This window comes from Variovorax sp. J2P1-31 (genome assembly GCF_030317215.1).
Classification (GTDB): Bacteria; Pseudomonadota; Gammaproteobacteria; order Burkholderiales; family Burkholderiaceae_C; genus Variovorax.
This window is the reverse complement of sequence record NZ_JASZYA010000002.1, coordinates 56,061-110,269: the sequence shown is the minus strand read 5'-3', so window position 1 is coordinate 110,269 and position 54,209 is coordinate 56,061. Positions and strand designations below refer to the sequence as shown.

Here is a 54,209-nt window from a genome sequence, read left to right as displayed (position 1 = left end):
GACGCAGCGATGGTCGGCTGTGGATAAGTGTATGCCTTGCCTTGTTCTGTGACTTCCTTTCGCTTCTTGTGATCGAACTCATAAGGCGCGAAGGGCGAAGCCCGTAGCGCCTTGCCACGCGCTGCAACCGTCAGTCGGTAGCGTCTGTTGGGTCGGCCTTGGTGCCTGTTTTACGGGTCTGCTCCCTGGCCTTGATGCGCTTCTTCGCCGTGGCGCTGCTGTGCAGGAACCGATGGCTCTCGTTTCCTGTCTCCATGATGTGGCAGTGATGCGTGAGGCGGTCGAGCAAGGCGGTCGTCATCTTGGCGTCGCCGAACACCGTCGACCATTCGGCGAAGTCCAGGTTGGTGGTGATCACTACGCTGGTGTGCTCGTACAGCTTGGACAGCAGGTGGAACAGCAGCGCGCCGCCGGCCTGGCTGGACGGCAGGTAGCCCAGTTCGTCCAGGATCACCAGATCCATTCGCGCAGGCTCAGCGCAATACGCCCGGCCTTGCCCTGAGCCTTCTCCTGCTCCAGGGCGTTGACCAGATCGACCGTCGAGTAGAACCGCACGCGCTTGCTGTGGCGCACGATGCCCGACACGCCCAGAGCCGTTGCCAGATGGGTCTTGCCTGTGCCCGGACCACCGACCAAGACCACGTTGTGCGCGGCCTCCGTGAACTCCAGCGTCGCGAGCTGGTGGACCAGCTTCTGGTCGACCACCGACGCATCGAAGTCGAAGCCGGCCAGATCCCGGTGCACGGGGAAGCGCGGCGAGTTCATCTGGTGCTGGACCGAACGCATCGAACGGTCTGTGGTCTCCGCCTGCAGCAGGTGCTCGACCAGCCAGCGAGAGGCATCCAAGCCGGACGCGGCACCTTGCTCCGCCAGATCGCACCAGGCACTGGCCATGCCGTGCAGGCGCAACGCCTTGAGTTCGACTGTCACGTCACGCATGGTCCACCTCCTGTCCACGCAAGCCGTCGTATCGGGCCGTGTTGGCCAGCGGCGGCGTGACGATCTGCAGCGCCGTCTGCGCACTCTGCGGTGCTGCCGGTGCGGTGAGCCGGCCGAGCACATTAACGACGTGCTCCACGCTGACCCGGCCCGATGGCGGACCACCCTCCAGCGCCAACTCGACCGCCACGATCACCGCGTCCAGCCCCGCCGTCGGCACGATGGCCAACACCTGCGCCATCACGCGATCTCCACCGGCCTGGCGCAGCAGGCCGCGGCGCAGTTGCTGCAGTGCCTCGGGCATGTCTGCGAAGGGCGCACCGTTCCTCAATGCACCAGGCTTGCGCTGGATGAGCGGAATGTAGTGCTGCCAGTCGTAGCGGGTGCCGCCAGAGGCGCTCAGGCGCTCGTGTCGCGCGACCACCGCATCATCGGCAACAACCACGATGCCGCCCGGATACAGCCGCGTGCTGACCATCTGCCCGGCCAGCTCGCAGGGCACCGAGTAGCGGTTGCGGGCCACCGACACCAGGCAGGTGCTCGACACCCGCGCCGGCTTCTCCACATAGCCATCGAAGGGCTCCGGCATGGGCATCAGGTGGGGCCGCTCGTGCTCGAGCATCTCGGCCACGCTGAACTGGCTGTGCTCGGGATGCCGGACCTCGTTCCACAGCGCCCGGCAGCGCTCGCCCAACCAGGCGTTGAGTTCGACGAAGGAGCCGAAGCGGCGCCGGCCCGCCTCGATCCAGATGCGCCGACGGCTGTCCTGTACGTTCTTCTCCACGCGCCCCTTCTCCCAGCCCGATGCGACGTTGCAGAAGTCAGGGTCGTACAGGTAGTGCGCGCACATCACTGCGAAGCGGGCATTGACGGTGCGGCCCTTGCCCTTGTGCACCTTGTCGACGGCAGTGCGCATGTTGTCGTAGATCCCGCGGCGCGCCACACCGCCCAGCGCTGCGAACGACCTCGTGTGGGCGTCGAACAGCATCTCGTGTCCTTGGCTCGGATACGCCACCAGCCAGAATGCACGGCTCGCGCACAGCTTCAGGTGCGACACCTGCATGCGGTAATAGATGCCGCCGACGACCAGGCCTTCTTCGCTCCAATCGAACTGGAAGGCCTCGCCGAGCTCGAAGGTCAGTGGAACGAACGCGGTGACGTTGGCTGCCTGTCCCTCGCCCTGGCGCCACGCTCGAACGAAGTCAGTGACGGCCGAGTAACCGCCGTCGTAGCCCGCCGCCTTGATCTCGGTGTGCAGCGCACGTGCCGTGCGCCTCTCGTGCTTGGCTCGTCGCGCATCGGCCGTCAATGCCTGCTTTAGCGTTGCCTCGAACGCACTGAGCTTGTTCGGGCGCGCTTCGCGCCGGTACTTCGGTGCCTCGGCAACCGGTGCCCGCAGCCACTTCGACACCGTGTTGCGCGACAGCCCCGTCATGCGCGCTATCTCGCGCTCCGACAGCTTGTCCCTCACGTGCAGCCGTCGGATCCTGCCAATCATGTCCATGGTGATCACTCCTCGAACCCCGCTGCTTAAATAAACAGCAGGGTAGGTCGAACACCTGGCTCACTTTTACTTTGGCACTACCTACAAAACTGGCTCAGTTTCCGGTCGGCGCCAACAATGTCGCGCGCCTGTCCGGACGATTCGCCGCTGGCTGACGAATTCCTGGACATTTGCCGCGACGAGATCCTCGCGTCGCTAAGGCCTGCTGCGACAGCGCGCGTACCTTTGCAAAGCGGCGCACGGGTTGATCTTCGGCCTTTAGAAAGCGGGAACTGGTCGGCTCGCCGTGGTCATCGATATCGTCGTGTGATGACGGCGCACGAAGCGATAGCGCGGCGGTGCAGGCGGCATGCCGGTGTCACAGCACCGGGCCCAGGGAATAGACGACGGGTTCGGCCGTCAGCAGTTGCGGCGCCTTGGCGAAGAAGGCCTGCACACCGGGCTTTTGCTGGTGGGCGTCGGAATCGGCCTTGCTCTCCCATATCTCGTAAAGCAGCCAAGTCGTCTCGCCGAGAACCTGGTGATAGTTGAAGGTCACCACTCCTTTGTCATTGCGCGTCTCGGTGACGTTGTCCTGAACCAAGGCCGCGAATTCTGCGGCATGCTCAGGCTTGACCTTCAGCACGACGCACAGCGAATAGGGATCTGACATGGTGGACATCCTTGATGTACGGGGTTGCGGGAATGGCGGATAAGAGAAGGACATTCAAGCGTTCACGTCGACGACGGTGCGGCCGCGCACGTGGCCTTTCAGGATGCGCTGCGCAACATCTGGCACCTCGGCCAGCCCGACCACTTGGATGGTCGAAGTCAGCTTGGCGAGGTCGAGGTCGCGTGCCAGGCGCGACCAAGCCTCCAGTCGAACGGACTGCGGCGCGTTGACGGCATCGATGCCAGCGAGCGTGACGTTGCGCAGGATGAAGGGCAGGACCGAGGCGGGCAGGTCATGGCCTTGCACCATGCCGAAAGCGGCCACCACGCCGCGGTAGGCGGTCTGTGCCAGAACATTGGCCAGCGTGTGGCTGCCCACCGTGTCGATGGCGCCGGCCCAGCGTTCGCGGGCAATCGGCTGGCCCGGCTCGGACAGGACATGTCGGTCGATGATGTCGGCCGCGCCCAGTTCGCGCAGATAGTCGGCTTCCTGTAAACGCCCGGTGGAGGCAATGACCCGAAAGCCGAGCCTGGACAGCAGCGCGATGGCGATGGAGCCAGCGCCGCCGCTGGCGCCGGTGACCAGGATGTCGCCGCGCTGTGGTGTGAGGCCGCCATGCTCCAGAGCCATGACGGCGAGCATCGCGGTGTAGCCGGCGGTGCCGATGGCCATCGCGTCCCTGGTGGAGAACGCCTTGGGCAGTTTGACCACCCATTCGCCCGGTACGCGAGCCCTCTGGGTAAAGCCACCATGGTGCGTCTGACCCAGGCCCCAGCAATTGACCACCACTTTGTCGCCGGGTTCGATGCCGGGATGGCTTGAGGTGCGCACGGTACCGGCCAGATCTGCCCCTGGGATCAGCGGGAAACGTTCGATGATCGGGATGCGGTTGGTCAGGGCCAAACCGTCCTTGTAGTTGACGGTGGAGTATTCGACATCGATGGTGACGTCGCCGTCCATCAGGTCCTTGTCGTCCAGTTGGGCCAGGTTGACCGAGAAGTCGCCATTGTCCTGGGTGGCAAACAGTGCCTTGAAACTCATATGTCGCTCCTTGAAGGGGTGAAGGCAGGGGATGTCCGATGTCGCGCCGCCGTGGCGGCCGAGGATCTGGTCGTGGTGGGGATGCCTTGCGCGTCGAGCGCAGGGCCGCAGATGGATTGCGCAAGTGCCTGAAGCTGCTGCGCCGAGGCGGAAGACTGCCGCCGATCAAGCCATCCGTGGTGCTAGCTGCGCAACCGCATGCTGGCCTTCGTACACCTGAAGGTGGCAGTACGCCGTGCGCGCCAGCGGGAGCTCCAATGTCCTGCGTTCGGCGCGTACGATGAGATCGCCAACGATGGCCTGGGCTTCCAGGCGCGGCGCGTCTTGCGCGATGTCGCGCATCATGGATGCGGCCCACGTCGAGCGGGTATCGAGCAAGCGCGCCTCGAGGCCGCGCAAGTCGTCGGCGGAGAGCGCGTGGCTTTCGGCTTCGGCGACGGCACAGCACTCGCCGATGGCCTGCTTCGTTAGTCGCTCGCCGTCGCGCGTGGCGAGAATGTCGGCAACCGTCCCTCGCATGAGGCAGGTCATCAAGGCGCCAGTGCCGAGCATCACCCACTTGTTCCACAGCGCCTGCGTCACGTCTGGCGACAGCGTGCGCGAGCCTTGTGACGCCGAGATCAAGGCGAAGAAACGTTCGGCCGGATGAGCGGTTAGTTCGCTTCTCGCGCCAACGACCACGACATCGTTGGCGCCGAAATGGCGGATGACGCGATCCTGGTCGAGCATGACCGCGATGTACGCCACCCCGCCCAGTACACGGTCGCGGCCGAAGCGCGCATCCAGCTGGTCGTAGACGGACATGCCATTGAGGAACGGAAGAATGACGGTGTCTGGCCCCATGGCGGGAGCGATGTCGCGCATGGCTGCGTCCAGGTCGTAAGCCTTGCAGCTCAGCACGATCAGGTCGTAGGCAGGCTTCACGTCCTCGCGCACCACCGCGGCCACGGTGCCGCTGAAGTCGCCCAGCTCGCTGCGTACCTGCAGCCCGCTGGACGCCAGCGATGCAGCCCGCTGCGGCCGGACCAGAAATGTCACATCGGCACCTGCCTGCAAAAGCCGTGCGCCGTAGTACCCGCCGATCGCGCCGGCACCTACGATAAGAATCTTCATGCGGAACTCCTGAAAATCAATAAAGCGGAAGGGTTGTTGGCAACTGCTTGCGCCTAGACGGCTTCGAATGAGTTTTTTTCTGAGTGATCCGACGACATGCGTCAGGCTCACCTCGGAAGTCGCATGGACCAAAAACATAGAGAGGACGCCGCAAGCGATGCAAGCAGCACGACGCCCAGGGCGGTATGCGGCGGCAAGGACAGCATGCCCCCGACGGTGATCGCCAGCGCAGCGCACCCCATCTGAAGAAATCCAAGCAAGGCTGACGCTGCCCCTGCTTGCAGCGCAAAAGGTTGTAGCGCTATGGCCGTTCCCAGAGGATTGAAGATTCCCATCCCGAACAGGAAGATCGTCAGAGACACGCTGAAGGTGACGAACTCCAAGCCGCCGACCAACATCGCTGCGCTTCCGGCAAGTGCGACGGCAACGCCGGCACGAGCCGTCACGACCGGCCCCCATCTTCTGGCGAGACGCGGCGCCAGAAGGCCTGACCCGAACACGACGAAAGTTGTCGATGCGAAGAACAACCCGAACGCCAGTGGCGAGAGCCTGAAGCCGGTGATCAGAATGGCGGGAGCCATGGAGAAGAAGGCATAGAGCCCCCCGATGACCAAACTCACGGATAGGGCGGGCGCCATGAGACGACGATCGAAGACCAACTGCTTGTAGCCCGCGGCGACACCGCCAAGGGAGAGTGCGGATCGCCGGTCCGGTGCATGTGTCTCCCCCAGCCTTGTGATGTACACAACAGCGAGGACGAGCGCCAGCGCCGAGATCACATAGAAGGTGGACCGCCAGCCGAACGAGCTGTCCAGCGCGCTGCCCAGCAGCGGGGAAAAGCCCGGTGCCGCCGCCATGGCTACCATGGTCAGGGAAAGCGCACGCGCCAGTTCCTGGCCCTCGAACAGGTCGCGCGCGATGGCGCGGGACAGTACCGACGTGGCGCACACGCCCAGCGCCTGGATCACCCGGCCTCCGATGAGTTGCGGCAACGTACTGGCCATCGCACAGACCATGCTGCCGACGATGAAGGTGGCCAGTCCCGTCAGAACGAGGCGTTGACGCCCAAAGCGATCCGACAGCGGCCCGACAAACAGCTGCCCCAGCGCGAAGGCCACGAAGAAGCTGCTGAGCGTCGCGGCAAGATCCCGGGACGAAACCCGGAGATCCTCGCCTATCGAGGGGAACGCCGGAAGGATGATGTTGGTGGCCAGTGCACCCAAAGCCGCCAGAGCAGCCAGCAGAAGAAGCACGCCTGCGGTGAGCGAGCGCCCCTCCAGTCGAGTGGCTGGCTCGCCAGGAAGCAAGGGTGTTGGCTGGGACGCGTGCGGCACCGGTCTGTTGATCATTGGTTCAGCGCTTCGAGCGTCGGATAGTCGACATATCCCTCGACGCCACCGCCGTAGAAGGTCGCACGGTTGTAGTCATTGAGGTCGGTGCCTCGGCGCGCTCGCTCGGGCAGATCGGGGTTTGCGATGAACAACCGCCCGAACGCGACGGCATCCGTGCGGCCCGCTGCGATCGCCGCCGCCGCCGTGTCGGGCTTGTAGTTCCCGGCTGCGATCAGCGCGTTCGGCCAATGCGGTCGGAACAGCTGTGATGCGAAAGGCACGTCCTGATGATCCACTTCGGCCTGGCCCGCGCCACTCGCGCGTGGCTCGATCAGGTGCAGATAGGCCAGGTCCAGGCGCGCGAGGCGCTCGATCAGACGGGTGTACAGCGGCAGTGGCTCATCTTCCCCGCTGCCGTTGGCGACACCGAAAGGCGACAGGCGGATCCCAACCCGATCTGCGCCATAGACGACCGATACGGCGCGTGCCACCTCCAGAACGAGCCGGCAGCGATTCTCGATCGACCCTCCGTACTCGTCCGTTCGCTGGTTGCTTCGGCTCTGTAGAAATTGCTCCAGCAGATATCCGTTGGCCGCATGGATCTCCACGCCATCGAAACCGGCGCGCTGCGCGCTGAGGGCCGCGCGTGCGTAATCCTCGACCATCAAGGCGATCTCTTCCGTCTCCAGGGCTCGCGGCGTTTCGAAGGGTGAGCGGTCAAAGCTTGCAGTGAATGCATTGCCGGGGGCTGCGATGGCCGACGGAGCGGCCGGCAACAGGCCATTCAAAAGCGACGAATGCGATATACGGCCGACGTGCCAAAGTTGCAGAAACGCAAAGCCACCTTTGGCGTGAATTGCCTTGGTGACTTCTTTCCAACCCGCAATCTGCTCTTCACTGTGGATGCCCGGCGTGGCGGGCATGCCCTGGCCGGTCGGAGAGATTTGGGTGCCTTCTGTGATGATCAGCCCGCCCTGCGATGCGCGCTGGCGGTAGTACTCCACGTTGAGCGCATGCGGGACGTTGCCCGGTTGGGCTGCACGCATCCGAGTGAGCGGCGCCATCACCACGCGGTGGGAAAGCTTCAATGCGCCGAGCTTCAAAGGCGAGAAAAGTGCTGGGGTCATCCTGTGAGTCCAAAAACATGAAACTGAATCAAAGGTTGATCATGTGTCCCGAGAGACCGTGGAAGCGCGCGTTCATGTTTTCTCTTCAGAGATGTTCAATGGCTCTAGCCGCCGCACGCAAGTGTTGAGTGCGGGAGAGGGCGCAAGCAGACCTGGGCTTGCAAGCTCAGGTCTGCGTTCCACCGCGATCGTCTTCATCCAGGCATCCTATGCACGCATCGAGCAAATCGTGCAATGCAGCGACACGCTCGACGCCCAGTCGCTCGTTGAGCGACGTCTGCGCCGCCTTCCAGGCCCGCTGTCCTTCGGCTCGCTTCGTGCGCCCCGCCTCGGTCGCTTCGACCAGACGGCTGCGCGCATCCTTGCCCGCGCCAACTTCCAAAAGTCCCTGGGCTGCCAGAGGCTGCAGGTTGCGCGTCAACGTCGAGGCATCCATCTGCATGTGCTTGGCTAGATCGCTTGGTTGAATGGGTCCGAGCCTGACGACGTGCGACAGCAGCGCGTACTGCGTGTTTCTGAGACCCGTCTCGGCGACGTAGTGATCGTAGTGACGCGTCACCATGCGAGTGAGCTGGCGTAGCTTCAGGTTGGTGCACCCCTGCGGCTTGGTGAGGGTTTTCATGTGATATATTCTAGCTGAAAATATTGCATATGCAATCTAATTTGCCAGCCGCAAGGGGTCGGTGAGTTTTGCAAAGGACGAAGCCAATCGCCCAGATACAACGCTTGAAACACTCGCCAAGCTCAAGCCTGCGTTTCGCAAGGACGGCACGATCACGGCCGGCAACGCGCCCGGGCTCAATAGCGGGGCGGCCGCGGTGATCATCGCGGAACGAGGCTTCGCAGAACAGCATGGGCTGCAGCCCTGGGCTCGGCTGGTCTCCCACGGCGTTGCGGCGGTCGAACCGGGCCTGTTCGGCATCGGACCCGTGCCGGCCGTCAAGCTGGCGCTCGAGCGCGCGAACTGGAAGCACACGGACATTGATCGCATTGAAATCAACGAGGCGTTCGCCGCCATCGCATTGGCCTGCCTTCGCGAGCTCGATCTGCCGGAAGACATCGTCAACGTCGAAGGTGGATCCATCGCCCATGGCCATGCCATCGGCGCCACGGGCGCGGTGCTGACCACGCGCTTGCTGCATTCGATGCGGCGAGATGGTGTGAAGCGCGGCGTCGTGACCCTGTGCATCGGCGGCGGACAGGGCATCGCGCTTGCGCTCGAGACGCTTTGAGGGAGACAGAAATGCCTATTGTTTACCTGGATGACCTTGAACCCGGCCAGCGCTTCATCGGAACCACGCGGATACGCATCGACGAGGATCGGATCAAGACGTTCGCCGCCGAATTCGATCCCCAGCCGTTCCACCTGGATGTATCTGCCGCAAACGCATCGATCTTTCGAGGCTTCGCCGCGAGCGGCTGGCATACCGCCGCCGTCACGATGCGCCTGCTCTTGGACAGCGAGTTCAAGCCGGCGGGCGGCATCGTCGGCGCAGGCTTTGATGAACTGCGTTGGCCACTGCCGCTGCGCCCTGGTGACGAATTGCGTGTCGAAAGCGAAGTGCTAGAGGTTCGGCCGTCAAAGTCGCGTCCGGAGCAAGGCTTGGTCAAGGTGCGCACGACGACGCTGAACCAAGACGGGAAAGCCGTGCAGATCTCCGTCGGCAACCTCGTCGTTCCGCGGCGGGTGACTTAGCTTCACCGGTCGCGACGCGCCCGGACGACCTTAACAACATCATCTCGATTCATTCAACGGAGCACAGCATGAAATACACGCCCTTTGGCCAGACCGGTTTGCGGGTCTCTCAGGTCGCACTCGGCACTGGCAACTTTGGCACGGGCTGGGGCTATGGTGCCGATCCCGATGTCAGCAAGGCGGTTTTCAACGCCTATGCCGAAGCAGGCGGCAACTTCATCGACTCGGCGGATGTCTACCAGTTCGGCCAATCGGAAGAGGCGCTGGGTGCTTTGCTTGAAGGCCGGCGTGAGGATTTCGTGCTCGCCACCAAGTTCACCAACGGCGCGGCGCCCGATGCCAACCGCCTGGTCACCGGCAACAGCCGCAAGTCCATGGTCGCGTCCGTTGAGGCGAGCCTGAAACGACTCAAGACCGACCGCATCGATATCTATTGGGCCCATCATCCCGATGGGGTCACGCCCATCGAGGAAATCGTTCGCGGTTTTGAGGACCTGGCACGCGCCGGCAAGATTCTCTACGCGGGACTGTCCAACTTCGCAGCCTGGCGGTTGGCCCGTGCGGTCACTCTGTCCGAACTCACCCATGCGGTACCCATTGCGGCTGCGCAGTTCGAGCACAGCCTGGTCCATCGCGAACCCGAGGCTGACCTGTTCCCCGCCTCACTCGCGCTGGGGCTTGGCATCGTGACCTGGTCACCGCTGGGCGGCGGCATGCTGACCGGCAAATACCGGCAGGGCGAGAAGGGGCGCGCGGAAGGCTTTGGCGGCCGCGTGTTCCAGCCGGAGAACTCGGCACAGCGCACGCAGGTACTCGATACCGTGCTCGCCATCGCCAGTGAGCTCGGCGTCAACGCTGGGCAAGTCGCCATTGCCTGGGCGGGCACGCATGGCGCGGTGCCGATCATCGGGCCGCGTTCGCTTACACAGCTCACCGACAACCTCGGCGCCTTGTCTGTAGAACTGTCGGCCGAGCAGATCAGCCGTCTCGACACCGTGAGCGGCCTGGTACCCGCTGCGCCGGCAAGGACACCGGTCCCGTGGGCAGGGTCCGCGCCTGCCAAGATCGTGGCCTGAGTCTCGATGACCGTGGCGTATCAGGATCGTTTTGAAGGCAGAGATGAACACTAGCAGTTCGCATTCGCGGGCGAACCTCGGCCTGACACACAACGCACTTTGGCTGGTGTTACTGGCCGCCGGGGGCACTTTTGCGCTCACGATGGGCGTGCGCAATACGATGGGCTTGTATCTATCGTCGCTGAATACCTCAACAGCACTGGGCATCGGGAGCATCAGTCTGGCCTTTGCCTTCGGGCAGCTCTGGTGGGGGCTGACGCAGCCCTTCGCGGGTGCGGTCGCCGACCGCATCGGCACGGGGCGGGTGATCTTCGTGGGCGTCACGCTGATCGCGATCGGCACGGTGATCACGCCGTTCATGACCTCGACCCTCGGCCTGATCTTCGCCATCGGTGTTCTGGCTGCGGGTGGCGCAGGCATGGCCGGACCTTCCATGCTGATGGCGGCCAGCACGCGGCTGGTGCCTGCGGAGAAGCGCGGGATGGCCACTGGCATCGTCAACGCCGGAGGTTCGTTCGGGCAGTTCATCATGGCACCCATCTCGATCGGCCTGACGGCTACGCTCGGCTGGGTCGCCTCCATGCAATGGTTGGGGGTGCTGGCGCTTCTCGCGCTCCCGGCCATCTGGGTGCTCAAGGGCAACTCCAAGGCAATCGCAGCAGCGGCAGCGACAGCGGCAGCGGCAGCATCAGGTAAGAAGGCGCTCACGGCGCGCGAAGCACTGCGCCAGGCGTTGGCAACGCCCAGCTACGGCCTGCTACGGCCTGCTGGCGCCGGGCTTCATGGTATGCGGGTTCCACGTTGCCTTCCTGGCGACGCATCTGTCGGGCGTGGTTGAGGCCTGTGGGTTGCCCCCAGCCATCGCTGGAAGGTCGTTGGCGATGATCGGGCTGTTCAACATCATCGGCAGCCTCTCGATGGGGTGGGCGGTCGGGCGCTGGCGCATGAAATCGCTGCTCTCGTTGCTCTACACAGTCCGCGGTCTCGCGGTCTTGGTTTTCCTGTTTGCGCCCAAGACATCGGCCGTGATGCTGGTATTTGCCGCCGTCATGGGGGTAACCTTCTTATCGACGGTGCCACCGACGGCGGGACTGGTCGCCAAGATGTTCGGCCAGGCCAACATGGCGATGCTCTTCGGCGTTCTAATGCTCGCGCACCAAATAGACGGTTTCGCTGGCGCGTTCATCGGGGGACAGGTTTTCCAAGCGACCGGCAGCTACGACTGGGTCTGGTACATCGACATTGCGCTGGCAGCGGCTGCCGCGCTGATCCATCTCCCTATTCGCGAGGCGCGGCCGGCGCGCTTGCAAACGCCTGTGACGCCATGAGTTGCGCCGCGGCTTCTGCGGGAGCCCATCGGCCGGTGGCGCACGGGATGCCTCCGTGGCGGTAAAGCTCCCAATGGGAAGTGCGTCCCTGGCTTCCACGCTGACCGTGCCTTCAGCCAGCCAACGCGTGCGCGGAATGCTGCAGGATGCCACCTTGCCAACACTCTTGCGGATGGGGTGGCCGAACGTACTGATGATGGCGTTCTTCTCGACCAGTTCCTGCGCGACGGAGCCAACACGCGCACCGATGTCTACGGCGGCTCGCTGGAGAATCGCGCGCGTCTGCTCTTCGAAGTGGTGGATGCCGCTATTGCCGAACTCGGCGCTGAACGGGTGGGCATCCGGATCTCTCCGCATTTCCGTGCGGACTACATCGGGGACTCCGATACGGTGAGTACCTTCACATATGTGGTGAAGGAACTCGACCGACGCGGCATCGCCTATATCCACCTGCTTGAGGGCACCACACACGACGAAGACCCCTTCCGTCCGCTCTACAAGTGACTGGTGCAAAAAACGGTACCCAACGCCGGACCTGGACCTCTTCCGGGTGACCCTTTCTTCGCGCCGCTCATCCGATCCCTCTACAAAGGGGTGTTGATTCTCAATGGGGGCTACACCCGCGAGTCTGCCGAGCGGGTCGTCTCCGAAGGTCTGGCCGATGCCGTCGCCTTTGGTCGCTTCTACATCTCGAATCCTGACCTGCCCGAGCGGTTTCGGCTGAACGCACCACTCACCGAGGCCGATACGTCGACCTACTACACGAGTGGGCCGCGCGGCTACATCGACTACCCATCACTGGGCGAACAGCGTACCGCCGAGTCGGCGTGATCGACGCCTCGGCGCCGTGACGAAAGCTTAAACCACCATGGGACATTCCGACACCCTCACGCTCGCGCGCATCAGCGATGAGCAGCTTGCCAGCCTGCGCGATGAATTGGCCGCGACCGCGGCGGAACACGACGAACAGGCCAGCTTGCCACCGGCGCCATTGCGTAAAGGATGACGCTGCTGCGTCGGGCTGTTCGTGTTACCACGTCGATGCCCAAACACGCATTGATCGACCAAGTCCATGAAGCAAGTTGGAACAGTCCCTCTGTGTGTCACCGCGCCGTAGTGACTGTTTCATCTTCTGTTTCTTCAAACACAAGCAACGATGACCCAATCCACGCAAACTGTTGCCTCCAAAAGCGATTATTTCGTTTCTGCCACATGGCTCAACGAGAACCTTGGCACGATCCGCAACGACGGAGCGGTGCTGGTTGAAACGGGCGCCATCGTGGAGAACGGTGCGTTCCGCACGTCGCTTTACGAGTACGCCGGAGAGGGCCACATTCCTGGGGCTGTGTTCGTGGACATGTTCTTTCAGTTCTCCGACAGCAGTTCCTCTCTGAGCTTCACCAAGCCTTCTACTCTGCAGTTCCAGGACGCGGCAGCCCAACTCGGCATCACGCCTGAAACCGAAGCCATCATCTACGACCGGCCCCAGGGCGAATGGGCCAGCCGGCTGGTGTGGCTGTTCGCCGCCTGGGGGCACAAGCGGGTGCGCGTGCTCGATGGCGGATGGCAGAAATGGAAAAGCCTGGGCGGCGCCATCGAGCAGGGAATCAACAAGCCGACGCCTAAACCGCGCGGCACCGAATACTCGCAATACGACCGGTCTTACTTCGCATCAACGGCCGACGTGCGGAGTGCCATCGAAAGTGGTGGCTCGACGCGGCTGATCTGCGGTTTGCCTGCGGCTTGTGTATCGGGGTGAAGCGGGCACCTTTCCGCGCAAGGGTCATATTCCGAACAGCATCAACTTGCCCTATAGCGCGCTGATGGCAGAGGACAACACTCCTGCACATCGCGGCACGAAGAGGTGCCGCAGACATGAGGGTCGGTGCCAGGTCAGGGGCGGTCAAAGACGCAGAACCGATGGATTCAAAGTGGATTCGGAAGAATGCCTACCTTGGGAAATCAGGGCGCGTTGCAGACACCCTGGGTGTATTCGGGCGTGATGCCCATTTCTCTGAAAATAGTTGCATGTCGACCGGCGACCAGTTGGTGTGACGCAACCCAGTTTGAATGAGGAGAGGGATTCGATGCCGGATCAAGACGAGGAAGAGGTGAACATCGCTCTGTGGCTAAACAAACCTCTTTTTGAGTCCGGTGTCGACGTCGGCACGCTGAGCGATGCGGCAGAGGCGCTGCGTGCCCAAGGCGCGAGCGTGATGCACCTGTCCGTGGACGGCGCGCTCGCGGGGCTGCTGTCGGTGTCCGACCCGGTCGAGCCCAGCACGCCGGAGGCACTGGCGGCCTTGCATGCTGCGGGGCTTCGCATCGTCATGGCAACCGGTGATCGCTTGACCACGGCCAACGCGGTGGCACGGTCTCTTGGTATCGAGGAGGTGCACGGTGAAGTACGGCCCGAAGACAAGCTGGCACTGGTGGAGAAGCTGCAAGGCGAAGGACGGGTGGCGGCCATGGCCGGCGACGGCATCGACGATGCGCCGGCACTCGCACGCGCGGATGTCGGGATTGCCATGGGTACGGGTACCGACGTGGCCATGGACAGCGCCCAGGTAACCCTGGTCAAGGGCGACCTGCGCGGCATCGCCACTGCCCAGGCATTGTCGCGCGCGACTGTGGCCAACATGCGCCAGAACCTGCTGTTCGCGCTGGTCTACAACGGTCTTGGCGTACCTCTGGCGGCCAGCGTGTTGTACCCCTTCACCGGTTTGCTGTTGTCGCCCATGATCGCCGCCTTGGCCATGAGCCTGAGTTCAGGTTCCGCGGTGGCCAACGCCCTGCGCCTTCGCCGACAGCACATCACACCATAAGGGCAGCCTACCCAAAAGCCTCAATCCACCGCAGTGCTGGCGTAGAAAGCAGGTCGGGACGCGCGCGCGGAGACAGCGCGGCCCGATCACTGCTTTCCGCAGCGTCTGGCGCTATGGTTGCAGTAGACCCGATCCGGGGCAGCATGCGGATCCCACCGTGCCCCTTTTATCCAGGCTTGGGAGAGGTGCCATTGCCACGCCTGCGTGCAGGGTGGCGCGCCTTTGCAGCAGGGCTCGGAGACGGGGCCAGCGACGCGAGAATCTGGTTGCGGCATACGTCCAGGATTTCGTCAGCCAGCTGGGAGTCATCCGGACAGGCGCGCGACACCACAATGGCGCCAACCGCACGGGTGAGGATGTCAAGGGATTTGGTTCGCTCCTGCGCTGAGGCTGGGCAGTCCGATGGAAGCCCCTCGGGATTCAACGCGGCCAGCAGGCTCTCGATCCCAGCCGCAAACGTGGCTCTGACCTCTTCCGATTGGCGCGCGGCATCCCCGCCCAGCGCGGCCATCGTGCAGCCGCTCGCGCGGGCGTCGCGATGCTCGCGCGAGAGATAAATCCGGACGAACTCCGGCGTGTTCACACCCGCGGTGAGCGCCGCCGTCTGCGCGATGCCACACGCAGCAGACTCCGCCATTAGTTCCGTCTTGGAGCCGAACTGCCGGTAGAAGCCGCCGTGGGTGAAGCCTGCCGCGGCCATCAAGTCCGCAACGCCCACGCCGTCGTAGCCCCGCTCACGAAATAACGCGGACGCCGTCTCGACAACGTGCGCCCGATTGGCCTGCGCCTGCGCTTTGGTGACTTTCATGCTTTCCGCCGTTGGGTTTCATCGATTGCTGATGCTTCGCACTATACATTGATGTCGAGCATCATCAAAGTATTGACAGCCAAGATGATGATCGTCATCATTGAGGCACCTTCAACACGACGAGCCATCGCAACATGACTGACAAGACCCTTTTCGATTCGTACACCCTGGGCCGCGTGACGCTTGCCAACCGCATCGTTATGGCGCCGCTCACCCGCAACCGCGCCGGTGCAAACCTGGTGCCCAGCGCGTTGGCCACCACGTACTACGCCCAGCGCGCCACGGCCGGCCTGGTGATCACCGAGGCCACGCAGGTTTCCGCGCAGGCACAGGGCTACCAGGACACCCCCGGCCTGTACACGCCCGAGCAGATCGCCGGCTGGCGCCAAGTCACCGATGCCGTTCACGCCGAGGGCGGCAAGATCTTCGTGCAGCTTTGGCACGTGGGCCGCGTCTCGCACGTATCGGTACAACCGGGCGGCGCCGCCCCCGTGGCGCCATCGGCCATCCTCGCCCAGACCAAGACCTTCGTGAACAACGGCTTCGTCGACGTGTCCGAGCCCCGGGCGCTCACGCTCGATGAGATACCCGGCATCGTCGAGAGCTTCCGCCAAGCCGCAGCCAACGCCATCCTGGCCGGATTCGATGGCGTGGAGGTGCACGGTGCCAACGGTTACCTGCTCGATCAGTTCCTGCGCGAGACGGCCAACACCCGTACCGACACCTACGGTGGCTCGGTCGAAAACCGTGCCCGCCTGTTGATCGAGGTCACCGCCGCAGTCGCCAAGGAGATCGGCGCCGACCGTACCGGTGTTCGGATCTCGCCGGTGTCACCCGCCAGCGGCATCGTGCCGTCCGCCGACGAGCAGGCCCAGTTCAACCAAGTTGCTGAGCAACTGAATGCGATGGGCATCGTTTATCTGCATGTGGTCGAAGGCGCGACGGGCGGCCCCCGCGACGCAAGGCCCTTCGATTTCGACGCGCTGCGAAGCCGGTTCAAGCAGACTTACCTCGCCAACAACGGCTACACCCGCGAACTGGCCGAGACACGCCTGCAACAAGGCAAGGTGGACCTGGTCGCCTTCGGTCACGACTTCATCGCCAATCCGGACCTGGTCGAGCGCCTGAAGACCGGCGCGCCGTTGGCACAGATGAACATGGCCACGCTGTATGGCGGTGGCGCTGCGGGCTACACCGACTACCCGACGCTGGCGCGCTGAATTCTTCGGCTTGCATCCGAAGAAACCTATTCAACATGCGTGAGATTCACATCATGAGCAACAGCCATATCACCGCACCCACCCAGTTCATTGAGGCCAACGGCGTGCGCTTCGCCTATCGCCGCTTCGGCACGGAGTCCGGCACGCCACTGGTCTTCCTACAGCACTTCCGCGGCGGCATGGACAACTGGGATCCATTGGTCACAGACGGCCTGGCGCAGGGGCGCCCCGTTATCCTGGTCAACTACGCCGGCGTGGCCAGTTCCAGTGGCGAGCCCGCCACCACGGTCGACGGCATGGCCGATGGCATCGCCGACTTCGTCAAGACGCTCGGCCTGCCGCAGGTGGATGTGCTCGGCTTTTCCATCGGCGGTTTCGTGGCCCAGAGCTTCACGCACCGCTATGCCGACCTGGTGCGCCGGCTGGTGCTGGTCGGCACGGGTCCGCGCAATGGCCAGGCCAACCCGGACAAGCGCGTGATGCAGGTCGCTGGTAATCCCGTGCCCACCGAGGACGATTTCCTGTACCTGTTTTTCTCACCCTCCGAGGCCAGTCAAGCCGCAGGCCGTGCGTTCTGGAAGCGCCGCCACGAGCGTCAGGACCAGGATCCGCCGTCCTCGGTGGACGTGCTGAAGGCGCAGTTCGCGTCGATCATCGAGTGGTCTCAGCCGCGCAGTGAACCGCTCGCCTACCTCAAAGAAAATCGGCAGCCCACGCTGATCGTCAACGGTCACAACGACATCATGGTGCCGAGCATCAATGCGTTCACGCTGCAGCAAAACATCCCGAACGCGCAACTGATCCTCTACCCGGATTCGGGACATGGCTCGCAGTTCCAGTACCCCGAGCTGTTCGTTGCCCACACGAGCCTGTTCCTCGACCGGCAGGACGCCAGCGCCTCCTGATCGAGTACCCGCCGAACACCATTCAGCGTCCATCAAGCCTGACCGATTGGAGCGGGCTGCCATCCAACGTGGCCCAGTCCCTCCCGACAAATTCAAGTAATCACACCATGAGCACACTGCCCACCGTTCTCGTCACCGGTGCCTCCAGCGGCATCGGCGCCACCTTTGCCGAACGCTTCGCCCAGCGTGGCCACAACCTGGTGCTCGTCGCCCGCGACAAGGCCAGATTGGAGGCCCTTGCGCAGCGTCTGCGCGCGGAAACGAAAGTCTCTGTCGACGTGCTGCCGGCCGACCTCACTCAGGCGTCCGACATCGCGGCCGTCGAGTCGCGGCTGCGTGACGATGCCACTATCGGCATCCTGATCAACAACGCCGGCATGGCCCAATCAGGCGGCATCCTGCAGCAATCGGCCGAGAGCATTGAAAAGCTGATCGCTCTCAATACCACCTCGCTCACCCGCCTTGCCGCCGCCGTGGCCCCGCGCTTCGCCCAGGCCAGCACCGGGGCCATCGTGAACATCGGCTCGGTCGTGGGCTTCGCGCCCGAGTTCGGCATGTCGATCTACGGCGCGACGAAGGCGTTCGTGTTGTTCCTGTCGCAAGGTTTGAGCCTGGAACTGGGTCCCAAGGGGGTCTATGTGCAAGCCGTCCTGCCGGCAGGCACGCGCACCGAGATCTGGAGCCGCGCGGGCATCGATGCGAGCACGATGCCCGATCTGATGGACGTGGGCGAGCTCGTCGATGCAGCGCTCGTGGGCTTCGATCGGCGAGAGCTGGTCACGATCCCGCCGCTGCACGTGGCCGAGCGCTGGGACGCACTGGACGGTGCGCGCCAGGCGCTGCTGGGCGACCTCCGACAGGCCCACGCAGCCGAGCGCTATCGCCCGCAAGGCTGATCCATCCCCTTGCTCGCCGAGCCACTGCACCAGCTTGAAGGTGACAACGTGTCCATTGTTCAACGTGCACCTGGCCGCCGTGCCGCACAACAAGGTCTGCGAATGAAGCGATTGCCGACACGGTCCAAGGAATCGACGCATGCGCACATCGTCGATGTCGGGGCGCGCGCCATCCGTCGCCACGGCTTCAATGGGATCGGCATGGCCGATCTCATGAAGCTGGCCGGGCTCACCCATGGGGGCTTCTATTCCCACTTCGCCTCGCGTGAGGCGATGCTCGCCAAGATGACAGACCGGGCAGACGCAGACGCAGACGCAGTGGACACCTTCCTGCACATCATGGCTGCAGCGCCTACCGGACATGCTCACCAGGCATTGCTGGAGGCGTATCTGTCCAGCGAGCACGTGCGCGATCCGGAGCATGGGTGTCCGGTCGCCGCGCTGGGGACGGAGATGCCACGCCAGTCGCCAGCCGTGCGCCGCGCCGCGACGCGGTGCATCAAGGTGTTACTCGATATTGTCACGCACCCTATGGTCGATGCGGCCGATGCCACCAGTCCAGCAGCGCGAGAGCGCGCCATAGCGGCAGCTGCCACGCTATCGGTGCGGTGGTTTTGGCGCGCGCTGTCGATGACCCGGCACTGTCCGAGGCCGTCCTGCGCGCGACGCGGCGTCATCTCCTTGCATCCCCGCCATGACCCCCCTTTTTGCCAAGCGACATGATGCTTGACATATGACAACCGAACACCAGGAGAGTTTTCCATGACCTTCAAAGCACTGCTGAGCCGAAAGAGCGGCGATGAGATCACCACCTCGCTCGTCGATTTCGATGACGCCGATCTCATGCCGGGCAACGTCACTGTCTCGATCGACTACTCGACGATCAACTATAAGGACGCGGTCGCGATCACCGGTCGCTCGCCGGTAGTCCGCCAGTTCCCTTTGATTCCTGGCATCGACTTCTCGGGCGTCGTCGAAGCATCGACACACACGGGTTTCGCTGTGGGCGATAGGGTCGTCGCCAACGGCTGGGGCCTGAGTCAAACGCATCACGGCGGATTCTCGCAGAAGGCACGCGTCAGTGGTGATTGGTTGATCAAGTTGCCCGACGCGTTCTCGACGCGCGACGCAATGGCGATAGGGACAGCTGGGTATACCGCAATGTTGTCTGTCCTCGCGCTTGAGCATGCCGGCGTGACGCCAGACACAGGCGATGTACTCGTGACTGGTGCTGGTGGGGGAGCCGGGTCCATCGCGATCGCCTTGCTGTCCAAGCTGGGCTATCGGGTGGTCGCCTCGACCGGGCGGCTGGAGGAGACGGACTATCTGCTTGAGCTGGGCGCGGCCCAGGTCATCGACCGACGCACGTTGTCGGAGCCTGGTGCACCGATCGGCAAGGAACGCTGGGCTGGCGCAATCGACTCGGTGGGCAGCCACACGCTGGCCAACGTGTTGGCACAGACCCGCTACCGAGGGGCGGTGGCGGCCTTCGGACTGGCACAGGGCGGGGACCTGCCAGGCTCAGTATTGCCGTTCATCCTGCGTAACGTAACGCTGGCCGGCATCGACTCGGTCAACGCGCCGCAGGACGCGCGGCTGCGGGCATGGGCCCGTCTTGCCACCGATCTGGACCTGGGCAAGCTCGCGCGCGCTACACAAGTCGTCGGATTGTCGGAAGTGCCTGGCCTCGCGGGGCCGGTGCTTCAGGGCAAGGTACGCGGCCGCACCGTCGTGGATGTCAACGCATGAACGCCGACGCCAGGAGCCACATATGAGCAGCTATAACCCCGCCCCCCAGTCGGCGATGACCTATGCCAACGCGCCGACCCAACTGATCCAAGCAGGTGGAACCACCTTTGCTTACCGCGAACGGGGCCTGCAGGACGGCATTCCTTTGGTGCTACTCAATCACTGGGGCGCAGTGCTGGACAACTTCGACCCCCGCATCGTGGACGGCCTGGCGCGCAAGCACCGCGTCATTGCCATCGACTATCGGGGAGTCGGCTCATCCGGTGGCATTGCGCCAGTGACAGTGGACGCGATGGCGCGCGACACCCTCGCACTCATCCGCGCGATGGGTTTCGAGCAAGTCGATCTACTGGGCTTCTCACTCGGTGGCTTCGTGGCGCAGGACATCGTGCTGAAAGCTCCGAACCTCGTGCGCAAGCTCATCCTCACCGGCACTGGTCCTGCGGGCGGCCAGGGCATCGATCGTGTTGGTGCATTGTCTTGGCCGCTGATGCTCAAGGGCCTGCTGACACTGCGCGATCCCAAGACCTATTTGTTCTTCACTTCTACGCCCAACGGCCGGCAGGCGGCCAGCGCCTTTCTGAAGCGCCTCAAGGAACGCAAGAGCGATCGCGACAAGGGACCAACACCCAGCGCTTTTCTGCGCCAGCTCAAGGCGATCAAGGACTGGGGACGGCAGGCACCGCAAGACCTGTCCCGCATGCGCTTGCCTGTCCTGATCGCCAATGGAGACAACGACATCATGGTGCCCACCGTGCTAAGTCGCGACATGGCCCGCCGCATTCCCAACTCGCAACTCGTTATCTATGAAGACGCTGGCCATGGTGGCATCTTCCAGTACCACGCCGTATTCGTTTCCAAGGCTCTTAATTTCTTGACGGAGTGACGTTCCCCGCGAATGCCACCCACCCCAACAACGTCAACATTGGAGTTAGAACAGTATGAAAGCCTTCACCATCGATCGCTACGGCAAGAAAGCAGTCGGCAGGACTACCAACGCGCCGGAACCCGAAGTTCGGGATGATGATGTCCTGATCCAGATCCATGCGGCAGGCGTCAATCTTCTCGATGTCAAGATCAGGAACGGGGAGTTCAAGCTTGTCCTCCCGTATCGCATGCCCCTCGTATTAGGCCACGACGTTGCTGGTACGGTCGTCAAGGTTGGTTCGCGCGCGCGAAAGTTCAAGTTGGGCGATAAGGTCTATGCACGACCGGATGATTTCCGGATTGGCACCTTCGCCGAGTACATCGCCGTCAAGGAAACGTCGGTTGCTCACAAGCCTGCCAACCTGACCATGGAAGAGGCCGCCTCAGTGCCTCTGGTCGCACTGACGGCGTGGCAGGTGCTGGTCGAGACCGCCAAGCTCAAAAAGGGGCAGAAGGTGTTTATCCAGGCCGGCTCCGGCGGCGTGGGAACTATCGCCATTCAGTTGGCAAAGCATCTGGGCGCATTCGTCGCGACGACTACCAGTACGGGCAACGTCGACCGGGTCAGGGCGCTGGGCGCAGACATCGTGATCGACTACAAGAAACAAGACTTCGCCACCGAGTTTCGGGACTACGACGTGGTGCTGAACAGCCTCGGCAGCGACGAGCTGGGGAAGTCGTTGCAGGTGCTCAAGCCGGGCGGCCATCTCATTTCCATCTCCGGTCCGCCCACAGCGGAGTTCGCCGCTGAACAGAAGCTGGCTTGGCCGTTGAAGCAGGTGTTGCGCTTGGTCAGCTACGGCATTCGGAGGAAGGCCAAGCAGCGTCGTATCGCCTATTCTTTCCTCTTCATGCGTGCAGAGGGAAGTCAGCTCGGCAAGATCACTTCTCTGATCGAGTCTGGCGTCATTCGGCCAACGGTTGATCGCGTGTTTCCTCTTAACGAAACGGCTGATGCAATGGCCTACGTGGAACAGGGGCGCGCGAAGGGCAAGGTCGTCGTCAAGGTCAGATGACGGGCCAAATCATTCTACCGTTGCGCAATTGTGAATCGGCCGGGGCCGATTCAGGTTCGCTTGCAGTTTATTCGATTTGGCCCGGGCGTTGTGCATGGAAAATCACTTGAGCTTGATTGCGCACGAGGTGGGCTGAGCGAAACTCCGCCCTGGGGGCGCGCACGCGTCGTGTCCCATCCCGTGGTGTAAGTCCACAGCCCGGACAAGGCTGAGATACACGGTACTCAGCGTGCCACTGCGGACAGCCGAGTGGGCGCAGTGTCGCTCAGGGTCTGCAGGCCTTCAAGCTGCATGTAGTGCCGGTTGAGCGACCACTCGTCGTTCTGCTCCATCATCATGGCGCCGACCAGGCGCACGATGGATGCGTCGTTAGGGAAGATGCCCACGACGTTGGTGCGCCGCTTGATCTGCGCGTTCAGCCGCTCCAGCGGGTTGGTGCTGTAGATCTGCGTCCAATGCGCCCGCGGGAAAGTCATGAAGGCCAGCACGTCGTTCTCCGCCTCGTCCATCACGGCGCCGAGCTTGGGAAATTTGTCTCTGAGCTGATCGGCCACTGACCTCCACTGCGCCCGTGCCGCTTCGGCCGACTCCTGCACGAACATCGTACCGATGGCCGCTGAGACCATGCGCCGCTGGGTCTTGCCGGCATACGCCAGAGCATTGCGCATGAAGTGCACGCGACAGCGCTGCCAAGTGGCCTTCAGGACCTTGGAGGCGGCCGCCTTGATGCCTTCGTGGCTGTCGCTGATGACCAGCTTGACGCCGCGCAGGCCGCGCCGGTTCAGGCTGCGCAGGAACTCGGTCCAGAACGGTTCGGCTTCCGAAGCACCGACTTTCAAGCCCAGCACCTCGCGCTGCCCGTCGGTGTTCACCCCGACGGCCACTATCACGGCTACGCTGACGATGCGCCCGGCCTCGCGCGTCTTCACGTAGGTCGCATCCACCCACAAATACGGCCAGTCACCCTCGATCTGGCGCCCGAGAAAGGCGTTGACCCGCTCGTCCAGTTCGCCGCACAGCCGGCTGACCTGGCTCTTGGAGACGCCGCTCATGCCCATCGACTTGACCAGTTCGTCCACCGAGCGCGTGGAGATGCCCTGCACGTAGGCCTCCTGGATCACGGCGGTGAGCGCCTTCTCGGCCGTGCGCCTGGGCTCCAGGAACTCGGGGAAGTAGCTGCCCTGGCGCAGCCACGCTGCCCGCTCGCGTGTCCCAGATGCGCTCGCGGTATCCGTTGCGGCTGTTGAGCCGTTCGGCAGGGTTCTTCTCGTCGTAGGCCGCGCCGCAGCGGCCCTCGACATCCAGCTCCATCAAGCGCTGGGCCATGAACTGCACCATCTGGCGCAGCACGTCGATGTCGGCTCCCTTCTCGGCAAGCTCGGTCAATGCCATAGTGGCGTTAGTCATCGTGATTTCCTTCAAGGACAAAGTTTGGTGGGTCGCACCTCAAACTTATCCGGACTTCACGATGACCACCCCGAACGGGACGGCCGCTGGGCGGCAAGCCGCTTCGGGCTACGCCCTACGCGTCTTGCCGCCCAGCGAGTGATCGAAGACTTACACCACTTCCTGGGACATCAACCCCCGATTATCTGCATGCCCCTGAGCAACTGGTATCGTCCGACGCAGCGTTCTCTCTTTACCTTTGCTATGGCCTCCCCTAAACTTCTTCCACTTGAAACCGGCGTCAAGCCTCGCAGGAAACATTCTTCCGCTGCAAATTCTTACCATCATGGCGACCTGCGTAATGCTTTGATTAGTGAAGGGCGGAGGCTGTTAGAGGAGGTAGGGCTGCGTGACATGAGCTTACGGGAAGTTGCTCGGCGTTTGGGAGTTTCAGAGGCAGCACCATCTCGACACTTTGACGGAAAAGTTGCCCTTTTGGCCGCGATCGCGCAGAGCGGGTATGACGAGCTTGCCCATGAGCGACAGAAGGTTCTGGCGGACGCCCGTCCTCCGCTCGAGGCGATGCGGCAGATGATGACGGTTTATATTGAGTTTGCACAGAACCATGCCGGCATCTTCTATTTGATGGCTGGGCCGAAAATAATCGATCGGAACATCTATCCGGATCTGTTGCAGTCCAGCAATGTATCGTTCACTTTATTCGCAGACGCTGTGTGCGCCTTCGCGAAAATCCACGGATGGCCGAAGTCGCAACACGGTGCGGTGGTGATTGCCGCGTGGGCGACGGAGCACGGGCTTGCGAATCTCATCCTCAGCAACCGACTACCCAGAGCTGACTACCCCGTTCCAATTGCTGAAATGATCGACTCATCTCTTGCGATGTTGTCTGCCGGCATCGCGGCAGGTCCGAGGCGAGTGAACGAAATGCGTGGATCCAAGCCTCGCAAGCCCTTGTAGTAGCGCAGCTCCGCAAGTAGGAAGGCGCAGGCGCTCATGGCCCTCTCGTCGGCCAGCATCTGGCTGAAGCCCGCACGGGAGTGGTCGTCATTTGCCACATGCAGCGCCTGCCAGCCAGCGCGCCGCGTGTTCTGCGTGCGGTCACCCGTCACGCGATGGCCGGGCTTGTCGAAGCGACCCAACTTCTTCGTGTCCAAGCAGCAATTCACCGGGTGTTTGGCGTTCGTAGCGGCGCACGGGGACCGCGTCCTGCAAAGCAGGCAACCGAGCCACACCAGCGGCCTTGCAAGCGCGAGCCGCAGCGCTTCTGGACAGGCCCGCACGCTCGACAATGCATTCGTAGGTCAGGCGCTGGTGCGCCGTCGCGCCCCGGCACGCTCGACCTTGGTGGCATCGCTGCGCCGGGGACAGTCTGCGGGTCGGGAACTGCGATCAAGCAAAGCTGGCGTGCCTTCGCTGATCTAGCGGTGCTGCCATTTGCGTATCGTGCGTGGCGTCATGAGGCATTCTTGTGAATGTTCATTCCAGGAGTCCTGAAGAAAGTTGGCCGGCTTGAGACCCTCCATCTTCCTTCACCTCGGGTGAACAGCCTCTTGGGAAACCACACCTAGATGCGGCGCTTTAAACATTTCATCGCGACAAGCTCGATCATCACCACCCATTTCGCAATCACTGCGGTGTGATCTTCATCGCACGTACGAGACTGGTGCTTCGATCGCGCTCAGTGTTCAAAACCGTATTTGCCTGCTCGAGTCCCATCTCCACCATCGGCCTGTTTCCAGTTTCCCGAGACCATTGTTGATATTTTTGCTCATTCACGAGTTTCGCGAAAACGGTATTCAGCTTCGTCGCGATGTGCGCAGGCGTTCCTTCTGGCACAAAAACGCCAATCCAAGCCGTGTACTCGAAGTTTTTGAGGTACTTGCTCTCGGTGGAGGCCTTTACATTCGGCAGATTCGAAGCGCGTGTCTTCGACGCGACTCCGATGGGCTTCAACTTGCCTGAATCAATCATTTTTTGCGCCGGACCGGCCAAGGGTAAGAACGTGAAGTCGATTTGCTTGCCGATCAAATCGCCGATCATCGGGGCTGTTCCCTTGTAGGGGACGTCAATAACTTTGATGCCGGTTTGACTTGCTAAGTCGCCAGCAGCCAAGTGAGCCATGGAGCCCGTTCCCCAGTTCCCGAAGCTAAATTCTTTCTTTGCAGCACGTGATTGCTCTACAAACGCGTCAAAGTCAGAAGGCGAAGAATCATGTCCGGTGACAAGCACCATATCGGAAAAAATAAGCGGGTGAATCAGTCTGAAATCAGTGGATTTGTACCTCGCTGACGAGAGTACAAGAGGATTGATGATCAAGTCGCTGCCCACCATTACAAGCAATGTGTGTCCGTCAGCAGGAGCCCTTAAGGCCGCTTGTGCGGCCAATGATCCAGCAACACCCGGCAAATTCTCGATGATGACTGTTTGTCCTAGCGCAGTCTGCAGCGCCGTCTGAAGCGGCCTGATCGCAGTGTCAGCGGATCCGCCAGCCGGGTAACCAACCTTGATGGTGATGATCTTACTCGGAAACTCTTGCCCAACCGCGTGCTGCGCAGCCAGCGCTAGGTAGCCTCCAATGATCGCCGCCGCGACGCGACTGCCAACGAACGATTTTTTGTAGTTGAACACAGTAATGATACTTTCAATAGTTGAAGAGTCTTCTGGACGTCGCTCAGCGGCGCACTCGAAGGAGGTTTTGTTTGTTGTAGATCGACTCGGATCTCTGAGTTCTTGATCTCATCGCCATAAAGGCGCTCTGTTTCCCAGACACTGGCAATGAATCGAAAATGCTCCCAAGTTCATAAATCCAGGCGTAGTTGACTAACTCCAGATCGGTTCAGGAACACTCAATTTTTCGACGTTAGTTCCGAGCATCTTCCATGGCCGGATCTCAACACTCATGAAGACAGCACTCTTAAAAAATGGATCCGCTTCGACATATTGACGTGTCTCCTGCTCGGACTCGGCGTCATAGATGAAGAGTGCGCCGTAACCATCCGTAAAGGGACCCGCAAGAATCAGTTTTCCCGCAGTCACCATGCTCATTGCGTAGGCACGATGCTGGGGACGCGAGGCCTGAACTTTCTCTGCGTCTTCGATGTACTTTGTGTAAACAACGAATCTCACTGCCAACTCCAATGCAAAAACTTTGTCTCGTTTAGAAAGTAGTGTTTTGCCTTGTCCCAAGACACACACTGAAGCCATCACGCCAAAATGCGTAAAAATTTTGATGTTAATGTCGTTAACACAGTGCCGATGTTAGCCCGTTAGGTGAGCTTTGTGTTATGAGTGTTTACCCTTGCCGTTTCAAGTATGAAGCGCAACACCTGATGGATTAATGAATTTCTGTTGGCACCTGCTGGGCCATCGCCAGGAGATGAGCGAACACCGCCAGCGACGAGTTGAAGTCGTGCCTCGCCCTTGGCCTGGAGTTCAGACTGTCGGCGATCCCACCGAGATCGTCTTAACTGTGGACGCTCAGATTGGCCCCTTGGGCAGGTACTGCCGCAACAAGCCATTTGTTGTCGCAAGTGCCCCGTTACCACGGGCTGTGCGGGTCGCAGAAGTAGACCTTCACGCCGGTCTGAACCGGCAACTCCTTGTGTCGGCTCATCTCCTTGCCCTAGTTGTGAAGCTTCGTAATAGTCCGCTCGAGGCCGTCGTTGACGTACCGGCGGTTTAAGGCGTGACGTCTGCGACGTGCTGAAGCAGGCCGAAGCCGACCCGCCAAGCGCGACCGTCGCAATGGACGGTGGCGGTGCGCTGGTTGCCCCGGATGTCGGCTTCGACGCCGAAGACCTTGCCGATGCGCAACAACGCCTGGTGCGCCAGCGTGCCGGCCAGCTTGTGCTGGCGCTCGTGGATGTCCCACATCTTGCGTCTTGCATGGCTCCAGCAGCCAGCTTCGGTCACTCGGCCATCTTCGTACAACGGGTGGTACCCAGCGAAGGCATCGGCCTGCAAGATGCCCTTGAAGTGCCTCAGATGACGCACGGGGTGCTCGCCCTTGCGGTTCGCTGAGTACTGGAACCACACCGTCGGCGCCGCCGTGTCGCCGCTCCGTCGAGCGTCTCTCAAGTACACCCACAGGCGCCCGATCATGCGCTGTTGCGCAGCGCGCGCAGCACGGTGCACAGGCTGTCCTCATCGACGTCGCCGCGCAGCCGCAGTTGGGCGCCGGCAATCTCCAGCTTGATGACGCCTGGGCGCAAGGTGCGGGTCGCCGGCGCCCTCACCGTTGTAGTGGCCGCCGCGGTGTACGACGAATCGCGGCGCGGACCAACAGCGTCCGACACGACGTGCACCGGCAGCAGCACGGCCGCAGTCGCGGCCGTGACCTGCCCGCGCCGCATGTCGCGGCGCCACTCGAACAGCAGGTTGGCGTTGATGCCAGCCTCCAGTGCGATGGCCGATACCGAAGCGCCAGGCTGTAGGCTTCGCTCCACCAGCTGCGCCTTCAACGCTTGGTCGTGATTGCGGCGCGGGCGTCGTCCGTTGCTCTCTTGATCCTTCACGGCGTGCACCATCTCCTGTTGGTAAACACCATCGGGGCGGCACTCTTCAGGTCACATGCTGCGCAAGCCGACCCCGCTCGGCAATGACGGCCTTCGCTGGACTATTACGAAGCTTCAATAGGTTGTATCCGGTTAATCCGGACTGGGTTTGAGAGACTGGAGGTCGCCAAACACCCAATCCACACAGGAAGCCCAACCGGATGAACACCCATAAGCATGCCCGACTTACTTTTGCTCGCCGAATCGAGATGGTCGAACAGATGAGGTTGGAAGGCCTGGATGCGGCACAGCCCATGGCGTCACTTCGTAGACTGCAAGGAAGTGTCTGGGCCGGCATCTGGGGGCGGTGAAGCCGCCCTGGCTGATGCGTGTTCCCGGCCGGCGCGCTCGCCCCGAGCCATCGACGAGTCCAAGGCCCTGCTCATCGTCGAGCTGCGCAAACGCCGGATGCTGCAGTCACGCATCGCCCGCTATGCAGGCGTCTCGGCGTCCACCGTCAGCCGGGTTCTGGCCCGCGCCTGCCTGTCACGGCTCAGCGAGCCTGGAGTCTGCCGAGCCGGTGGTTCGCAACGAGCACGACGCGCCCGGAGACATGCTTCACATCGACACCAAAAAGCTCGGACGCATCGTGAGGCCCAGCCGCCGCGTCACAGGCAATCGACGCGACTCCGTGAACGGCGCAGGATGGGAGGCGCTGTTCGTGGCCATCGATGACCATGCCCGCATTGCATTCACTGCCATGCATCCAGACGAGAAGAAGCACGAGGCGGTGCAGTTCCTGCAGAACGCCGTGGCGTACGACGCAAGGCTCGGCGTGAGCGTCAAACGCCTGCTGACCGACAACGGCTCGGCGTTCCGCTCAAGTGAGTTCGCTGCGGCCTGCAAGGCCTTGGGCATCAAACACAGGTTCAACAGGCCGTACCGCCCGCAGACCAATGGCAAGGCCGAGCGGTTCATCCAATCGGCACTGCGCGAGTGGGCCTATGGCTGGACATACCAGAACTCAGCCGAATGAACCTATGCCCTGGCGAGCTGGCTGCACCATCACAACTGGTACCGACCGCACAGCGGTATCGGATGCATCGCTCCGATGTATAGACTCAAATCTGCAAACAACCTCTTGACGATTCTCACATCGGTTGTCCCGAAAGGTTATTTAGATCCATGCTAGCGAAACTCGAGTCAAGCGCGAATCGGTAGCCCGACTAGCTTTTCGAGTTCTTCGCGGCTAATGCCACTCACAGCATCGATGAACTTCAGCCCTTGCGTCGTGCATTCAAGAGTCGCCAAGTCCGAGTAGATACGCTTGACGCAGCTCACCGCGGTCAGCGGATAGGCGCATTGCTGCACCACCTTGCTTAGTCCCTGCTTGGTCAGCAAGTCCATCATCACCCAAGTCTGTTTGGCGCCGATGGCCAGGTCCATGGCCCCGCCCACAGCGGGAATGGCGCCCTCCTCGCCCGTGCTCCAGTTTGCCAGATCACCGGTAGCCGATACCTGAAAAGCGCCGAGTACGCAAATGTCGAGGTGGCCGCCGCGCATCATTGCGAAGCTGTCGGCATGGTGAAAAAAGGCGCCGCCTGCCAGAAGAGTCACCGGCTGCTTGCCGGCATTGATAAGGTCATAGTCCTCCAGCCCGTGGGCCGGAGCCGGTCCCATGCCCAGGATGCCGTTCTCGCTGTGCAGGATAATTTCCAGCCCGGCGGGGATGTGGTTGGCCACCAGCGTGGGCTGGCCGATGCCGAGGTTGACGTAGGCGCCTTCGTGGATGTCGCAGGCCACGCGCTGGGCAACCTCATCCTTGGTGCGTTTCTGGTAACTCATGTTGCTTGCTTTCACGCTGCCGGCTTGAACCCGCCGGCCTGGGTAGCTACTCGGTCGATTTTCACGACCCTACTTACGTAGATACCGGGGGTAACGATTTTTTCCGGGTCAAGGCCGCCGAGTTCCACGAGCTCGTACACGGTGGCTATGGTCTGTTTGGCAGCCGTCGCCATTACCGGCCCAAAATTGCGAGCGGCCTTGCGGTAGACCAGATTGCCCCATCGGTCACTAGCCTCCGCCTTGATCAGTGCTACATCGCCGTAGATGGGCATTTCAAGTACATAGCGTTTTCCATCGATTTCGCGGGTTTCCTTGCCTTTCGCGAGTTCTGTACCATAGCCGGTGGGGCAGAAGAAGGCACCGATGCCCGCGCCGGCGGCGCGGATGCGTTCAGCCAGGTTGCCTTGGGGCGTCAGCTCAAGCTCAATCTTGCCAGCGCGATACAGCGCATCGAAGACCCAGCTGTCGGCGGTGCGCGGAAAGCTGCAGATGATCTTGCGAACCAGGCCCGACTGCAGCAGCGCGGCAAGGCCGGTGTAGCCGTTGCCTGCATTGTTGTTGACCACTGTGAGATCCCGTGGCCCGAGGGCGATGAGCCCGTCTATCAATTCGCCTGGAATGCCGGCAGTTCCGAAACCGCCAATGAGTACGGTCGCTCCGTCTTGGATGCGATCGAGCGCTTCCATGACGCTGGGGACGGTCTTATCGATCACCTGAGTGCTCCTTGTGGAGTTGCGAATATATGAGGCTTACTGGCCCGACTGAAGGTTCAGTTTCTTGATGATGTCGCCGAGCTGGGCAGACTGGCGTGCGATCATGGCGACATAGCTTTTGTTATCGAGCTGCACAGACTCGCTGCCATGGCTGGCGAGGAAGGCTTGGAATTCAGCCGAGGCAATAACTTGGCGCGCAACTGGCTCCAGCTTGGCGATGATGGATGTCGGCGTGCCAGGCGACGCGAACAACCCGACCCAGCCCGGCACGTCTGCCTCCGGCACACCGGCCTGGGTCGTGGTCTGGATGTTGGGCAGATTCTGGAAAGGCTGGGCCTGAAATACGCCAAGCGCCTTGAGTTCACCAGATTTGATGCGAGGCTGGGCGCTGAACATGGTGATAACGGCGGTGTCGACTTCGCGAGATTTGAGCGCCAGCAGCGCCGGTGCATCGCCTTTGTAGGGCACGTGTGTGGCCTCGAACTTCGCGCCGATTCGGAAGATTTCCATACCCAAGTGCGGGCTGGTGCCAACCCCGATCGAACCGTAGGTGATCGGGTCTTTGCGAGCATTGGCATTTGCGGCTAGTTCCTTGAAATCATTGGCCGGGAAGTCCGGAAGGGCTACCAGCACGTTGGGCGTGGTGCTGATAGGCGACACGGCTACGAATTTCGTCGGATCAATGGTGACGTTGTTGAACAGCTTTGGCGTGATGGCTAAACCGGTTGTCGAACCAAGCAGCAACGTATAGCCGTCGGGCGCGGCGTTAGCGGTGGCTTGCATGCCGACCACTTGGCCTGCGCTAGGCTTGTTTTCGACGATGACCGGCTGTCCAAGCTTGGCCTCCAGCATGCGGGCCAACTGACGGGTCGTCAGGTCGCTGAGGCCGCCGGGCCCCATAGCCACAATGATCTTGATTGGACGCGAGGGGTAGTCAGCAGCATAGACAGCGGATGGCTCTAGCAGCGTGGCTAGCAGGGATAGAGCGACTATGCAGGCGCGACGAAAAAGGATTGGGCTGGACATTTGTTTTCTACTTCGATGTGTCGAGCGAGTTCTTAGGGAACTCACGTTGAGGATCAAATGATCAATCGTCGAAAGCGCCTCGTGGAGTCTTGCGGCTCAGAATGACACGGCGCTTGCGCATATCCTCGATCACTGACGGGGCAATGCCGCGCCCAGAGAGAACGACCGTGTTGTCCTCGCCTTGGAACGACGGCACGCCCGGAGGCGGCAGTACCGAATGGCTGAACTTCCAAGGGGCACCGGGCATGCGGGTGGTGCTGCCGCCCCGATCGTCAATGTCCACAACAGCGCCCCATTCACGAGCCCATTCCGAGGCGGCGAACTCTTCGGTACTACGCACCGAACCAAGGGCCAAGCTAGCTTCGCTTACTTGAGCCTGCAACTCTTCGAGGTCGGAGAAAGTCAGGATCCAGGCGCGCACCTCCGCCAGCAAGACGGCTAGGTTCTCGCGCCGCAGCGGGGCGCTGGCAAAGCGGGGGTCCCGCAATAAGTCGGTGCGGCGCATCATGCCGCAATAGCGCACGAATGTGGGGGAGTAAATCGGACTGCCCGCAATGGTGATTTTGCGGCCATCAGAAAGCGCATAAATGTGCGAGTCCGGAGCCGCCAGCGCTGTTGGTTCTCCAAACGTGTCGATGCCCGAAAGCTGGGCGCCGGCACGTTCGTTCACCGCCAGCATGGTCGCTGCCATGGCGACGTCGACGTGCTGGCCTTCGCCGGTACGCTGCCGGTGGTGCAGCGCAGCCAGCACCGCGATAGCGCCTTCGAGACCGGTGTAGATGTCGGCATGGCTGCAGGCGTCGCCTCGAAGCTCGGTGAGCGCTTCGCCGAAGTGCTGTTCCACGATTGAAGTCAGGCCCGTTTCAGCATGGATCGTGGGTGCGAAGGCTGGGCGGTTGCGCCAGGCGCCCGTCTGACCATAGCCACTCATGGAGACGTACACGATTTTTGGGTTGACAGCGCGGACCTGCTCGTAGCCCAGCCCAAATCGCGCCAGCGTGCCAGGCCGGAAATTCTCAACGATGACGTCGGCTTCACGACACATGTCAATGACAATTTCGCGCGCCTCAGGCCAGTTCAGGTCGATGCTGAGATTGCGCTTGCCTGCATTTTGCTGTGTGTAGTAGACCGACATTCCATTGATGTGCGGCACGCCTCCACGTCCAGTATCGCCCGCCGGCGGCTCAATCTTGGTAATGTCGGCGCCCAGGTCCCGCAGCACCTTGGTGCAGTGCGGCCCAGCTAGCACGCGAGTGAAGTCAATGATCTTCACTGCTTGGAGAGGAGCGCTGCCCATGTCAGTTTCCTTCAAAAATTGCGGTGCCAGGCCCGGTCGCGGTCAAGGCGGCGAGGCCGCGTTTCGGATCCTGGCTGGCCCACATGGTGTTGTTGACCTCCGTCTGCGCAAGGTCAGCCGCCGCTATGCCGTGCCGTGCCGAAAGGTTGGCCAGCCGCTTGATGCCGTTCAGAGCCACCGTAGGGCCGGCGGCGAGCTGTCGCGCCCACGAAAGGGAGGCGGCTGTTAGGTCATCCTCGGAGGTCACAAGGTTGATGGCGCCCCAGCGCTCAAGTGCAGCTGGCTCGTGGCGACGGGCGAACATGGCCAGTTCTTTGGCACGCGCCGGGCCCACTCGCTGGACCATACGTTGCACGCCGCCCAACAGCGGAAGCAGGCCCAGCGAAGCTTCGGCCATGCCGAACTTGGCGGTGTCAGCGGCGATGATCATGTCGCAGGTTAGCGCCAGCTCCACACCACCGCCTAGGGCCGCGCCATGCACCGCTGCAACCGTCGGAACCGGGACGTTTTCCAATGCATCCATGATGGACTCGAAGCTTTCCTGGCTGCGCTTGCGGTCCCCCACCCCCAGGCCATTGGTATCCGCGCCAGCACAAAAGTGTCGCATGGCGCTGCGCAGCAGGATCGCGCGGCAACCCTCGTCCACCGCCGTTCTGTAGCTTTCGAGAAGGCCGTTGAGCAGCGCATCATCAATCAAGTTATGCGGTGGTTTGGAGAGCGTGACGATGCCGACGGCACCGTCTTTTTGATAGGTAACGATGGTCATTTTTTAAGTTTCCTTGTGGAGCAGGGCATGCAGATCCGCAGGCGTTAAATGTAAACACTGAGTACATTAAATGCACTCGGTGTTTACACCTAGTGCCCTTTCTCGCTGATACGTGAGCAAAGTCGACCCAGCTTCTTCGGAATCGATTCGGCGGTCGGCCACGAGGCCGCGCGAAGGCTGGGAATTCCCTCTGCGACGTTGAGCAACTGGTCGCGCAAGCGCAGGCCGGTGGACTTGCCGCCGGCGCCTGAGACGAGCTCTGCACAGCCACTGCGTCGGCCGTGACGGAGCTGGAAGCCGAGAACAGTCGGCTTCGCAAGGAGCTTGCCGACGCGAAGCTCGATGTGGAAATTCTTCGAAAAGCGACGGCGTACTTTGCCAAGGGGTCGCGATGAAGTACGCCTGGATCGAGCATCATCGCGACGAGTACACGGTCAGCCGGCTGTGCCGGGTGTTGTTGGTGTCCCGCACGGGGTACTGTCAGTGGCGCGTGCGGCCGCCCAGCGCACGAGCGCTGGCGAACGAGGCCTTGGATGCGCAGGTGACGACAATCCATCGTGACAGTCGAAGAAGCTACGGACGGCCTCGGATCACGCAGCAGCTTCGCCAGCAAGGCCAGTGCGTGAGCGCCGAGCGTGTTCGTCGAAGCCTCAAGCGCCTGGGCTTGCGTTCGGTCTATCGGCGCGCATACGTGGTGACCATCGATTCAGCCCACCGCCTGCCGGTGGCCGCCAACATTCTGGATCGGCGCTTCGAAGGCTGGCAGCCGAATCGGGCGTGGGTGGCAGACATCACCTATGTCGCAACGGGCGAAGGGTGGCTGTACCTGGCTGCGGTGATGGATCTGGCGAGCCGCCGCATCGTGGGCTGGTCGATGTCCGAGATGATCGACGCGAAGCTGATGTGCGCGGCCTTGAGATCGGCCTACTGGCAACGCAAGCCCGGCGTCGGGCTGCTCGTTCACACGGACAGGGGCAGTCAATACGCCAGTCATGAATACCGCCGGTTGACGGTGGCCTTCGGCATCACGATGTCGATGAGCAGGAAGGCTAACGCCTGGGACAACGCGGCCATGGAGAGCTTCTTCAAGACCCTGAAGGTCGAGCGCATCTACCAGATACGCTATGACACTCGGGCCCAGGCCCGCCTGGACATCGTGGACTGGATCGAGGGCTTCTATAACCGGGTGCGCATTCATTCCGCGAACGGGTACCTCGCTCCGGTCACACGAGAGCGCATCCTTCTGGCTGCATGACTTGATGTACGTGGAAACGAGGCAGGGTCAGTTGGCCGATGCAGGCTTCCGCTCGGAGGCGGTGATAGGGCAGCATCTAGGACACCCCGAGCGAACTGATCGTGGCGCTGGGGTGCGAAGGCAGTAAGCGTGGCCTCACCACCCCATTGATGGCGCAGCCCTGACCGCCGAGCATGTGTGTCCATATGCAGGACTCTGGACACAGCCCTCAATGGGCCGGCCCGATGGTCGAGCGCACGATGCGCAACGGCAAGCGGATCTACACCTCGGCGTTCAAGGCCTGGCTGGTGGAGCAATCCCGCGTGCCAGGCGTGTCGATCTCAGGCCTGGCCGTACGCCACGGCGTCAACGCGAACCTGCTGCGCCACTGGATGCGTCTGGAGCACTGGGGTTCTCCTGCGGCTGCTCCCGTCCTGTTGCCTGTGACCGTCACGCAGCCTGCACCCGCGGCAACGCCGACACCCATGGCCGAAGGCTCGGCACCGATAGAGATCGTGCTGGGTGAGGTCATCGTGCGCGTTCCCGTCGGCGTGGACCTGTTGCACCTGCGTCATGTCCTGCAGGCACTGCGCGGATGATCGGCCCGCCTGCCAACACCCAGGTCTGGCTGGTGGCCGGCCACACCGACATGCGCAAGGGCTTCGATGGGCTGGCCGCGCTGGTGCAAACGGCGCTGGCGCAAAGCCCGTTCAAGGGCCACGTGTTCGTATTCCGGGGCCGCCGTGGCGACATCGTCAAGCTGCTGTGGTTCGACGGCCAGGGCCTGCTGCTGCTGAGCAAGCGGCTGGAGCGGGGGCGGTTCATCTGGCCCCAGGCCACCAGCGGCAGCGTGGTCCTCACGCCCGCGCAACTGTCCATGCTGCTGGAGGGCATCGACTGGCGCATGCCGGTGCGCACGCACCATCCCGAGTTGGCGGCATAGCCACACGCGCGTGCTGTCGGTGGCACTACGGATTGCCCAGGGCGCGCCCCTGCGGCACAGTTGGGGCCTGTGTCGACACCACCGCCCGCCGAGCCCCACACCATCGAAGGCCTGCTGCGCGTGATCGAGGTGCGCGATGGCGAACTCGCCGTGCTGCGCCTGATGGTGGACAAGCTCAAGCTGCAACTGCTGCGCCGCGTGCGCGCGCAGTTCGGCACCTCCAGCGAACAGTTGCAGGCCAGCCTGATCGACGAGCAGGCGCTGTCGTTGCCGGCCTGTAAGAGCGCTAGAACCAAGGTCGAGGCGGCCAACGCACCGACCATCGACCGCGGCCTGCCAGAACACCTGCCGCGCGAAGCGCATGTGCATCGCCCCGAGACGAACCCTGCGCACCACGACGCAGCCGGCCAGCCCTGCGGCTGCACTGCCTGTGGCGGACGGCTGCGCCAGATCGGCCAGGACGTCTCCGAGCAGCTGGAGTACGTGCCAGCGCGCTTCAAGGTGATCCGCCATGTGCGGCCCAAGCTGGCCTGCGTGCGCTGCCAGTCCATCTTCCAGGCCGATGCCGCCAGCCGGCCCATCGCCCGCGGGCTGGCCGCAGCAGGCCTGCTGGCCCACGTGCTGGTGTCCAAGTATTGCGACCACCTGCCGCTGTACCGGCAAAGCGGCATCTACGCGCGCAGCGGCGTGCAGATCGACCGCTCCACCATGGCGGGCTGGGTCGATCACAGCGAGCGGCTGCTCGCGCCGCTCGTGGCCGCGCTGGGCCGCTACACGCTGGCGGCGGCCAAGCTGCACGCCGACGACACGCCCGTGCCGGTGCTGGCACCTGGCCAGGGCAAGACGCGCACCGCGCGCCTGTGGGTCTATGTGCGCGACGACCGGCCCGCCGGCGCCAGCGAGCCGCCTGCGGCCTGGTACCAGTACACGCCCGACCGCAAGGGCGAACACCCGCAGCGCCACCTGCGCCGCTTCCACGGCGTGCTCCAGGCCGATGCCTACGGCGGCTGGGGCAAGCTGTACGACAGCGGCCAGGTCACCGAGGCGGCCTGCTGGGCGCATGCGCGCCGTCCGTGGTGGGACCTGTACCTGAGCACCGGCAAGGCCGAGGACTCCATCGCGGCCCAGGCGCTGCAACGCATCGCGGCGCTGTACGTCGTGGAGAAGGAGGTCCGTGGCCAACCACCGGACGTGCGCCGTGCCCACCGCCAGGCCCGTGCCGGCCCGCTTCTCGATGAGCTGCACGCCTGGCTGAGCAGCCTGGTGGGGCGCGTATCTGCCAAGTCCGATCTGGCACGCGCCATCGGCTACACCCTCACGCGCTGGCAGGCACTGACGCGCTACCGCGATGACGGGCGGATCGAGATGGACAACAACGCAGCCGAACGTGCCCTGCGCGGTATAGCGCTGGGCCGGGGCAACTACTTGTTCATGGGCTCGGATGCCGGCGGCGAGCGGGCCGCTGCGATCTACAGCCTGGTGCAGACGGCCAAGCTCAACGGGCTCGATCCCGAGGCGTACCTGCGCGAGGTTCTGGGGCGCATTGCCGATCACCCGATCTGCCGGATCGAGGAGCTGCTGCCGTGGAACATCGGCACGCGCGAGGTGGTGGGCGACGAACAGCGACGCGCTGCATGAGCCGCGGCGTCGATCCGCGCATGCTGGAACTGCTGAACAACGCCAGCAGCTTGCAGCTGTTCGAGCTGAGCACCGTCATCGAGCGGTTGCTGGCCGACCCGCGTCGCATCATCGCCGTGCGGGTGAACCTACACCTGGGCCAGACGGTGCGCTTCCTGGACTGGCGCGACGGCAGCCTGCGCGAGGGCAAGGTGCTGGCCATGAAGGACACGCAGGTCGTGCTGCAGGATCTGCGCGAGCGGCGCGAATGGAAGCTGCCCTATACGGCCATCGAGCCGCCGGCAACCGACGCCGGCCGAGCGCAGCAGGGCGCAGCGGCGCAACCCGAGCCCAGTGCGCCGAAGCCCACACGTGAGGACTTCCGCCGCGGCGACAAGGTGGCCTTCGAGGACAAGTACCTGCAGACGGTGGTTGGCACCGTCGTGCGGATCAACGAGCGCACTGCGACTGTCGACGCCGGCGGTGGCAACACGTGGCGCGTTGGCTTCGCGCTGCTGCGCCGCGTGCTGGACATCTGAGGTTCCACCGAACGGCCGGGGTCAAGTGGGCCCTGCGGCCTCGCTTACCGAAGGCAAACAGGAGCTACAGATTAACGCGCAGCAGTACGCACACACGGCAGCGATGGATGCCAGGCTGAAGACGCCCGAAGGACAGGCGGCCTACCGCAAGAGTAAGTGGACCGTGGAGGCGCCCAACGGGTGGATCGAGAACATGCTGGGTTTGGAGGCAGTCTAGGCCGAGTTTAAGCTCGTGTGCCTGGCGCTGGATCTGAGAAGGATGTGCCGATTGTGAGGAGCCTGAGGGGAGTCCAAGGCCGCAGGAGGCTGCGCAGATCGATCACCAGGCGTACCAACGCACGCACCGTCGCCTGCACTTGCCTATCAACCATCGAAATCAGCTGCCGACGCAGAACCTCGTGCGTCACAACATTCGCAAACGGCTCTGCCGCGCAGACTCCCAGATAGCGATCACTCACCCGATTGTTCCTCAGGCTGGCCGTCAAGGCATTCGATACATGTATCGAGCAGGTCATGCAGCGCGGCGACCCTCTCTAGGCCCAAGCACTCGTTGAGTGCCGTTTGTGCCGTTTTCCACGCACGCTGTCCTTCGGCCTGAATCTTAAGTCCCGCCTCGGTCGCTTCGACGAGGCGACTGCGAGCATCGTCACCTGCGCCGAGCGTCAACCGACCTTGCATCACCAGTGGCTGCAGGTTGCGCGTCAGCGTCGAAGCATCCATCTGCATCCGTCTGGCCAGATCTCCGGGGCGAATAGGACCGAGCTTTGCAGCGTAAGAAAGCAGTGAATACTGCGTGCTCTTCAGCCCAGTCTCGGCGACATAGCGATCGTAATGTCGCGTCACCATGCGAGTGAGCTGGCGAAGTTTCAGGTTGCTGCACTCCTGCGGCTTGATTGGGTTCTTCATGTGATATATTGTACCTGCAACACTTGCATATGCAGTAGTCTTTTTCAAGAGAGGGTGGATGATGGATATTGATCAGGTGGTGGCGCGTTGGGAAGAGGAAGAAAAGCGTGTTCGAATGCGCTTGAGTCCGCCCGACGCTGAGCCCAAGGCACAGGTCTTTGGTCGCTCGGGCATGGAGATGTTCGAGGCGATCTTCTCCGGCGAGCTGCCACCAGCGCCTATTGGCGACACGCTCGATTTCGTGCCCATTCACATGGAGCATGGGGCCGCTGTATTCCAGGGCCGGCCGAATCGACGCCACTACAACCCGCTGGGCACCGTGCACGGCGGCTGGTTTGCCACGCTGCTCGACTCGGCCGTGGGCTGTGCGGTCCATTCAATGCTGCCCGCAGGCCAAGGCTTCACCACCCTGGAGCTTAAGGTGAACATGGTTCGCTCCCTGAATGATGGGGTGCCGCTTGTACGCGCCGAAGGCAAGGTGATCCATGCGGGGCGGCAGGTCGCTACAGCCGAGGGCCGCATCGTCGGCCCGGACGGCAAGCTGTATGCTCATGCCACCACAACGTGCCTGATCTTCAATCATTCCCCCGCAGGTTGAGCTGCCAAGGCTGATTCAGTTGGCACTCGTGCAGACCTATTGTCCTGTCCCGTTATTGACTGGCATTATTTCTGCTCAGCAATGCGGAATCTTTGGAACGGAGTTACGGCTATGAGAACGGGAAGGTCAAAAGCCGACTTGCTATTGGCCGAGGACGAGGGGTAGCGGCTTCAGTCTTTTGCGCGCAGCCGCTCGCTACCTGCGGCCCTAAGTGCAGGGTGTGTGTCCTGAGCAGTACTGATGGCGAACTCAATAGCGCCATCGCCGGGCGGCTGCAACTGACCAAGGCCATAGTGGCAAGTGGCGCGCGCGATTCATCGAACGACGCATCTCTGGCCTGCATGACGGCGGTTGTCCGGGCAAGCCTCGCACGATCCATGACGAGCGCTTGGAGCAGTTGATCAGCACCACGCTGCACGCCAAACCGGCCGATGGCGCAACGCATTGGAGCGTGCGCACGGCAGCGGCCCAGACGGGCATTTCCAAGACCAGCGTCGCGCGGCACTTTCAGCTCTTTGGCCTGCAGCCCCATCGCAGCGACAGCTTCAAGCTGCCCAACGACCCGGTTTACACCGAGAAGCTGCGCGACGTAGTCGGGCCATACCTGAGCCCGCTGACAACGCCCTGGACATCTGCGTTAATGAGGAAATCCAATTCCAGGCGCTGGAGCGCACACAGCCGATGCTGCCTATAGGCTTGGCTACGTAGAAGGCGTCCCCCACGACTACAAACGCCATGGCACGAGCACGTTGTTCGCTGCGGGGGGGTCAAGGTTCAACCGGCGCCGACAGGGTCGGGCTAAAGAGGTTGTACGAGCGACAGGACGTTCGTGACCTAGTGCCAGACGGACAAGCTTCGAGTTTTTCACTACCGTATCCATCGTTTACGTGTGGGGAAGCCTATGGCCCCGCCCTCATCGAGAGGCGGTGACCAGAACATCTCTCTACCGACACGAGAAAACGAACTTCTCGCAGCCGGCTCGCTATCACACCAGCCGGGTGGTATTTGCACTACAGCCAGGCCGGGCGCCACGAGCCGATGGGCGTCAGCGGATGTCTGTAGCTGCCGGGGGTTCTGCTCATCTCCACCATCTCCGACACCCCGGTGTAGGTGCCCATGGGCGTATCGACGGTGAAAGGTTCGGGATCGGGATAGAGGTGTCCCTCGCCGGAGCCAGCCACGGCCTTTGCGAAGGCGCGATCGAAGATGCCCATCTCGGGCAGCCACAGGGCGACTCGCCCCAGCGAGACTTTGACGCGATAGCTTCCGCCCTCCACAGATCGCCGATACAAGGCGGCCATCGCGCCGGTAGCGGCCAGCCAGGCGGTCGGGTAGTCGCAGATCACCACGTGCGGCGGGTGCGCAGGTTTATCGTCCGGGCTCTCGATGTTGTTGAGGCCCCAGGCGAGGCCGGCCGAGATGTCGAATCCGGTTCGATTCGACCACGGGCCCGTTTCTCCCGCGTAGAAGACGTCGACATCGATGATGTTCGGATTGCACCGCCGCAGATCGGCGTTCGACAAGCCGAATCTCTCGCGCCATCCTTGCCGATGGTTGTTGAAGTAGATATCGGCCTGCGAAAGCAGTTGATAGAGTTGTTCGCGCTGCTTGTCGTCCTGCAATTCGAGGTGGGCGTTTCTCACCCCAACATGCGAGGTGAAGTGGAACAGGTCCAACTCCGCAGTTTGCGAACGAATGATGTTCAGGACGTCCGCGCCGTGCAGTGCTAGGCTCCGCCCGATCGCCGGCCCCGCAATGACGTGCGAAGTGCCCAGGGCTCGGACGCCGTCCAGCGGCGTCTTCGCTCCGGGCTTGAACGGGATCGGATCGCCGTCGGCGACCTTCTCGATCTCGATCAGCGGCATAAGTCCGACCGACTGCGAGAATGCATCCAGCTCGACCACCTCCTCAATCGGCCGGCCAAGTGCCATGACGATGCCGGCCTCATTGGCGGCGCGTTCCAGTGCCTCGCCGTCCCACCGGCTTATGGCCTCGGCAATCGACGCCGGATCGCTTGCCTTCAACAAAGACATCGCCCTCTGTCGCACGGAGGGGTAGATGTTCAGCGGCATCACCCACTTGTTGTCCTTGGTTTTATGCATGATGGGCTGCGCATAGAACGGGTTGTAGGGATCCTGCTTGCCTGGGAAGCCATTGACGAGTTCCCACTTCTTGTCCCAGAACGGCGTGAATCGTCGAAACGCCTTGGGCACGTCGACGTGGATGTCCTGACTCTCACCGCTGCGCTCGCGCCAGATCTTCGCCACCATCACTGCCTTCGCGGCCAGGCTGATGGCGGACATGGCGCCAAATGGGAGCCGGCTGTTAACTATCGGGTCGGCGCCAGAGAACGTCAGCCGCCCGCCGATGTCTTCTTCCGAGGCGCTGCAGAGAGCCAGCACCGAACGCAAATGCTCGTGCAGGTCGATGCTGCAATCCTTCAGCGGATTCTCGAGATTGCCGAGAATCTTGTTCCGTAGGTCGTGGGCGGCGGTCATGGTATGTCCTTCGGGCGGCACGTGTGTCCGGTCGCCAATTCAAAGTTGGAAATAGGTGAGGGAGAGCCAATGCGTGATTTGCCGCCTCTGGTGGTGGCAGTATTCACGCACCCACCTGAGTGACGAACTTGATGTTGAGGTAGGACTCGATCGCCTCGCTCCCCCCTTCGGAACCAAAGCCTGAATCTTTCACGCCGCCGAACGGCACTTCCGGGAAAACCAGGCCGAAATGGTTGATGGCGACCATCCCGCTCTCGATATTTTTGGACAGCTCAGTGGCCGTCTTCAACGAGCGCGTGAAGCAGTAGGCCGCCAAGCCATAAGGCAGGCGGTTGGCTTCGGCGATCGCCGCATCCAGCGTCTTGAAGGTGGTAATCGCCGCCAGCGGGCCGAATGGCTCGTTGTTCATCACGTCGGCCTCGAACGGCACGTCCACCAGCACGGTAGGTTCAAAGAAGTTACCCTTGCCGCCGATGCGGTTGCCACCGAGGGCCACGCGCGCGCCAGCTTGGCGTGCGTTGGCGACAAGCGAGGTCATTGCGTCAAGGCGGCGCGGGTTGGCCAGCGGCCCCATCATGGTTCCCTCGGCTAGGCCGTCGCCTACCTTGACGGAGCCTGCGGCGGCCGTAAACGCTTCCACAAAGGCGGCATGCGCGGCTTCCTGCACTAGGAAGCGGGTGGGCGATACACACACCTGTCCGGCGTTGCGGAACTTGAAACCCGCCAGCGTCTTTGCGGCCGTGACGATGTCGGCATCGTCGCAGACGATCACCGGCGCATGGCCGCCCAGCTCCATGGTGACGCGCTTCATGTGTAGTCCGGCCAGCGCGGCCAGCTGTTTACCCACTGGAGTGGAGCCGGTGAAGGTGACTTTGCGGATAACGGGGTGCGGAATCAAGTATGAGGAGATTTCAGCGGGAACACCAAATACCAGATTAAGAACGCCGGCGGGAAGGCCTGCATCGGCATAGCAACGCACCAACTCAGCGCAGCTAGCCGGCGTTTCTTCTGGCCCTTTGAGGATGACGGAACAGCCGGCCGCAAGGGCTGCGGAGATCTTGCGCACCGCCTGGTTGATGGGGAGGTTCCACGGAGTAAAGGCAGCGACCGGCCCGACCGGCTCGCGAAGCGACATCTGGGTCACGCCTTCTGAGCGCGCCGGGATGACCCGGCCGTAGGTTCGACGCGCCTCCTCGGCGAACCATTCCATGATGTCGGCCCCAGCCAAGGCTTCCGTTCTGGCCTCGTTTAGTGGCTTGCCCTGCTCCTGGGTCATCAACCGGGCGATGTCATTAGCGCGGCTCCGGATGATGCCGGCGGCGCGACGTAGCAGCTGGCTGCGCTCGAAGGCCGAGACCCTGCGCCAAGTCTTGAATCCTCGGTCGGCCGCGTCAAGTGCGCGGTCCAAGTCTTCGCGCGAAGCGTGGGCGAGCTGCGCCAACACCGAGCCGGTTGCTGGGTTATGAATCGGCAGCGTTCGGCCATCGCTTGCTCCAGTCCACTGTCCATCTATGAAGAGAGATACGTCGCTATACATGGTAGAAGTCCAATAAATGAATGAATGAAGGGAGAGGGAGAACTGTCGGGAAGCATCCAGATGGAAGTTCTCACTAAACACGCGCAATCCGCTAACGCGCACAAACACCCAGAGACCACGAGCACGAGTCGCTCGCATCTCGAAATACGGATCGCACCGATAAACCCAAGAATGTTGCAGAGAAGCGAGTCAATCCGGCATTTGCAATGGCGGACTAAGCTTTTTCTGCGCGCAGGTTACGCCGCATTTCATTGAAAAGTGAGCTATTCAACACCTGAACCCCAGCACTTATGCGCCAGATTCAGTACTTTCCATTTTTCGATTCATATCGAGACGCATAATTTTCAAGCTTCCATTTCTGCTCACCCTTACGGATCCGCATACCGGGGGGGAGGGGCGAATTCCATCAATTAGCCCTAGCTCACGGAGCGTTTCGCCCACGTGCAACTCGTAGTTGTAGCCTCGACCTTGTACAAACGGCTTGATCGCTTCATTCATCCTGCCGCAGCCACGATTCGGTCCAGGCCTTGTCGCGGGAGATGTGCCCGCCGAACTGTTCCAGCCAGCACTTCGCTCGTTTCAGGGGGTGTAAAGCGGCAGCATACGGCCATCAGCGACGCTGAACCACTGCCCATCGATGAAAAGCAATGCGTCCTTGTAGATTGCAAATCCGTGCGACGAGGGTTCGGTCAACCTTCTTCCGGCTCGAAGGGCGATGCACGGTTCTCGAGCCTCCATCTCTTTTCCGCGACGGTGTCTGGCTTAGGCGGGTGAATACCATCGATCAGCCAAAGCTCGCGTGGAGTCTCGCCAACATGCAACTCGTAGTTGTAGCCTCGGCGTTGCACAAAGGGCTCGATCGCTTCGTTCATCTTTCGAAGAAAGGACTCCGTCCAGACCGCGTCCTTCGAGATGTGGCGCGCAAAGATATCCACCCTGAGTCTCACGAAGTTGTCGCGCTGCTCCGCTCCCATATAGAACGAATCCTTCGGGATTTCCTGAAATAGGACGCCGACGTAGAACTTGGGAATGGCACTATGGGCATCCTTAATGCGCGTGGCCATCTCCTGCTTGTCTTCGGCAGTGTAAGCACCGACCGGGTGATAAATGTTCCATAAAGGCATATTTGCTCCAGATTACGTTAATGAACAACTTAGTATCTCAAGTTAACCCTGTGCCAGTAAAAAAACAGCAATCACTTCTGGCCAGAATTTCACCAGCAGCAAGAACGCGTCCAGCTTCGCGAAGCTGCGCGCTCCGCTTAGGTGAAAAATAATTATGTATTCATTGTTAACACTGATGGGATCTTACATTGGGTTTGATTGAATTTGTAATTCGGGTTTTCCCTTGATGGATAAGGTTTACTGCATGCTCAGCGGAATTTTCCCGCCCCCTAACCCGGCGCTACGCATCACTGCGTGCAGAGCATCGCCCAGCGCGCCCTTGAGCGGGTTTTGACCCAGACGCCCGTCCATCTTCATGTGACCTATCGCTGGCTAGATGGCACTTAGTCGATGGATCATGGCTTTGAGCATTCGGGTGACGCCCCGTTTCTGACCCGCGCGCAGGATTCGAACTCCTTCGATTTCCACGCACTGGTGGCCCTTGTCCACGATGGCAATGACCAGCTTGCGCTCGACCAGCGATGGCTGCCATTGACCGCGTCGGTCGAGGTGCTGGACGTCTCGTCGTTCTTCACGTTGGTCAACTGCTGGGCAGCGCCCGGTGCGGCGCCCGACCTGCCGCCGCTGTCGCCTGCCGCAATGTTGCTCATACCCAGTGCCACCGCACCATTTCCGTTTGCTACAAAGACGTCGTCTTCCAACTTGGTGCCGGTTCGCACAACGCCGACAACATAGTGCAGGCCAACAGCCTGTTGCATGAGCAGGATCGCGACGTGTTCGCCGACGGGGCTACCAGGGTACAGCTGAACGCGCTGACACCGGAGCCGGCGTGAACTGTCCACCTCTGCATCGGTCCCAAATCGGATCACTCGTTGTCGCGGTGATCTGCCTTCCTGTGTCGAGCTAGCCCCAAGGTGATTTCGCCTAAGGCTTTTCTGGCACGCGCTGCCCTGCTTCGCCCGACAAGGCCTGCTGCAAAGACTCGAACCGCGTCTCCAAGTTTCTCAAGCCTCCCCGCAAGTCGTCCAATCTCTCCTCGAATCCGTTCTCCAAGGTCTCGACGAACTCGCTCTCCAAATCCTTCAGCGACTGCTGAAATAGCTGACTCAAGATCTTGCTCACGTTTGGCCTTTCGGGATGGTGAAGGCTGTTTCAGGAAAGCCGTCCAGGCCTTCAAATTGTGGTTCCGGACCATAGCTTCGTCAGACTCCGTCACCTTCGTTGCCTCCTGGAAAGCTGCCTCCTGGTCCTTCGGGATTTCCGCTGCCAGCGTCAATGCCAAGTCGATCGGCGGCAGATCCATCGTCTCAGCCTGCGAGATGAACATCTTCTTCGACGCGCGCTTTCGCGGCGCCAGGTAGCGGTCGTAGTTCCGGAGTGCACGCCGTCGCACTGCAGCTTCAAACAGAACCCTGGCCGCCGCTTCTCCGACCGGGTCCTTGTCCGCTGCCTGATCGGCCGACGTGCGCACCTGACGCGGCATTGGCGCGAGCGCCGGAAGCATCGATGGCTCGAAATCCCTATTGAAGATGAGCCCTCTGAGTCGGATGGGCTTGCTGAATTGCGGAAGGCGAACGGAAACATAGTCCTTTCCATTCGTCCTGTTCACCTCGTACGTCTTTGCCAGCGCTGCGACCAGGCCAGCACGATCCTTGATCGCGCCCTGCCGAGCGAGCACAAGCATCTCCTTCTGAATCCTGTTCGCGGCATCTGACTCAGAGCCGGGCTTCGGAGGCGAAACAGCGATCGAGCCGTGCTTTGGGTAGAAAGGAACGATTGGGCGCGCCAACATTGGGTCCTTCGGGCTGGCCCAGCCCCAGCGCGCGTTGTGCATGTCACGAAAAGGGTAGTAGCTGTGTTCCCATTTCGGCGGTGCGACATTGAAGTGCAAGCCCGTGACCAGGTCGACATTCGAGAGAAGAACGTGGATGTCGACTTTGTCTGCCTTGCGATGAAGGTAGACGCAGTAGCAAAACCGGCTGGGGTCCATCCCCGCGAAAGCAAGCTTCTTCAGGTCACCGAGAACTTCTTCGAGTTGCTCATCGGTTGGCGCGTCCCCTCGCGACCAGCTCATAACGCAGCTCTGGAAGGCGTGCGCGAACGAAAGCGTCGACGACACCCTCACGAATTCCTCTGGTGAACCTTCCAGGAGCCTGATCTCGTCTCGCTCCTCGTTGTTCGGATCGCTCTCTCCAGAGCAGTACGCGAGTGCTACCGCCGGGTCGCCGGTTTTCTGCTTGAGGAACTTGATGATCACGGCGGCTCTCCGCCGGGCGTGTCAGTGTCCGAGGCGTTCGGGGCGAAGGTATAGCTCTCGCGCAGGTACTCGAAGTGACCGTCGATCATGAGCAGCAGGAAGTGGATGAAGGCGAGATCTGCCGCCCTGCCCTGGTGCCGGCAGAAGTGAAGTCCTTTGGCGATCTGGTTCAGCAGATTTCCAAGCCGCGCCAGTTGCCTGATGAGTTCAGGATCGGCTGCAGGCCTCGCCGGATCGGTTGCCGGTTTGTTGAGCTTCTTGGGCTGCTTCTTCTTGGTGACAGGCAGCAGTGTGAGCGGGAAATTCTCTTTAGCTTGGCGGATCCATTGCCGCAGGAGCGCTCCCCTGCTTTGGCCACGGGCCAAGGCCTTCAGCTCGGCGCTGTCAGCGTCAGTGAGCTTGAAGCTCTCCTGACGCATGGGAAGGTTTTGCGCGTCGAGGTCCTCAGACATCGGAGCGCTCCGTCTTCAGCAGCGTGCGTGCGTCAGCACGACCGATGCTGAAGTCGATGGGAGGAGCAGGAGGGTTCGAAGGGAGGCGGAACGCCTCCCTCGCCAGCCGCGTCATGCCTGAACTGCGAAGCGGTTCGGGTATGACGCGTAAGCTGGCTGTGTTCAGCTGAGCTGATGGGACAGGAAGTTGGCCCCCCACCTCCTGGATCAGGATTCCGCATTCGAGAAGGAAGTCGAAGTCGAGATTCGACTGCGAACCCACCCCGCCGCCGGGATGGGTTGCGCAGTGGAACCAGACCACGGCGCGCGGCGCATCTTCCAACCCGCCCCCCAGGCGGGGCAGAAGACGCGAGATCGATGTGGGTGACGGCGAAGTGGTCATGGTGTTGTGCCTCTCAATCGCTGATCAAGTCTTGATCGTCCCCATCCCCATCCGTACCATCGACGTCCTCGACATCGACATCCGAACTGATGTCTGTGCCGAATGCTCTCGGCTCGAGAAACTCCGAGAGATGTTGGAGCAAGTCGATGCAGTGCTGGCGCGTCAGACCCATTTGAGATTGCAGGTCGATGCGAATCGCTCCCGTCTCAAAACGCGTCATGGTGCCAACGATCGGACCGTTCCCCAGCGCCACTGGCCATTCCGTAGACGGTCTAATAGCGGAGGAGGCTTCCGTCCGAACCTGATGGCTCAGCAACGGCCGGCTGCTCGACGGTGGCACCGCCTCAGGTTCCGCATCCTTGTCCATCCTCCCCTGCACATGCGAGGGTGCATCGGTGGAAGTCGCGTGCTCCGGCTCCTTGTCCGAGTGAGCCAAGGATTTGGCCATCGCGTCCGGAGCAGGTTCGCCAAGCTCCGACGCCGTAGCAGCGACCGCTGCTTCCGGCTTCGCGGCACCTGCCGTCATAAGCTTGTCTTTCGGAATTCCGGTGAGCTCTTCGTAGACTTCCAAGGCACTCATTTTTTTGACGAGAGTTGCTTGTCGCTTGGCCAGTCGTCGCGCGCAAGCCAGCACCTTCTTCTCGTCGGCCTTCAGCGCATCGGTCAGTTCCTTGGCAAACCGATGCTGGAGATCGTCGGGCGACGCAAATGCCGCGATGACGATGTCTGGCAGCCTGGCGAGCTTGATCGCGTTGCTCACGTCAGAGGGAGCGACACCGAGTTCGCGAGCCAGTTCGGCCTGGTTGATGAAGAGCTTGGCCTCGAGGTACTTCACAAAACTGCGCCCGGCCTCGAGGCCCGACAGCGATTTCCGGCCGGCGTTCGACATCGACATGTGCCGCGTCACCTCCAAGGCGGAGAGTCCCTTCACGAGAACCACATTCAGCTTGAGGCTCAACTCCTTGCACACCTCCCACACTCGGTGTCCGCTGATCAGGACATAGATGTCTTGGTTAGGGTCCTGGGGATCGGGCTCCACTGACACGACGGCCGGCGTGACGTTGCCGCCGGTCAAGGCAACGAGGCTTCGGAGTTCCAGATAGAACCGGTCGCTCGGGTCGCTGGGCATGCGGTTCGAGTAAGGGGACAGGACGACGGCATGAGCATCGAGCTGCGTGAACGTGCCCGCGATGGAGCCCAGAGGAGAGACATCCGAGAGAACGGCGAGCGAGATGGATTTATCTTTTTTCATGATTTCTTTCAAGAATTTGTGCGTTGATCTTTATTTCGAGAATGCAGCGGCTTCTCCCGACATTTCGGGAGAGATCAAAACGGGGAATTCCGCTGGTTGGGCTAGCGGTTGGCGACTAGGCTGGCGATGAGCAGGCGAATTTCTTCTCTGCTCATCCCACGCGACCAAGCACGCTGCACGGCGAGCACTTCAGACTCGATGAAACAGGAGCAACGTCCAACCTTGATGTGGGGTGGAAAGGTCATCTCGCGGATGCTGTCGTACAGAAAGGTTTTCTTGAAACCTGTCCGTACGATTACCTCGGGCATTCGGAGGTATTTCATGGGGGCCTTTTCGCTCCCTCTCTCGAGCGGCGGCTTGGGAAAGGTATCCGAAATCCCTGCTGGACTCGGCGGGGTGTCCGCCTGGGTGCGGATGTTCGCAGTCACGCGAACTTTCATGGGTGGACCGTTGTGCGGACCGTGGGTTTGATGTACCGTTGGCATAGCCAAACTCCTCTTCAGGTTTCTTGGTTGCCTTGGAAGACCAGAGTGAGCTGTCCATGTGTTCAACAGGAGGTCAGCGGTTCCAGTCATCCAAAGCGCGATTTGCTTCGCCGAAAGGCCTTTCCTTGAAGTTGCAGCTTCTTGGGGAGGTCTTTTCGTTTCTGCACATTCAATGTACAGCCCATTTCGGGCGCAAATCGTCAAAAAGCCGAGCGCAATCCGTTTTTAAAACGCGATTTCCCGCCTCTTTGCCAGAACGCTCATTTTTTTGATGCCAACAGGAGCAAAGTCAGCCGTACAAGCATTTAGTTTGTGCTAAAGAGAGAACTTACTAACGCTGCGCTTCGTTCAACGCATGCGGAGAATCAGCTATGTTGCACCGCACGCCAACAATCCCAAGAAGGGGTGACGGGCGACAGCATCAAAGAACTGCAGTCCCCTTGGGTGGGGGACAAAGCCGAACCCGCAGCGAGCACGACGCCGCTTCAAGTACTGATTGAAAAATTCCGGACGTCCGAGCCAGCGTCCGGTCTGGTGCAGTTTTTATGGAACCATGTTGGCCACATTACCGGCGACCAATGATTTCAGGTGACGGGCAGGCTACTTGATTTCGAACTCGGTCAGAGCTTTTCCGGCGGCCAACGCTTCTGTTACCCAGCGCGGCTTGCGACCACGCCCCCCGGACCATTCTTCACCGTTCGCACTGCGATACTTCGGCGCTGCTTTCGCCGCACTTTTCGAACCGGATGCCCTTTTTGTGGCCTTGATCGATGAGCCCAGCCTCAGGTCGCCGGCGGTCAAGCCGTATTCGTAAATCTTGGCCTTGAGTTCCTCAATCACCCCTGCGCGTTCAAGGTTGCGCAGTTCATCCGCCTGCTTTTTGAGCGCATCGGCTTGCTGCTGAAGCTCTTGGATCTGCGCGTTGAGGGCCGAGAGAGATTTCGTTGCCATTGGTTTACCTTTGAGATGCAAAACCAAACCTTAACCTAAACGGTGAAGAAATCAACCATTTAGCAGAATTACGTCGTGTCCTGCCGGAGAACGATGCGGGGTATCCATGGCGGCCGGCAATACGACAAGGACTACTTCAACCTCTTCAAGACCGAACGGTAATGGGGCGCCCTAACGATAGAACCTTGTCAACCAGTTGCCCGACGTCTGCGTTGTCGAGGTAGCGCGCATCCGTGCGTCGCTTTTTCAATGCCTGATCCTGTTCAGGTGCTCTTTTTCAAGTCAGGCCATCCGCCGTTTAACGGGTGTTTCGCGAGTTTCAAAGTTTCAGCGCCCTGCTGAAGCTGGCTCGTGCCTGGCTAAAAAGGAAGCACCATGAAAATCAGTTCGCATCGAATCCAACAGCTCTCGAGCCAAATCACGGTCACCTATCTCGGATGGCTCAGCAATGCTTCGGGATGGACTCTTGCCGAAGCCGCAACCACGGGATGCTTTGGCGTCGGCTTGGAGTGGGACACGATGATCGATGCCCGTGGCGTCGTCGGCGATGTCGACGTAGAGATCATCGAGACCTCAGGCACCCGCGCCAAGCCCGCCAGCAACGACAGAGCCTCGGGCATTAAGGGCTATCTGCCGGACATTTCACTTGCAAGCACAACCAGTTCGGCTGCGAAGCTGGACGAACTCCTGAAGCGCTGGGGCGTTGCCTTGCCCGTTGAGCAACCGGGTCTGGACGACGACGACGACCCATGGGGTCGTATCGAACGCTTCAAAATCCTCATTGTGAGCTCACCGACTCTGTGGCCAACAGTGCGGGACTCGCTCTTCGAGCGCATGGACGATGATTTCAGCGCCGCGATCGATGACATCGCGGAAGGCTGGCTTCAGGAGGTGCACGCCAAGATGATTGCTTACCTGCTCGACTGAGAGAGGCCCGGAGGTGCTTGGCCTTGGCCCTGGGCCTAGCACCTCGGAATGCATCTCGAAGACCATCGAAGTCAATCAAGGGAGCGCGGCGCGCTACCTCATCCCTGCTTCTTCGCGTCGTCTTTCCCGCGGCGCGGTGGAGCGGCCTTTTTCGTGCTGGCAGGCGGGCGACGCTCCTGTCTAGGCATCGCGGTGGGCGTGGCCGACAAGAGCGCTCCCATCGCGGCCTTGCGCACGGCGCTGGGCGCCTTTCGAAAGTGCTCCAACAGGTCTCGCTCCTCGGCCGTGAATTGAATCGGCTCAGCCCCCTCCTCGCTTCCGGTCAGGATGAAGAGGACGTTCAAGCCCACCGCCGCGATGGCGGCGAGGTAGTCGGCATCGGGCCGACGCGCATCCGTCTCGTAGAGAAACTGTGACTTGCGCGTGGTTCCGCCGATCTCGGCGAGATCTGACTGGTTGTATTCCAACCGTTCGCGCTGATCGCGTAGCCTGGAACCGATTGAACTCATAAATATACCTTGCCAATGGGTTCATTCGTACCCACAATCCGACTCAGCGCAGCGACTTTCTGCTGCGACCTCAACAAGTTGAGTTGGAGCGTACCACCATGCACCCAGAGCAGATCAAGGCGGCCATCCGCATGGCAGGTACCACGCCTGCAGCTGTCGCGGACGAATTGCTGGTCTCGAGATCCATGGTCTCCCACGTGATCAGCGGCGCCGCTAAATCGGCTCGCATCGCAGCGCGCATCGCCGAGATCACCGGCCTGACCGTCTCCACGCTCTGGCCCCCTAAACCAGCCAAACCGACGCTTCGCCGGCCCAACGCCTCAGGCACAGGGCGAGCGTCATGAGCAAGCACATCCTGCGTCGACGCTTCGGCACATCGGTGCGTGGCTGGCGAATCTCACAGGCCATCAGATGGTCGAAATGCCGAATGCGGAAGGGGTCCGCTTGACGGGCCCTTGATGCGAGGGATGCCGACGATGGGCTGTTGATTCAGCGAGTCCGGCCGAGCTCTCCCAGTTTGTTCAATTTTGTCGCAAAGGACAGCAGTGGCGCCAGCCATGGCTGGGGGAGAAGTGCACCCACGTCGGCTAGGCGCGGAATGCATTCCCATCTCCACCTTCGCGAATGCGTGGAAGCCGTCAGCGCAAATGGTTTCGTTGCCGGCCAGGTTTGTTCATGACTTTCGATCGGAAATCTATGGCTTCGATTCTTGGTTTTTCTTGGAGTGTTCCGCGTGCTCACGTCGCTGTAGCTACAGCGCTGCTGGGCTGCGCCGTCTGGTCGCTGCCGGCCGCAGCGCAGTTGGGTGCCGACGATGTGGCCGGGATTCGACTGGGCGCCTCGCCCGCCGAAATCGAGGCGGCGCTCAAGGCCATCGACCCGCGCTTCAAGTTCTTGACGGTCTACTACGCGGACGGGAACGGCAAGGCCAGCGCCTCGGTGGCAGCCATTAAGGCGGCCGTACAAGTTGGGACGGACCTGAAGGGCATCGACTGGAAGCGCAATGGCTTCGCCGTGTACTTCGGGGCGCAGGGCAAGGCCTATGCCATCTATCGGCAAGTCTTCAACGCGGGCGGCATTTCGATCCCGCAGACGCTGGCGGACCTGACGAAGAAATACGGCCCCAGCACGGGCTACTACCCCGAGATCTACGTGCGCAACACCGATGCCGCCGGCAAAGCCACAGCCAGCTGCGGTGGCTCGGGCTTCGGCTGGCAAGGAGGGCCTGGCGGCTTCGACGTGAAATGCGGCCAGGCGCTGAAAGTGCAGTTCGACCCCAAAGGCCCGGGTGTAGCGGCGAGCTTCCAAACATGGCTCCTCGATCACCGCCTCGCGCAAGAGGCGATCCAGGCTCTGCAGGCGAAGCAGCAGGCGGCCGCGCAGGAAGCCACGCGCAGACAGCAGGACGCGGTCCGCGGCAACCGCCCGGCAATCTGAGTGGGACGAACGCCATGAAAACCACGCACATGCTCTCGCTCCGCCTCGCAGTCACCGCCCTTTTTTTGTCGATCGCGGCCTTGCTTGGAGGTTGCAGCAGCGAACCTTCTGCCGGTGACCTCGAGAAGGCCGTGGCTGCCAACGCATCCCAAGGCGCCGAACAGATGGAGCGGCTCTCGCGGGGGTCGTCCAAAAGCTTCATGCCCCAGGTCCACAGCGTCAAGAAGCTGGGCTGCCGCCAAGACACGGGAGCGGCGTGGCTCTGCGACATCGAGCTCGATGTGACGCCACCGCAAGGGGTGCGCGGCAAGGTCCCGACCGCCATGCGCTTCATCAAGGGATCCGAAGGCTGGACCGCCTCGCGCTGAACTTCCGGCACCACACGTTGCTCGCGGCGCTGCGGCGTAGCGCCCACGTCAATCCAACAAGGACATACAGACCATGAACGCGACGTTTTCCGGCGCAGTGCTCGCACTGCTCACTTTCCTGGCCACTACGGCCACCACCGCGGCTCTTGCGCAGTCGACGCCCCTGACGTATGCGCAGGTGGTCACCGAGGCTCGAAGGATCGAAGGCCTTGAGGGCAGCGAGCACGTCATCTCAAAGGACCTCCTGTTCAAGCGTGTGCGCCTGGATCTCCACTCCTACAGTGCGGGCAGCGACGCCATGTACGTCACCAAGCGCGATGAGATCAGCTTCGTGTGCTCCCCCGCCCAGTCCAAATTCGTCGGCGGGTGGGTCGACGCTCAGATCGACAAGCATGCGCCGGGTGCGGAAGGTAGCCACTTCTTCACGCTGTCGGATTGCCAGCCTGTGGAGTAGCCCAGCCGAACGAAAGGGGCGGAAGTCGGGCTGCTGATC

The 54,209-nt window shown here is 61.8% G+C and carries 56 protein-coding genes and 12 pseudogenes (1 of these 68 only partly in view); 34 read left to right on the top strand and 34 right to left on the bottom strand.

Annotation, left to right across the window (positions count from 1 at the left end):
• Positions 1–130 precede the first annotated feature (130 nt).
• A pseudogene (gene istB / locus QTI20_RS11645) lies at positions 131–894 on the bottom strand (IS21-like element helper ATPase IstB).
• A 37-nt stretch (positions 895–931) separates the two neighbouring features.
• Positions 932–2,443, bottom strand: coding sequence for an IS21 family transposase (gene istA, locus QTI20_RS11640; RefSeq protein ID WP_286551053.1), 1,512 nt, complete (start codon positions 2,441–2,443; stop codon positions 932–934).
• A gap of 108 nt (positions 2,444–2,551) precedes the next feature.
• Here istA and QTI20_RS11635 point away from each other — a divergent pair.
• Positions 2,552–2,659: pseudogene (locus QTI20_RS11635) on the top strand (TetR/AcrR family transcriptional regulator); the annotation flags it as partial.
• A gap of 142 nt (positions 2,660–2,801) precedes the next feature.
• Here QTI20_RS11635 and QTI20_RS11630 read toward each other — a convergent pair.
• The 6 genes from QTI20_RS11630 to QTI20_RS11605 form a co-directional block, all read right to left on the bottom strand.
• The gene (locus QTI20_RS11630) at positions 2,802–3,095 is read right to left on the bottom strand and encodes a putative quinol monooxygenase (RefSeq protein WP_286551052.1); all 294 of its coding nucleotides are present in this window, start codon (positions 3,093–3,095) and stop codon (positions 2,802–2,804) included.
• Between the two features lie 54 nt (positions 3,096–3,149).
• Positions 3,150–4,136, bottom strand: coding sequence for an acrylyl-CoA reductase (NADPH) (gene acuI / locus QTI20_RS11625; protein WP_286551051.1), 987 nt, complete (start codon positions 4,134–4,136; stop codon positions 3,150–3,152).
• 165 nt (positions 4,137–4,301) lie between these two features.
• Complete coding sequence (locus tag QTI20_RS11620; protein ID WP_353507281.1) at positions 4,302–5,360, bottom strand: 2-dehydropantoate 2-reductase; 1,059 nt, start codon at positions 5,358–5,360, stop codon at positions 4,302–4,304.
• Positions 5,357–6,598 carry a multidrug effflux MFS transporter gene (locus QTI20_RS11615; RefSeq protein ID WP_286574204.1) on the bottom strand — a complete coding sequence of 414 codons (1,242 nt, stop codon included), beginning with the start codon at positions 6,596–6,598 and terminating at the stop codon, positions 5,357–5,359. The genes QTI20_RS11620 and QTI20_RS11615 overlap by 4 nt, the downstream gene beginning before the upstream one ends.
• Positions 6,595–7,707, bottom strand: a complete 1,113-nt coding sequence (locus QTI20_RS11610) for an alkene reductase (RefSeq protein ID WP_286551049.1) — start codon at positions 7,705–7,707, stop codon at positions 6,595–6,597. Before QTI20_RS11610 ends, QTI20_RS11615 begins: the two co-directional genes overlap by 4 nt.
• Before the next feature lie 166 nt (positions 7,708–7,873).
• Positions 7,874–8,329 (bottom strand): MarR family winged helix-turn-helix transcriptional regulator, encoded by a 456-nt coding sequence (locus QTI20_RS11605; protein WP_286551047.1) that lies wholly within the window; start codon positions 8,327–8,329, stop codon positions 7,874–7,876.
• Positions 8,330–8,372: 43 nt separating this feature from the next.
• On the opposite strand from QTI20_RS11605, the pseudogene QTI20_RS11600 reads away from it, so the two are divergent.
• The 9 genes and pseudogenes from QTI20_RS11600 to QTI20_RS11565 all read left to right on the top strand — a co-directional run.
• Positions 8,373–8,939: pseudogene (locus tag QTI20_RS11600) on the top strand (thiolase family protein); the annotation flags it as partial.
• Between the two features lie 11 nt (positions 8,940–8,950).
• On the top strand, positions 8,951–9,403 hold the full coding sequence (locus tag QTI20_RS11595) for a MaoC family dehydratase (RefSeq protein WP_286551046.1): 453 nt from the start codon (positions 8,951–8,953) through the stop codon (positions 9,401–9,403).
• A gap of 68 nt (positions 9,404–9,471) precedes the next feature.
• Positions 9,472–10,479 carry an aldo/keto reductase gene (locus QTI20_RS11590; RefSeq protein WP_286551045.1) on the top strand — a complete coding sequence of 336 codons (1,008 nt, stop codon included), beginning with the start codon at positions 9,472–9,474 and terminating at the stop codon, positions 10,477–10,479.
• Positions 10,480–10,522: 43 nt separating this feature from the next.
• Positions 10,523–11,807 (top strand): annotated as a pseudogene (locus tag QTI20_RS11585) (MFS transporter).
• A gap of 177 nt (positions 11,808–11,984) precedes the next feature.
• Entirely contained in the window at positions 11,985–12,311 is a 327-nt protein-coding gene (locus QTI20_RS30715; RefSeq protein WP_353507280.1) for an oxidoreductase, read from the top strand.
• Between the two features lie 3 nt (positions 12,312–12,314).
• Positions 12,315–12,638 carry a beta/alpha barrel domain-containing protein gene (locus QTI20_RS30710; protein ID WP_353621760.1) on the top strand — a complete coding sequence of 108 codons (324 nt, stop codon included), beginning with the start codon at positions 12,315–12,317 and terminating at the stop codon, positions 12,636–12,638.
• 37 nt (positions 12,639–12,675) lie between these two features.
• Positions 12,676–12,813 carry a hypothetical protein gene (locus QTI20_RS11575; protein ID WP_286551044.1) on the top strand — a complete coding sequence of 46 codons (138 nt, stop codon included), beginning with the start codon at positions 12,676–12,678 and terminating at the stop codon, positions 12,811–12,813.
• Between the two features lie 150 nt (positions 12,814–12,963).
• Entirely contained in the window at positions 12,964–13,566 is a 603-nt protein-coding gene (locus tag QTI20_RS11570) for a sulfurtransferase (RefSeq protein WP_286551043.1), read from the top strand.
• Positions 13,567–13,858: 292 nt separating this feature from the next.
• Entirely contained in the window at positions 13,859–14,632 is a 774-nt protein-coding gene (locus QTI20_RS11565) for an HAD-IC family P-type ATPase (RefSeq protein ID WP_503011392.1), read from the top strand.
• A gap of 166 nt (positions 14,633–14,798) precedes the next feature.
• Here the strand turns inward: QTI20_RS11565 and QTI20_RS11560 are convergent, their stop codons facing one another.
• Positions 14,799–15,440, bottom strand: coding sequence for a TetR/AcrR family transcriptional regulator (locus QTI20_RS11560; RefSeq protein WP_286551042.1), 642 nt, complete (start codon positions 15,438–15,440; stop codon positions 14,799–14,801).
• Between the two features lie 134 nt (positions 15,441–15,574).
• Between QTI20_RS11560 and QTI20_RS11555 the strand changes: the two genes are divergently transcribed.
• From QTI20_RS11555 to QTI20_RS11525, 7 genes are all read left to right on the top strand, one after another.
• Positions 15,575–16,660, top strand: a complete 1,086-nt coding sequence (locus QTI20_RS11555) for an alkene reductase (RefSeq protein ID WP_286551041.1) — start codon at positions 15,575–15,577, stop codon at positions 16,658–16,660.
• Between the two features lie 35 nt (positions 16,661–16,695).
• The gene (locus tag QTI20_RS11550) at positions 16,696–17,565 is read left to right on the top strand and encodes an alpha/beta fold hydrolase (protein ID WP_286551040.1); all 870 of its coding nucleotides are present in this window, start codon (positions 16,696–16,698) and stop codon (positions 17,563–17,565) included.
• A gap of 107 nt (positions 17,566–17,672) precedes the next feature.
• Positions 17,673–18,461 (top strand): SDR family NAD(P)-dependent oxidoreductase, encoded by a 789-nt coding sequence (locus QTI20_RS11545; protein ID WP_286551038.1) that lies wholly within the window; start codon positions 17,673–17,675, stop codon positions 18,459–18,461.
• Between the two features lie 9 nt (positions 18,462–18,470).
• A complete protein-coding gene (locus QTI20_RS11540) occupies positions 18,471–19,184 on the top strand; it encodes a TetR/AcrR family transcriptional regulator (RefSeq protein ID WP_353621759.1) in 714 nt (237 codons plus the stop codon).
• A 39-nt stretch (positions 19,185–19,223) separates the two neighbouring features.
• Positions 19,224–20,210: an acrylyl-CoA reductase (NADPH) gene (gene acuI, locus QTI20_RS11535; protein WP_286551037.1), complete on the top strand. Its 987-nt coding sequence runs from the start codon at positions 19,224–19,226 to the stop codon at positions 20,208–20,210.
• A 22-nt stretch (positions 20,211–20,232) separates the two neighbouring features.
• Positions 20,233–21,096, top strand: coding sequence for an alpha/beta fold hydrolase (locus QTI20_RS11530; protein WP_286551036.1), 864 nt, complete (start codon positions 20,233–20,235; stop codon positions 21,094–21,096).
• 55 nt (positions 21,097–21,151) lie between these two features.
• On the top strand, positions 21,152–22,153 hold the full coding sequence (locus tag QTI20_RS11525; RefSeq protein WP_286551035.1) for an NADP-dependent oxidoreductase: 1,002 nt from the start codon (positions 21,152–21,154) through the stop codon (positions 22,151–22,153).
• 368 nt (positions 22,154–22,521) lie between these two features.
• Here the strand turns inward: QTI20_RS11525 and QTI20_RS11520 are convergent.
• A pseudogene (locus QTI20_RS11520) lies at positions 22,522–23,545 on the bottom strand (IS256 family transposase); the annotation flags it as partial.
• On the opposite strand from QTI20_RS11520, the gene QTI20_RS11515 reads away from it, so the two are divergent.
• Both QTI20_RS11515 and QTI20_RS11510 read left to right on the top strand, forming a co-directional pair.
• A complete protein-coding gene (locus tag QTI20_RS11515) occupies positions 23,478–23,702 on the top strand; it encodes a hypothetical protein (protein ID WP_286551032.1) in 225 nt (74 codons plus the stop codon). The pseudogene QTI20_RS11520 and the gene QTI20_RS11515 overlap by 68 nt on opposite strands.
• Before the next feature lie 47 nt (positions 23,703–23,749).
• Positions 23,750–24,517: a TetR/AcrR family transcriptional regulator gene (locus QTI20_RS11510; RefSeq protein ID WP_353507277.1), complete on the top strand. Its 768-nt coding sequence runs from the start codon at positions 23,750–23,752 to the stop codon at positions 24,515–24,517.
• On the opposite strand, the pseudogene QTI20_RS11505 reads toward QTI20_RS11510, so the two are convergent.
• The 6 genes and pseudogenes from QTI20_RS11505 to tnpA (QTI20_RS11480) form a co-directional block, all read right to left on the bottom strand.
• Positions 24,505–25,017 (bottom strand): annotated as a pseudogene (locus QTI20_RS11505) (leucine zipper domain-containing protein); the annotation flags it as partial. The gene QTI20_RS11510 and the pseudogene QTI20_RS11505 overlap by 13 nt on opposite strands.
• A gap of 169 nt (positions 25,018–25,186) precedes the next feature.
• The gene (locus QTI20_RS11500) at positions 25,187–26,188 is read right to left on the bottom strand and encodes a Bug family tripartite tricarboxylate transporter substrate binding protein (RefSeq protein WP_286551031.1); all 1,002 of its coding nucleotides are present in this window, start codon (positions 26,186–26,188) and stop codon (positions 25,187–25,189) included.
• 192 nt (positions 26,189–26,380) lie between these two features.
• Positions 26,381–26,686, bottom strand: coding sequence for a YciI family protein (locus tag QTI20_RS11495; RefSeq protein WP_286574203.1), 306 nt, complete (start codon positions 26,684–26,686; stop codon positions 26,381–26,383).
• A 208-nt stretch (positions 26,687–26,894) separates the two neighbouring features.
• Positions 26,895–27,182, bottom strand: a pseudogene (locus tag QTI20_RS11490) (IS30 family transposase); the annotation flags it as partial.
• 56 nt (positions 27,183–27,238) lie between these two features.
• Positions 27,239–27,661, bottom strand: a complete 423-nt coding sequence (locus tag QTI20_RS11485) for an IS66 family transposase (RefSeq protein WP_286551029.1) — start codon at positions 27,659–27,661, stop codon at positions 27,239–27,241.
• A complete protein-coding gene (tnpA, locus tag QTI20_RS11480; RefSeq protein ID WP_286574202.1) occupies positions 27,658–28,074 on the bottom strand; it encodes an IS66-like element accessory protein TnpA in 417 nt (138 codons plus the stop codon). The genes QTI20_RS11485 and tnpA (QTI20_RS11480) overlap by 4 nt, the downstream gene beginning before the upstream one ends.
• A 200-nt stretch (positions 28,075–28,274) precedes the next feature.
• Here tnpA (QTI20_RS11480) and QTI20_RS11475 point away from each other — a divergent pair.
• Positions 28,275–29,245 (top strand): annotated as a pseudogene (locus QTI20_RS11475) (IS481 family transposase).
• An 11-nt stretch (positions 29,246–29,256) separates the two neighbouring features.
• Here the strand turns inward: QTI20_RS11475 and QTI20_RS11470 are convergent.
• From QTI20_RS11470 to QTI20_RS11450, 5 genes are all read right to left on the bottom strand, one after another.
• Positions 29,257–29,898: a 3-oxoacid CoA-transferase subunit B gene (locus QTI20_RS11470; RefSeq protein ID WP_286551027.1), complete on the bottom strand. Its 642-nt coding sequence runs from the start codon at positions 29,896–29,898 to the stop codon at positions 29,257–29,259.
• Between the two features lie 11 nt (positions 29,899–29,909).
• Positions 29,910–30,611, bottom strand: coding sequence for a 3-oxoacid CoA-transferase subunit A (locus QTI20_RS11465; protein ID WP_286551026.1), 702 nt, complete (start codon positions 30,609–30,611; stop codon positions 29,910–29,912).
• 36 nt (positions 30,612–30,647) lie between these two features.
• Positions 30,648–31,637, bottom strand: a complete 990-nt coding sequence (locus QTI20_RS11460) for a Bug family tripartite tricarboxylate transporter substrate binding protein (RefSeq protein WP_286551025.1) — start codon at positions 31,635–31,637, stop codon at positions 30,648–30,650.
• Between the two features lie 61 nt (positions 31,638–31,698).
• Positions 31,699–32,910 carry a CaiB/BaiF CoA transferase family protein gene (locus QTI20_RS11455; protein ID WP_286574201.1) on the bottom strand — a complete coding sequence of 404 codons (1,212 nt, stop codon included), beginning with the start codon at positions 32,908–32,910 and terminating at the stop codon, positions 31,699–31,701.
• A 25-nt stretch (positions 32,911–32,935) separates the two neighbouring features.
• Positions 32,936–33,700, bottom strand: coding sequence for an enoyl-CoA hydratase/isomerase family protein (locus QTI20_RS11450; RefSeq protein WP_286551022.1), 765 nt, complete (start codon positions 33,698–33,700; stop codon positions 32,936–32,938).
• A gap of 144 nt (positions 33,701–33,844) precedes the next feature.
• On the opposite strand from QTI20_RS11450, the pseudogene QTI20_RS11445 reads away from it, so the two are divergent.
• The 6 genes and pseudogenes from QTI20_RS11445 to QTI20_RS30770 form a co-directional block, all read left to right on the top strand.
• Positions 33,845–34,955, top strand: a pseudogene (locus QTI20_RS11445) (IS3 family transposase); the annotation flags it as partial.
• 224 nt (positions 34,956–35,179) lie between these two features.
• Positions 35,180–35,533, top strand: coding sequence for an IS66-like element accessory protein TnpA (gene tnpA / locus QTI20_RS11440; RefSeq protein ID WP_286556507.1), 354 nt, complete (start codon positions 35,180–35,182; stop codon positions 35,531–35,533).
• Complete coding sequence (gene tnpB / locus QTI20_RS11435) at positions 35,530–35,877, top strand: IS66 family insertion sequence element accessory protein TnpB (RefSeq protein WP_286556505.1); 348 nt, start codon at positions 35,530–35,532, stop codon at positions 35,875–35,877. Before tnpA (QTI20_RS11440) ends, tnpB begins: the two co-directional genes overlap by 4 nt.
• Positions 35,878–35,937: 60 nt before the next feature.
• Positions 35,938–37,515, top strand: coding sequence for an IS66 family transposase (tnpC, locus tag QTI20_RS11430; RefSeq protein ID WP_503011466.1), 1,578 nt, complete (start codon positions 35,938–35,940; stop codon positions 37,513–37,515).
• Complete coding sequence (locus QTI20_RS11425; protein ID WP_286574200.1) at positions 37,512–38,033, top strand: hypothetical protein; 522 nt, start codon at positions 37,512–37,514, stop codon at positions 38,031–38,033. The genes tnpC and QTI20_RS11425 overlap by 4 nt, the downstream gene beginning before the upstream one ends.
• 49 nt (positions 38,034–38,082) lie before the next feature.
• Positions 38,083–38,247 (top strand): annotated as a pseudogene (locus QTI20_RS30770) (IS5/IS1182 family transposase); the annotation flags it as partial.
• A 236-nt stretch (positions 38,248–38,483) separates the two neighbouring features.
• On the opposite strand, the gene QTI20_RS11415 reads toward QTI20_RS30770, so the two are convergent.
• The gene (locus QTI20_RS11415; RefSeq protein WP_286556312.1) at positions 38,484–38,939 is read right to left on the bottom strand and encodes a MarR family winged helix-turn-helix transcriptional regulator; all 456 of its coding nucleotides are present in this window, start codon (positions 38,937–38,939) and stop codon (positions 38,484–38,486) included.
• Between the two features lie 61 nt (positions 38,940–39,000).
• Here QTI20_RS11415 and QTI20_RS11410 point away from each other — a divergent pair, with 61 nt between their 5' ends.
• Together QTI20_RS11410 and QTI20_RS11405 are read left to right on the top strand one after the other, a co-directional pair.
• Positions 39,001–39,537 carry a PaaI family thioesterase gene (locus tag QTI20_RS11410; RefSeq protein WP_286556315.1) on the top strand — a complete coding sequence of 179 codons (537 nt, stop codon included), beginning with the start codon at positions 39,001–39,003 and terminating at the stop codon, positions 39,535–39,537.
• Positions 39,538–39,648: 111 nt separating this feature from the next.
• Positions 39,649–40,298 (top strand): annotated as a pseudogene (locus QTI20_RS11405) (helix-turn-helix domain-containing protein); the annotation flags it as partial.
• Positions 40,299–40,547: 249 nt separating this feature from the next.
• On the opposite strand, the gene QTI20_RS11400 reads toward QTI20_RS11405, so the two are convergent.
• The 4 genes and pseudogenes from QTI20_RS11400 to QTI20_RS11385 all read right to left on the bottom strand — a co-directional run.
• Complete coding sequence (locus QTI20_RS11400) at positions 40,548–42,035, bottom strand: CoA transferase (protein ID WP_286556311.1); 1,488 nt, start codon at positions 42,033–42,035, stop codon at positions 40,548–40,550.
• 103 nt (positions 42,036–42,138) lie between these two features.
• Positions 42,139–43,572 carry an NAD-dependent succinate-semialdehyde dehydrogenase gene (locus QTI20_RS11395; RefSeq protein ID WP_286556310.1) on the bottom strand — a complete coding sequence of 478 codons (1,434 nt, stop codon included), beginning with the start codon at positions 43,570–43,572 and terminating at the stop codon, positions 42,139–42,141.
• A gap of 689 nt (positions 43,573–44,261) precedes the next feature.
• Positions 44,262–44,696, bottom strand: coding sequence for a tautomerase family protein (locus QTI20_RS11390; protein WP_286556309.1), 435 nt, complete (start codon positions 44,694–44,696; stop codon positions 44,262–44,264).
• Positions 44,697–44,933: 237 nt separating this feature from the next.
• Positions 44,934–45,194: pseudogene (locus QTI20_RS11385) on the bottom strand (hypothetical protein); the annotation flags it as partial.
• Here QTI20_RS11385 and QTI20_RS11380 point away from each other — a divergent pair.
• Entirely contained in the window at positions 45,087–45,431 is a 345-nt protein-coding gene (locus QTI20_RS11380) for a hypothetical protein (protein ID WP_286556308.1), read from the top strand. The pseudogene QTI20_RS11385 and the gene QTI20_RS11380 overlap by 108 nt on opposite strands.
• Positions 45,432–45,561: 130 nt before the next feature.
• Here QTI20_RS11380 and QTI20_RS11375 read toward each other — a convergent pair whose 3' ends face one another.
• The 6 genes from QTI20_RS11375 to QTI20_RS11350 all read right to left on the bottom strand — a co-directional run bounded on the left by QTI20_RS11375 (position 45,562) and on the right by QTI20_RS11350 (position 50,475).
• Positions 45,562–46,953, bottom strand: a complete 1,392-nt coding sequence (locus QTI20_RS11375) for a relaxase family protein (protein ID WP_286556307.1) — start codon at positions 46,951–46,953, stop codon at positions 45,562–45,564.
• Positions 46,950–47,405 (bottom strand): plasmid mobilization relaxosome protein MobC, encoded by a 456-nt coding sequence (mobC, locus tag QTI20_RS11370; protein WP_286556306.1) that lies wholly within the window; start codon positions 47,403–47,405, stop codon positions 46,950–46,952. The genes QTI20_RS11375 and mobC overlap by 4 nt, the downstream gene beginning before the upstream one ends.
• Positions 47,398–47,787: a hypothetical protein gene (locus tag QTI20_RS11365; RefSeq protein ID WP_286556305.1), complete on the bottom strand. Its 390-nt coding sequence runs from the start codon at positions 47,785–47,787 to the stop codon at positions 47,398–47,400. Before QTI20_RS11365 ends, mobC begins: the two co-directional genes overlap by 8 nt.
• Before the next feature lie 13 nt (positions 47,788–47,800).
• On the bottom strand, positions 47,801–49,051 hold the full coding sequence (locus QTI20_RS11360) for a ParB/RepB/Spo0J family partition protein (protein ID WP_286574199.1): 1,251 nt from the start codon (positions 49,049–49,051) through the stop codon (positions 47,801–47,803).
• A gap of 89 nt (positions 49,052–49,140) precedes the next feature.
• Positions 49,141–49,479 carry a helix-turn-helix transcriptional regulator gene (locus QTI20_RS11355; protein WP_286556302.1) on the bottom strand — a complete coding sequence of 113 codons (339 nt, stop codon included), beginning with the start codon at positions 49,477–49,479 and terminating at the stop codon, positions 49,141–49,143.
• A gap of 645 nt (positions 49,480–50,124) precedes the next feature.
• Positions 50,125–50,475: an H-NS histone family protein gene (locus QTI20_RS11350; protein WP_286556300.1), complete on the bottom strand. Its 351-nt coding sequence runs from the start codon at positions 50,473–50,475 to the stop codon at positions 50,125–50,127.
• Positions 50,476–50,850: 375 nt separating this feature from the next.
• Here QTI20_RS11350 and QTI20_RS11345 point away from each other — a divergent pair, with 375 nt between their 5' ends.
• Positions 50,851–51,402, top strand: coding sequence for a hypothetical protein (locus QTI20_RS11345; protein WP_286574198.1), 552 nt, complete (start codon positions 50,851–50,853; stop codon positions 51,400–51,402).
• 98 nt (positions 51,403–51,500) lie between these two features.
• Here QTI20_RS11345 and QTI20_RS11340 read toward each other — a convergent pair whose 3' ends face one another.
• Positions 51,501–51,911, bottom strand: a complete 411-nt coding sequence (locus QTI20_RS11340; protein ID WP_286556296.1) for a helix-turn-helix domain-containing protein — start codon at positions 51,909–51,911, stop codon at positions 51,501–51,503.
• Between the two features lie 98 nt (positions 51,912–52,009).
• Here QTI20_RS11340 and QTI20_RS11335 point away from each other — a divergent pair, with 98 nt between their 5' ends.
• The 4 genes from QTI20_RS11335 to QTI20_RS11320 all read left to right on the top strand — a co-directional run bounded on the left by QTI20_RS11335 (position 52,010) and on the right by QTI20_RS11320 (position 54,170).
• The gene (locus tag QTI20_RS11335; RefSeq protein WP_286556294.1) at positions 52,010–52,255 is read left to right on the top strand and encodes a helix-turn-helix domain-containing protein; all 246 of its coding nucleotides are present in this window, start codon (positions 52,010–52,012) and stop codon (positions 52,253–52,255) included.
• A 352-nt stretch (positions 52,256–52,607) separates the two neighbouring features.
• Complete coding sequence (locus QTI20_RS11330) at positions 52,608–53,348, top strand: hypothetical protein (protein ID WP_286556293.1); 741 nt, start codon at positions 52,608–52,610, stop codon at positions 53,346–53,348.
• Between the two features lie 14 nt (positions 53,349–53,362).
• Positions 53,363–53,716 carry a hypothetical protein gene (locus QTI20_RS11325; protein WP_286556292.1) on the top strand — a complete coding sequence of 118 codons (354 nt, stop codon included), beginning with the start codon at positions 53,363–53,365 and terminating at the stop codon, positions 53,714–53,716.
• A 73-nt stretch (positions 53,717–53,789) separates the two neighbouring features.
• On the top strand, positions 53,790–54,170 hold the full coding sequence (locus QTI20_RS11320; protein ID WP_286556291.1) for a hypothetical protein: 381 nt from the start codon (positions 53,790–53,792) through the stop codon (positions 54,168–54,170).
• Positions 54,171–54,207: 37 nt separating this feature from the next.
• Here the strand turns inward: QTI20_RS11320 and QTI20_RS11315 are convergent, their stop codons facing one another.
• On the bottom strand, positions 54,208–54,209 hold a 2-nt sliver of the coding sequence (locus tag QTI20_RS11315) for a hypothetical protein (RefSeq protein ID WP_286556290.1). Its footprint extends 724 nt past the window's final position; only 2 of the gene's 726 nt are visible here; its start codon lies off the right edge, out of view; only part of the stop codon is in view: it crosses the right edge, with 2 bases visible at positions 54,208–54,209.

What these genes read in the sequence shown, in the direction of transcription:
- istA (WP_286551053.1), bottom strand. Translation starts at nt 2,443, where the DNA reads ATGGACATGATTGGCAGGATCCGACGGCTGCACGTGAGGGACAAGCTG.
- QTI20_RS11590 (WP_286551045.1), top strand. Translation starts at nt 9,472, where the DNA reads ATGAAATACACGCCCTTTGGCCAGACCGGTTTGCGGGTCTCTCAGGTC.
- QTI20_RS11400 (WP_286556311.1), bottom strand. Translation starts at nt 42,035, where the DNA reads ATGACCGCCGCCCACGACCTACGGAACAAGATTCTCGGCAATCTCGAG.
- QTI20_RS11515 (WP_286551032.1), top strand. Translation starts at nt 23,478, where the DNA reads ATGAACTGCACCATCTGGCGCAGCACGTCGATGTCGGCTCCCTTCTCG.
- QTI20_RS11350 (WP_286556300.1), bottom strand. Translation starts at nt 50,475, where the DNA reads ATGGCAACGAAATCTCTCTCGGCCCTCAACGCGCAGATCCAAGAGCTT.
- QTI20_RS11325 (WP_286556292.1), top strand. Translation starts at nt 53,363, where the DNA reads ATGAAAACCACGCACATGCTCTCGCTCCGCCTCGCAGTCACCGCCCTT.
- QTI20_RS11415 (WP_286556312.1), bottom strand. Translation starts at nt 38,939, where the DNA reads ATGAAGAACCCAATCAAGCCGCAGGAGTGCAGCAACCTGAAACTTCGC.
- QTI20_RS11425 (WP_286574200.1), top strand. Translation starts at nt 37,512, where the DNA reads ATGAGCCGCGGCGTCGATCCGCGCATGCTGGAACTGCTGAACAACGCC.
- QTI20_RS11355 (WP_286556302.1), bottom strand. Translation starts at nt 49,479, where the DNA reads ATGAAAGTTCGCGTGACTGCGAACATCCGCACCCAGGCGGACACCCCG.
- QTI20_RS11395 (WP_286556310.1), bottom strand. Translation starts at nt 43,572, where the DNA reads ATGTATAGCGACGTATCTCTCTTCATAGATGGACAGTGGACTGGAGCA.
- QTI20_RS11595 (WP_286551046.1), top strand. Translation starts at nt 8,951, where the DNA reads ATGCCTATTGTTTACCTGGATGACCTTGAACCCGGCCAGCGCTTCATC.
- acuI (WP_286551051.1), bottom strand. Translation starts at nt 4,136, where the DNA reads ATGAGTTTCAAGGCACTGTTTGCCACCCAGGACAATGGCGACTTCTCG.
- QTI20_RS11345 (WP_286574198.1), top strand. Translation starts at nt 50,851, where the DNA reads ATGAAAATCAGTTCGCATCGAATCCAACAGCTCTCGAGCCAAATCACG.
- acuI (WP_286551037.1), top strand. Translation starts at nt 19,224, where the DNA reads ATGACCTTCAAAGCACTGCTGAGCCGAAAGAGCGGCGATGAGATCACC.
- QTI20_RS11525 (WP_286551035.1), top strand. Translation starts at nt 21,152, where the DNA reads ATGAAAGCCTTCACCATCGATCGCTACGGCAAGAAAGCAGTCGGCAGG.
- QTI20_RS11570 (WP_286551043.1), top strand. Translation starts at nt 12,964, where the DNA reads ATGACCCAATCCACGCAAACTGTTGCCTCCAAAAGCGATTATTTCGTT.
- QTI20_RS11330 (WP_286556293.1), top strand. Translation starts at nt 52,608, where the DNA reads ATGGCTTCGATTCTTGGTTTTTCTTGGAGTGTTCCGCGTGCTCACGTC.
- QTI20_RS11560 (WP_286551042.1), bottom strand. Translation starts at nt 15,440, where the DNA reads ATGAAAGTCACCAAAGCGCAGGCGCAGGCCAATCGGGCGCACGTTGTC.
- QTI20_RS11410 (WP_286556315.1), top strand. Translation starts at nt 39,001, where the DNA reads ATGGATATTGATCAGGTGGTGGCGCGTTGGGAAGAGGAAGAAAAGCGT.
- QTI20_RS11545 (WP_286551038.1), top strand. Translation starts at nt 17,673, where the DNA reads ATGAGCACACTGCCCACCGTTCTCGTCACCGGTGCCTCCAGCGGCATC.
- QTI20_RS11340 (WP_286556296.1), bottom strand. Translation starts at nt 51,911, where the DNA reads ATGAGTTCAATCGGTTCCAGGCTACGCGATCAGCGCGAACGGTTGGAA.
- QTI20_RS11510 (WP_353507277.1), top strand. Translation starts at nt 23,750, where the DNA reads ATGCCCCTGAGCAACTGGTATCGTCCGACGCAGCGTTCTCTCTTTACC.
- QTI20_RS11610 (WP_286551049.1), bottom strand. Translation starts at nt 7,707, where the DNA reads ATGACCCCAGCACTTTTCTCGCCTTTGAAGCTCGGCGCATTGAAGCTT.
- QTI20_RS11470 (WP_286551027.1), bottom strand. Translation starts at nt 29,898, where the DNA reads ATGAGTTACCAGAAACGCACCAAGGATGAGGTTGCCCAGCGCGTGGCC.
- QTI20_RS11485 (WP_286551029.1), bottom strand. Translation starts at nt 27,661, where the DNA reads ATGATCGGGCGCCTGTGGGTGTACTTGAGAGACGCTCGACGGAGCGGC.
- QTI20_RS11550 (WP_286551040.1), top strand. Translation starts at nt 16,696, where the DNA reads ATGCGTGAGATTCACATCATGAGCAACAGCCATATCACCGCACCCACC.
- QTI20_RS11630 (WP_286551052.1), bottom strand. Translation starts at nt 3,095, where the DNA reads ATGTCAGATCCCTATTCGCTGTGCGTCGTGCTGAAGGTCAAGCCTGAG.
- QTI20_RS11460 (WP_286551025.1), bottom strand. Translation starts at nt 31,637, where the DNA reads ATGTCCAGCCCAATCCTTTTTCGTCGCGCCTGCATAGTCGCTCTATCC.
- tnpA (WP_286556507.1), top strand. Translation starts at nt 35,180, where the DNA reads ATGGTCGAGCGCACGATGCGCAACGGCAAGCGGATCTACACCTCGGCG.
- QTI20_RS11605 (WP_286551047.1), bottom strand. Translation starts at nt 8,329, where the DNA reads ATGAAAACCCTCACCAAGCCGCAGGGGTGCACCAACCTGAAGCTACGC.
- QTI20_RS11575 (WP_286551044.1), top strand. Translation starts at nt 12,676, where the DNA reads ATGGGACATTCCGACACCCTCACGCTCGCGCGCATCAGCGATGAGCAG.
- QTI20_RS11365 (WP_286556305.1), bottom strand. Translation starts at nt 47,787, where the DNA reads ATGACCACTTCGCCGTCACCCACATCGATCTCGCGTCTTCTGCCCCGC.
- QTI20_RS11380 (WP_286556308.1), top strand. Translation starts at nt 45,087, where the DNA reads ATGGATCATGGCTTTGAGCATTCGGGTGACGCCCCGTTTCTGACCCGC.
- tnpB (WP_286556505.1), top strand. Translation starts at nt 35,530, where the DNA reads ATGATCGGCCCGCCTGCCAACACCCAGGTCTGGCTGGTGGCCGGCCAC.
- QTI20_RS11615 (WP_286574204.1), bottom strand. Translation starts at nt 6,598, where the DNA reads ATGATCAACAGACCGGTGCCGCACGCGTCCCAGCCAACACCCTTGCTT.
- QTI20_RS11450 (WP_286551022.1), bottom strand. Translation starts at nt 33,700, where the DNA reads ATGACCATCGTTACCTATCAAAAAGACGGTGCCGTCGGCATCGTCACG.
- QTI20_RS11335 (WP_286556294.1), top strand. Translation starts at nt 52,010, where the DNA reads ATGCACCCAGAGCAGATCAAGGCGGCCATCCGCATGGCAGGTACCACG.
- QTI20_RS11390 (WP_286556309.1), bottom strand. Translation starts at nt 44,696, where the DNA reads ATGCCTTTATGGAACATTTATCACCCGGTCGGTGCTTACACTGCCGAA.
- QTI20_RS11320 (WP_286556291.1), top strand. Translation starts at nt 53,790, where the DNA reads ATGAACGCGACGTTTTCCGGCGCAGTGCTCGCACTGCTCACTTTCCTG.
- QTI20_RS11555 (WP_286551041.1), top strand. Translation starts at nt 15,575, where the DNA reads ATGACTGACAAGACCCTTTTCGATTCGTACACCCTGGGCCGCGTGACG.
- QTI20_RS11530 (WP_286551036.1), top strand. Translation starts at nt 20,233, where the DNA reads ATGAGCAGCTATAACCCCGCCCCCCAGTCGGCGATGACCTATGCCAAC.
- mobC (WP_286556306.1), bottom strand. Translation starts at nt 47,405, where the DNA reads ATGTCTGAGGACCTCGACGCGCAAAACCTTCCCATGCGTCAGGAGAGC.